The organism is Micromonospora fiedleri (assembly GCF_016774385.1).
GTDB lineage: Bacteria > Actinomycetota > Actinomycetes > Mycobacteriales > Micromonosporaceae > Micromonospora > Micromonospora gifhornensis.
Genome location: NZ_JAETXL010000005.1, coordinates 170,301 through 227,971 on the forward strand (window position 1 = coordinate 170,301; position 57,671 = coordinate 227,971).

A 57,671-nucleotide genomic window follows, 5' to 3' on the forward strand; every position below is an offset into this window, starting at 1 on the left:
GCAGGCCAACGACCACCGCAACGAGGCCAAGCGCGAGTCGGAGGGGATCCTCTCCGCCGCCCGCCTGGAGGCGCGGGAGATCACCGACAAGGCGCGGGCCGAGGCGGCGGCGATGAAGGCCACCGCCGAGCGGGAGGCCGGCAACCTCCGTACCGCCGCCGAGCGGGAGGCCGCCGAGGTCCGGGTCCAGGCTCGCCGGGAGGCCGACACGCTGCGTGCCGACGCCGAGCGCGAGACCAAGCAGCTACGTACGGTGACCGCCCACGAGGTGGCCGAGCTGAAGTCGACCGTCGAGCGGGAGGTCGCCACCCTGCGCGCCACCGCTGAGCGCGAGATCACTCAGCAGCGGGCCAAGGCCGCCCGCGAGGCCGAGGAGAAGCGCGCCGAGGCGACCAAGCTGCTGACCGACGCCCGCGACAAGCGCGACAAGGACCTCCAGGCCCTGGAGCTCCAGCTCGCCGAGCGGCGGGAGAAGGCCGAGCGCGAGGAGTCGGAGCGGCACGCCGCCCAGGTCGCGCAGACCCAGAAGCTGGTCGGCGAGGCCGAGCAGCGGGCCCGCGCCGCGCAGGAGCGCGCCAAGGAGATCGAGCAGCGCGCCGAGGCGCGGCGGGTGGAGTCGGAGCGCAACGCGACCGAGACCATCGAGAAGGCCAAGGCGCTCGCGGACCGTACGCTCAACGAGGCCCGCGCCGAGTCGCAGCGCCTGCTCAGCGAGGCCCGCACCGAGGCCGAGCTGACCACCCAGGCGGCGCGCCGGGAGGTCGAGGACCTCACCCGGCAGAAGGACGCGGTCACCTCGCAGCTCGGGCAGATGCTCTCCGGCCTGGCCGGCATCGTCCCGGGTGTCCCCAACAACGCCGCCCCGGCCGAGAAGCCGGCGGCCACGGCCAAGCCGGCGGACGACGCCGAGAAGAAGGTGGCCGCGGACACGTCCAGCTGACACGACACCGGGGCATGATCAACGACGCGGGGTGACACCGGGTGACCGGCGACACCCCGCGTCGCCCTGCCTTGAGAACACAGAGCACAGCCCACCTGTGTGGGTGAAGTAGCTCCCAACAGGGGCGTCCGTATCGCCCCAGGAGGGCCCGATGCGTGTGAGGATGGGTGCATGTCGCACGGCGAGGAACTGTTCGCTCTCGGCGGGGACGTGACCACGGAGCCCAGCTTCGAGTCCGCCCTGCGGGGGTACGACAAACGACAGGTCGAGAAGTACGTCGCTCGTGCCGAGCACGAGATCGCGGCGCTGGAGGCCGAGCGGGAGCAGGCCTTCGCCCAGATCCACAAGCTGGCCGGTCAGGTCGAGGTGCTCCAGCGCGATCTGGCTGCGGTGCGCAAGCAGGCCGCTGTGGTCGACCGGGCCGCGTTCCGGCATCTCGGGCCGCGCGTCGAGCAGATCCTGGCGCTGGCCGAGGAGCAGGCCGAGGACATCCTCGCCGTCGCGAACGAGGAGATCGAGGCCCGCCGGGCCGCCGCCGAGCACATCATCGACGAGGCGCGGGCCGAGGCCGCCGAGGCGCTCAAGGACTTCGAGATCGCCCTGGCCGCCCGCCGGGCCGAGGAGGAACGGCAGGCCGCGGCTCGCCGGGCCGAGTCCGAGGCGGCCAGCAAGGCGGCCAAGGAGGAGGCCGCCCGGCTGCGCAAGAGCGCCCAGGAGGCGTTGGCCAAGGCCGAGCAGGAGGCCACGCAGCTACGGGACGCCGCCAAGGAGATCCACCAGCGGGCCCAGCAGGAGGCGACCAAGCTACGCGAGGCGGCCCGCGAGGCGCACGCCACCGCCCAGCAGGAGGCGACCCAGCTGCGCGAGGCGGCCAAGGAGGTGCACGCCAAGGCCCAGCAGGAGGCCAAGCGCCTGGTCGACCAGGCCACCGAGGCCGGGCGGGCCACCCACGCCAAGGCCAGCCAGGAAGCCAAGCAGATCATCGACGACGCCGCCGAGGCCGGCCGGGCCGCCCGCAACAAGGCCCGCCAGGAGGCCGAGCGGCTGACCACCCAGGCCACCGAGGCGGCCAAGCGCACCCGCGCCGAAACCGAGGCGTACGCACAGCGCATGCGTAACGAGACCGAGGCGTACGTCCAGCACACGCGCGCCCAGGCGCAGCAGGAGCTGGGCGCCTGGCGGGCCGGGGTGGAGAAGGAGGTCAACGGCCGACGCGAGGCGGCGGACCGCGAACTGGCGCAGCGCAAGGCGGCCGCCGAACGCGAGTTCACCAGCCGTCGCGACGAGTTGGATCGGCAGCACCAGGCTCGCACGGTCGAGTTGGAGCAGCGGCTCAGCGCTCGTACCGCCAAGCTTGAGGAGCAGATCCGCACCCGTACCGCCGAGCTGGAGTCCGGCTTCGAGACGCGCCGCGCGGAGCTGGAGTCGGAGTACACCGCGCGCAAGAACGAGATCGAGCAGGGGGCGGACCAGATCCGCCAGGCCGCCGAGCAGGACGCCGCCGCCGTCCGCGCCCGGGCCGAGGAACAGGCCGGTGAGCTGGTACGGCAGGCCGAGACCGACACAGCCGAGCAGCGCCGCGCCGCCGAGGAGTACGCCACCGACACCCGGCGCGAGGCCGAGGAGTTCGCCACCAACGCCCGGCGCGAGGCCGACGAGTACGTCGCCTCCTCCCGTCGACAGTTCGAGGAGTACGCGGCCACCACCCAGCAGCACCTGGCCACCACCCAGCAGCATCTCGCCGCGACGCAGCAGGAGGCGGCGGCGAGCCGGCAGCAGCTCGCCCAGGTGATGCTGGAGATCGCCAAGGCTCAGCAGCAGCTCGCCGACCTGCGTCAGGAGACCTGGAAGTCCCGGCAGGAGTCCGACGAGTTGCAGCGCAAGCTGCTGGAACTGCGGCTGGAGGCAGCCACGACTCCGGACGGCCCGACGTCACCGGCCCCGGCCGGCTCGTCCTCGCCCGCTGCCGCGCCGTCCCCCGCCACCGTCGCCCGTACGGTGGACGGCCCTTCGGTCAACGGCGGTTCTCCTGCCAACGGCACCCCGGTCGCCGTGCCCGCCGAGGCACCGGTCAACGGCCACCGACCTGCCCTGGAAACGGCCGACGGCGGCGATCTGACCGCCGACGGCGCAGGCTCGATGACACCGGCCGCCGACGGCGCGGGCCCGGTGACGAAGCCGGCCGCCGAGCCGGTGACCACCGTGGACGATTCGCCCACGGCGAAGCCGGTGGTCGAACCGGCCACCGTCGACGGCGGCACGGCCAGCGCGGGCGTGGACGGCGAACCCACGGTTGCCGCAGTGCCCGGCACGGGCGGTCGGGGCGCCACCCCGACGAAGATCACCAGCACCGGCGAGGGTGGCAAGCGCCCCAGCAAGCCCACCACCGACGAGCGCAGCGCCAAACCCAGCAAGATCACCTCCGACTGACACCACGCCGGGCTGCCAGTCAGGCGGGTCGTGCTGGTCGGTGGTCAGGCGGGTGTTCGGGCGGTGGGCGGCGGCGTGGGCCCCACGCGAGGAAGCGGTCGAACAGCGCGGCAGGTTCCGGCCCGTCGTACGAGTTGAGTCGGTAGAGGTCGCGCATCGCTTCGTACATCAGGCCGGCGAGATAGATCGACAGACCGACCGGGTTCTGGTCGTACTCCGCTCGCAGCAGGAGCCGGGCCTGTGCACAGGGCCAGGGCTGGCCGTCGGCGCGACAGCACCACATCGGTCGCAGCGGTGTGTGGCGGGTCGCCGCCGGTCGCGCGGGGCGCCGGCACGGCAGGGGCTTCGGGCGCTGGTAGCGGCGAACACGCACGTCGACCTCCGTGAGGGCAGGTTTGGGTGCGTTTCTTGCTGCTCCAGCGACAACAAACGTACCCAGAAGTGGTTGATGAAGGGGCCGCCCACCCGGGGGATGGGTGGGCGGCCCTGGGTGCCCACCGGGGGTGTCGGGGCGACCCGGCCAGGGCCCGCCCGCGCCTTGCTGGCAGCGAGCGTGTCCGGCATGGATGACAGTGTGCTGATCGGAGCACTACTGTCGGAAGTCATCGAGCGTGGTCGTGACGGGCCTGCGCAACCACCGCACCACCGGCAACTGATGAGCGATTCTCGGTACGCGATTGTGGAGGCACTGTGGAGGAAACGACCGCTCACCTGATCCGGTCCCAGTTACACCGGCTGCGCACCACCGCTGGGCTGAGCCAGGAGGAGTTCGGCAAGCTGGTGCACTACTCGCCGTCGATGGTCTCCGCCGTCGAGACCGGCAGCCGACCGTACGATCGGCAGTTGCTCACCCGCGCCGATGAGGTGCTGCGCTCCGGTGGGCTGCTGGTGGCGCTGCTGCGGATCGCCGAGCGTGAGGGGCAGCCGTCCTGGTTCCTGCCCTGGCTGGACGCCGAACGCCTGGCCAGTCAGCTGCGGATCTTTCAGCCCACGCTGATCCCGGCGCTGCTCCAGACCGAGGGGTACGCCCGCGCGGTGATCCGCTGCGACGACCTGCTCACCGACGACGAGGTGGACAAGCGGGTCGCCGCCCGGATGGACCGGCAGGCCATCCTCACCCGGCCGGATCCGCCGCAGCTCATCGCGGTCATCGACGAGACCGTCCTGCACCGGCGGGAGGAACGCTTCCACACCCTGATGATCCACCAGGTCGAGCACCTGATCGCCTGCGCCGAGCGGCCGAGCGTCAGCATCCACGTCATCCCGCTCAGCGTCGGGCTGCACGTAGGGCTCTCCGGCCCGTTCTCGCTGGCCCGGGGCGCGGAAGGAGGCTGGGTAGCGAGCCAGGAGGCTCAGCTGACCGCCCGACCCACCGACGGTGAGTCCGATGTGGCTACCCTGTTGGCACGGTGGGAGACGGTGCGCAACGACGCACTGTCCCGCCAGCAATCGATCGAACTCCTCAAGGAAGTGGCGAAGTCATGGACCTGACCGGCGCGACCTGGCGCACCGCCACCCGCAGTGGAAACACCGACTGTGTCGAGGTGGCCGACAACCTGCCCGACGTGGTGGCGGTCCGCGACAGCAAGGACCGGCAGGGGCCGGTGCTCGCCTTCACCCCGCACACCTGGCAGACCTTCGTCGGTCACCTCAAGCGGCGGTAAACCCGCCACCCGACGTCCGCGCAACCAGACGCACCAGCACCGGCACGGTCGCACCGGCACCCGCACAGCACTGGCACCCGCACAGCACCGGCGCGGTCGCACCGGCACCGGCACCGGCACCGGCACCGGCACGGTCAGGCTCAGTCGGCCTGGCGTTGTGGCGGGCCCGCTACCGGGGTGTCGGCGAAGGCGGCCACCGTGCGATCGGCGTACGCGCTGGCGTCGCCGGTCTCCATCGGGCCGTCCCAGGTGGTCGGCAAGGGTACGGAGACGGCCGGGTTGACCCGCCGGACCACCTCGTCGAGCACGGTTTCGGCGTCACCGACCCAGAGGTGCTTCGCCCCTGGCACCCCGACCACCTCGGCCTGCGGGATCGCCGCGAACCGCTCACGGGCCTGCTCGGGGCGAAGGTAGTCGTCGAACTCCGGCACCAGCGCGGTAAGCGGTTTGCCGGACTCGACCCACGGGGTCAGGTCGGCCGCCTCGGAGAAGCGCAGCGGTGGCGAGAGCAGGATCGCGCCGGTCACCGCCGGGTCGCAGCCGTACTTCAGGGCCAGGTCGGTGCCGAACGACCAGCCGAGCAGCCAGATGTTGGGCAGCTCGTGGAACTCGGCGTACTCGATGGCGGCGGCCACGTCGTAGCGCTCGCCGACGGCCGAGTCGAACGTCCCCTCGCTGGTGCCGCGCACGCTGCTGGTGCCCCGCGTGTTGAACCGCAGCACCGCCACGTCGGCCAGGGCGGGCAGTCGCCAGGCTGCCTTGCGGAACACGTGGCTGTCCATCATCCCGCCGTGGGTGGGCAGCGGATGCAGGCAGACCAGGGTGGCCGCCGGTGGCCGGTCGAGCGGGAGCGCCAGCTCACCGACCAGGCACAGCCCGTCCGCGGTGTGCAGCTCGATGTCTTCCCGTCGACCGGGCAGGATCGACGATGCGCGGATCGGTGCACTCACCCTGTCATCCTCCCGCGTCGCCGCCCACCCTGCTGCCCGAGGTGACAAAGATCGCCCCGCCGGCCTCAGCCGTGCCGGGGTGCGCCGCGTCCGCGCTGGATGACCGGTGCCCGGCGGTCGCGGGCCCGCCAGCACCCGCTGTGCCAGTGCCGCCGGTCGGTGAGATCGCCACGCCCGTCGGCAGGCCAGGCGACCAGGTGCGCCACACCAGGCCGGATCTCCTGGTCACAACCGGGACAACGGTACGTCTTGACCGACGAACCGCCGCTGATCCCCCGTACCTGCCAGTCGCCGTCGCGCCACTGCTGCACCGAGGCGACGCCCTGTCGGGCCCGCTCGGTGTCCAGGCGCTCGACGTCGTCGCGGCGGGGACGGTTACGACGGGGGCTCACGTCATCCAGCGTACGACCGCAGTGGCGGCAGCCCCTGGTTGAGGTGCGCCGCCGGTGGCCACGAGGTGCCCGCCGTCAGCCGCGGAAGGGGCGGCCGGCGGTCACCAACTGCTCCAGCAGGGGCGCCGGGGCGAGACCGGGCTCACGCAGTTCGCGGTACAACGCCCGCTGGACGGCCAGCGCCACGTCCAGCCCGATGGTGTCGAGCAGTTCGAACGGGCCGGTCGGGTAGCCGCAGCCCAGCTTCATGGCGTTGTCGATGTCGTCGGTGGTGGAGTAGTCGGCCTCCAGCATCCGTACCGCGTCGTTGAGGTACGGGAACAGCAGCGCGTTGACGATGAACCCGGCCCGGTCCGCGCAGACCACCCCGGTCCTGCCCAGGGCGGCGACGACCGCGCGGGCGGTGGCGGTGGCCTCCGCCGAGGTACGGATCGTCTGGACGATCTCCACCAGCGGGGTGGCCGGGTTGGCGACGTGCAGGCCCACCACGTCGGCCGGGCGTCCGCTGGCCATCGCCAGGTCGATCACCGGCAGCGCGGAGGTGGTGGCGGCCAGCACCGCGCCCGGCTTGCAGACCTCGCCCAGGCCGGCGAAGAGCGTCTTCTTCCCGTCGAGATCGTCGGCCGTCGCCTCGACCACCAGGTCGACGTCGGCCAACCGCGGCAACTCCGCCGCAGAATCGACCGGGACGACCTGGTACCCGGCGGCGGTGAAGGTCTCCACGAGGCCAGCGGCCAAGGTTCCCGAGCCGACCACCCCGACCGTGGTGACGGTTCGCGCGCCGTCGGTCGACGTCGAGGCCGTCGGCGTCAACTCGTCCGCTACGAGCTTGCCGGAACCGGCCCGCTCGTAGGTGTAGAAGCCCCGGCCGGACTTGCGGCCGAGCAGCCCGGCGGTCACCATCTGGCGCAGCAGCGGCACCGGGGCATGCCGACGGTCGCGCCCACCGCGCCGGTACATGGTGTCGAGGATCTCGTACGCGGTGTCCAGGCCGATCAGGTCCAGCAGGGCCAGCGGGCCCATCGGCAGACCGCAGCCGAGCTTCATCGCGGCGTCGATGTCCTCGCGGGTGGCGTAGCGGGCCTCGAACATGCCGATCGCGTGGTTGAGGTATCCGAACAGCAGGGCGTTGGCGATGAACCCGGCCCGGTCGGTGATCGTCACGTCGACCTTGCCGAGGCGTACGCAGAGCGCCTCCACGTCCGCCACCACGTCGGCCGAGGTGACCACCGTACGCACCACCTCGACCAGCTTCATCACCGGCGCGGGGTTGAAGAAGTGCATGCCGATCACCTGGTCGGGCCGGGTGGTCGCCACCGCGATCTCGGTGACGCTCAACGACGAGGTGTTGGTGGCGAGGATGGCCGTCGGCTTGCACACCCGGTCCAAGTCGGCGAAGAGTCGCTGCTTGATGTCGAGTCGCTCGGGAACCGCCTCGATCACCAGGTCCACCGAGTGCAGCGCGTCCAGCCCGACGGCGAAGGTGACCCGGCCGAGCAGGGCGTCCCGGTCGGCCTCGGCGAGCTTGCCCCGCGCCACCGCCCGGTCGGTCGAGCCGGTCAGGTTGGCCCGCCCACGCTCCAGGGCGGCGTCGGAGATCTCCACGGCGACGACGTCGACGCCGTTGCGGGCGAACACCTCGACGATGCCGGCACCCATGGTGCCCAGCCCCACCACGCCCACTCTGGTGAACTCGCGCGCCATGACCCGGGCCTCCCCTGTCGCTCCGCGCGGCCGGGTAGTTAACGGCCGCTAAGGCTATCGGCGCGAGTCTCCCACGCTACGGACGGTCAGCAGGCGTGGGGGCAGAGGGCGAGGAGTTCCGCGACGAACTCCGTCGGTCGCTCAAGGTGTGGGCTGTGCCCGCAGCCGGGCAGAGTCACCTCCCGGTAGCTGCCGCCGGCTGCGGCGTACCGGTCGAGGACGGCGCGGGTCTGGCCCACCATCGGCTGCGGCGGGCACTCCTGCGGCCCGGGCCAGCCGGGCAGCACACCAAGTGCGCCGAGCCGGGCCAGGTCGAACAGGGAGGCGTCCGAGACGATCACGTCGGCGTCGCCCCGGATCCAGGTCACCGGCGGTTTGGGCGTGACCGCCACCAGCTCGTCGGCGATCCGGAAGTGTGCGGGCGCCAGGGCGTTGAGGGTGCCCCGGCGTCCCGGCGCGAAACCGGGCCAGTGCGGCGACGGCACGGCGTCGCCGGGATAGTTGTCAGTGCCCGTGGCGGTGGAGAGCAGGCTGTCGAGCAGCAGTTCCTCGTCGTCGCCGAGCGAGGCCGGGTCGGCCACGTACGCCGAGCGCAGCACGCTGCGCGGGCTGGCGGATGCCGCCGCGTCGCGTTCACCGGCCGCCAACCGCGCCACGAAGTCGGCGTTGGCCGTGCCACCGCCGGTGCCCGCGAAATCCGGGGTGGTCGGAGTGCCGACCAGGTCGCGGGTGCCGCCGAAGCCGTACGGCGACACCGGTGCGGCCAGCAGCAGCCCGCTCACCCGGTCGGGGTGGTCGACCAGCAGGCGCATCGCCACTCCCCCGCCGAGCGAGTGGCCGACCACCACCGGTCGGGCCCCGTCGGCGAAGATGCCCGGCTCGGTGAGCAGGGCGGCCACGTCGTCGGCGAAGTCCGCGAGGCCCCGCCCGGCGTCCACCGGCGCGGTCTGCGTGTCGCCGTACCCGCGCAGATCCAGCGCGACGACCCGCAACGTCTCCGGTAGCCGCCGGATCAGTGGCTCCCAGAAGGCCGCCGAGGCACCGTTGCCGTGGATGAGCAGCACCGGTACCCCGGTGGCGGGGCCGGCCACCCGGACGGCCTGGGAGATTCCGTTCGCGGTCACCCTGCGGTGCTCGGTCTTCATTCGCGCGATGCTGGCAAGCCGCGCCGCACCCGTCAATGTGCCCGTCCCCCACGCCCCGCCCGGGGACGGTGGCGCGGCCCGACGTACCCCTGAGCCACCGGCGAGCAGCACAGGTCGACGGCTGACCTTGCTAGGGCGCGACCGCCGGGGCGGACGTGAGCTGGCCCGGGGCGGCGCCGGCCGGGGCGGTGGGGAGCACCAGCGTGGCGCGCCGTTCCTGCCGGGGCACGCCGAAGCTCAGGCCCACCGGGTCGGTCCGGGCCAGTGCGGGGTCGAAGAAGCGCAGCTCGGTACGGCCGATCAGGATCATGTCGCCGTCGGTGAGGCAGACCGGCCCGGTGGTACGCAGCCCGTTGACCCAGGTGCCGTTGGTGGAGCCGAGATCCAGCAGGGAAACCCCGTCACCGGCCAGCCGGATCTCCGCGTGTCGACGACTCATGTGCGGATCGTGCACGACGATGTCGGCCGACGCGTCCCGGCCGATCACCATCGGCTGGGCACGCAGCCGGAAACTGAGCCCGCGCATCGGGCCGGCGGCCACCGTCAGCATCGGCAGCAGTTGCGGATGTTGCTCCATGGACCGTCAGACCTCCACGCTGTGCGCCATCCCCGACTCAGCCTGCCATCACCTACCGGTCACCTCCACCGCCCATCCGGCCATCGAGCGGTAACCAGCAAGCCACCTTCCGTTCGCCACTTCCACGAATGCCGCCCGTTCGCCCGGCCAGCACCCGTGGCGTGCCACCCGGACGCGGCGTCCTACCGATGAGTAGGTTTCAGGTTTAGACTTCCGGCCATGACGGCTGTGCATCTGCCCGGCACCCCCGTGATCGAGGGCGATCACCTGGTCTCGACCAGCCCGGCAACCGGTGACGAGGCCGGACGACTTCCGCTCGCCACCGTCGCCGACGTCGAGCAGGCCGTCGAGCGGGCCCGTGCCGCCGGGCGCTGGTGGGCCGGGCTCGGCTTTCCCGCCCGACGCGACCGGCTGCTGCGTTGGCGACAGCTGCTCGCCCAGCGGATGGAGCAACTGGCGGAGCTGGTGCACGTCGAGGGCGGCAAGCCGGTCGCCGACGCGATCGTCGAGATCGTCACCGCGGTGGAACACGTCGACTGGGCGGCCCGTAACGCCCGTCGGGTGCTCGGCCCGCGCAAGGTCCGCTCCCGGCTCGTCCTGGCGGAGTTCTCCGCCCACCTGGAGTACCAGCCGCACGGGGTGATCGGCGTCATCGGCCCGTGGAACTATCCGGTCTTCACCCCGATCGGCTCCGCCGCGTACGCGATGGCGGCCGGCAACGCGGTGGTCTTCAAGCCCAGCGAGTACACCCCGCTCGTCGGGCAGTGGCTGGTCGACACCTTCGCCGAGGTGGTGCCGGAGCAGCCGGTCTTCACCGCCGTGCACGGGCTGGGTGACATCGGTGCCGCGCTGTGCCGCAGCGGGGTCGACAAGGTGGCCTTCACCGGCTCCACGGCGACCGCGAAGAAGGTCATGGCGGCCTGTGCCGAGACCCTGACCCCGGTGCTGCTGGAGGCCGGCGGCAAGGACGCGATGATCGTGGACGCCGACGCCGACCTGGACGCCGCCGCCGAGGCGTGTGTCTGGGGCGCGATGACGAACGCCGGGCAGACCTGCATCGGCATCGAGCGGGTCTACGCGGTGGAGCCGGTCTTCGACGCCTTCGTGGCGAAGGTGGTCGAGCGGGCCGGCCGGCTGACCGTCGGCGCGGACGGCGCGGACGTCGGACCGATCACCATGCCGAGCCAGCTCGACGTCATCCGCCGGCACATCACCGACGCGCTGGCCCGGGGCGGACGCGCCGCACTGGGCGGCCCGGATTCGGTCCAGCCGCCGTACGCCCATCCGACGGTGCTGGTGGACGTGCCGGAGGACTCGCTCGCCGTACGCGAGGAGACCTTCGGGCCCACCGTGACCATCAACCGGGTCCGCGACGCCGACGAGGCGCTCGCCCGCGCGAACGCCCTGCCGTACGGTCTCGGGGGTTCGGTCTTCGGCGAGCGACGGGCGGTGGCGATCGCCCGACGCCTGCGCTCCGGCATGGCCTCGATCAACTCGACGCTGACCTTCGCCGGGATGTCCACCCTGCCGTTCGGCGGGGTCGGCGAGTCGGGCTTCGGTCGCATCCACGGCGAGGACGGGCTGCGGGAGTTCGGCCGGGCCAAGGCGATCACCCGCCGGCGGGCCCGCTCGCTGCTGCCGTCCACCACCTTCGACCGGACCCAGGCCGACATCGACCGCCTGGTCAAAGCGGTGAAGCTGCTGTACGCCCGAAAGCCCTAGCAGCCGAAAGCCCTAGAAGAGGGTCAGCTCGTCGCGTTCGATGCCGCGCAGCCGGTCGTAGTTCACCGCGACGCAGCGGATCCCCCGGTCCGTGGCGAGCACCCGGGCCTGCGGCTTGATCTCCTGCGCGGCGAAGACCCCGGCCACCGGGGCGAGCAGCGGGTCGCGGTTGAGCAGTTCGAGGTAGCGGGTGAGCTGCTCCACCCCGTCGATCTCGCCGCGCCGCTTGACCTCGACGGCGACGGTGCCGCCCTTGGCGTCCCGGCAGAGCAGGTCCACCGGGCCGATCGCGGTCATGTACTCCCGGCGGATCAGCGTGAAGCCCTCGCCCAGGGTCTCCGGGTTGGCGGCCAGCAACTCCTGAAGGTGCGCCTCGACACCGTCCTTGCGCAGCCCCGGGTCCACGCCCAGCTCGTAGGAGGTGTCCTGGAAGACCTCCTCCAGGGTGATCCGCAGCTCCTCCCCGGCCTTGTTGACCACCCGCCACACGCCCGGAGCCTCCTCCAGCCGGCAGGGCGGGCTCATCCAGTTCAGGGGCTTGTAGGCCCGGTCGTCGGCGTGGATCGAGACCGATCCGTCCGCCTTGACCATCAGCAGCCGGGTGGCCGGCGGCAGGTGGGCCGAGAGCCGTCCGACATAGTCCACCGAGCACTTCGCAATCACCAACCGCACCCGACGAGGGTAGCGGAGGCACCGCGGATCGCCGCCGAGCGCCACTGGCGTGCCGATGCGATGCTGAGATGGTGCTCGAATTGCTCACCGGTACCGGACTGGCCGCCTCGGCGGGGTTGAACGCGTACATCCCCCTGCTGGTGATGGGGGTGCTGGCCCGCTACACCAGCGTGATCGACCTGCCCGGCGGCTGGCAGTGGCTGGGTAACGGTTGGGTGCTCGCCATCCTCACCGCGCTGCTGGTCGTCGAGTTCGTCGCGGACAAGGTGCCGGTGGTGGACCACGTCAACGACGTGGTGCAGACGGTGGTCCGGCCGACCGCGGGCGGCCTGGCCTTCGGTGCCGGCTCGGCCGCCGAGACGGTGACGGTCAGCGATCCCGACAGCTTCTTCGCCGGTGGCGGCCAGTGGTTGCCGGTGCTGGCCGGAGTGGTCATCGCCCTCGGCATCCACCTGCTCAAGTCCGCCGCCCGACCGGTCATCAACGCGGCCACGGCCGGTGTCGGTGCCCCGGTGGCGAGCACCGCCGAGGACGCCACAAGCGTGGTGATGTCCCTCGTCGCGATCATCCTGCCGGTGCTGGTGCTGGTGTTCCTGGTCGCCCTCGTGCTCTTCCTGCCCTGGTTCCTGCGCCGTCGAGCGGAGCGCCGCCGGGAACGCCGGGCCGCCCGCGAGGCCGGCTTCCGCGTCTGACCTGGGCGCGCCCGCCTGGGCGTACGCGCGGCCCCGCCGACCCGCCCCGGGCGCTGCCGGGCCGGATGATGTTGGCCGCCGGGCGCGGTTGACATCATCCTCCGGTGTCCGTGAAGACTTCCCGCGTTCCGCTCGTGGCGACGCTCGCCGCCGTCGTCGGCGCCCTCACCCTGCTGGCCGTCCTGAACCCGCTGCGCCAGCCCGACGGTGCCGACCTCGGGCCGCAGTCCTCGGGCGCGAGGTTCGTCGAGGCGGAGGTGGGTGCCGGTGACCGGCCCGAGGCGTCGGCGACCCCGTCGAGCGTGTCGTCCACCCCGTCGGCCGGGGCGCTGCCCGGTGCCACCGACGCGCTGCCCGGGGCGACCCGGACCGACGCGCTGCCTCCGGTGGTCGACCACGGCCCCCGCCGGGGCAACAAGGTGGCGCTGACCTTCGACGCGGACATGACCGACGCGATGCGACGGCAGATGCGCGGCGGCGCCGGCACGTCGTACGCCAATCTGAAGATCATCGACCGGCTGGAGCAGGAGGGTGTCCCGGCCACCTTCTTCCTCACCGGCATGTGGGTGGAGCAGTACCCGGACGTGACCCGGCGGCTGGCCGACAACCCGAGGTTCGAGTTGGCCAACCACACCTACGGGCACCATGCCTTCACCGCGGACTGCTACGGACTGCCCCGCATCGCCCCCCGGAAGATGACCGCCGACGTCGCCCGTACCTTCGACCTCGTCAGCGCCTACGGCGGTCGACAGACCCGGTACTTCCGGTTCCCCGGGCTCTGCCACGACCGGGCGGCGCTGACCGCACTCGCCCCGCTCGGCCTCACCGTCGTCGACGGCGACGTGGTCAGCGGTGACCCGTTCGCCACGGCCTGGCAGCCGATCGTGCGGGCCGTGCTGGACCAGGTACGCCCCGGCTCGGTGATCGTCCTGCACGTGACCGAGGCCAACGCGCCGATGACCGACGAGGCGCTGCCGCACATCCTGGCGGGTCTCGCCGAACGAGGTCTCGAACCGGCCCTGCTCTCCGAGGTGCTCGCGACGGGCTAGGTCGGTGGCCGGATCCCGCGAACCGGACCGCGCAGATCTCCCAGATGCCTAAAATCAGGCAAATACCTAGAGGAGGTCGCGATGACCGCAGCCTTGGAAATGCCGCGCGTCCAGGAGTGCGTGGTGGCCGCCTGTGCGTACAACCACACGAACGACTGCCACGCCTTCGCCATCACGATCGGCAGCATGGACCACGCCCACTGCCACACGTTCGTCGAGATGCCGACCATCCGGGCCGGCGCGGACGGCCAGAAGGCGCAGGTCGGCGCCTGCAAGCGGGCCGACTGCCAGCACAACGTGCAGTTGGAGTGCCAGGCACCCGCGATCCGGGTCGGCCCCGACGCCGACATGGCCGACTGCATGACCTACACCCGCCGCTGAGCGGTAAGGAAGGGCCCCCTGTTAACGCCTCCGGTAGAGCAAGGGGCCCTTCTTAACACCTCGGGTGGTGGAAACCACCACCCCCGACGCAGCTGACCTGCTGGCACGGGTCGCACACTTGACGTCATGAGTGACGACGTGGCGATCCACGTTCGGGGACTGCGCAAGGCGTACGGCGACAACGTCGCGGTGGCCGGGTTGGACCTGGACGTTCACCGGGGCGAGGTGTTCGCCCTGCTGGGGCCGAACGGCGCCGGCAAGAGCACCACCGTGGAAATCCTCGAAGGCTACCGGCACCGCGACGCCGGTGAGGTGCGGGTGCTCGGCGTCGACCCGACCGCAGCCACCCCGCAGTGGCGGGCCCGGGTGGGCATCGTGCTCCAGGGCACCGGCGAATTCGACGAGCTGACCGTCGCCGAGGTGGTACGCCATTTCGCCGCCTTCTACCCCGACGCCGACGACCCGGACAAGGTGATCGCCCGCGTCGGCCTGGCCGGCAAGGCCCGCGCCCGTACGCACACCCTCTCCGGCGGGCAGAAGCGCCGACTGGACGTCGCGCTGGGCATCATCGGCCGCCCCGAACTGCTCTTCCTCGACGAGCCGACCACCGGTTTCGACCCGGAGGCCCGCCGCGAGTTCTGGGAGCTGATCCGCGACCTCGCCGCGGCCGGCACCACGATCGTGCTCACCACGCACTACCTCGACGAGGCCGAGGCGCTCGCCGACCGGGTCGGTGTCATCACCGGCGGCCGACTGGTCGAGGTGGCCCCACCCACCAGCCTGGGCAACCGGCAGGAGGCCCTGGCCACGGTCTCCTGGCGTACGCCGGAAGGCACCCTGGAGAGCGCGCAGAGCGCGACGCCGACGGCGCTGGTGACGGAGTTGGCCGCGCGATTCGGCGGCGAGGTGCCCGGCCTGACCGTCACCCGGCCCACCCTCGAAGACATCTACCTGCGGATGATCGGACACCGATGACCACCACGACGAAGCCGGCGGCCCCGGTCGCCGCCGCCGCGCCCGCCCGCCGGCCGGGGCCGGCCAGTCTCGCCCTGCGTCAGGGACGGATGGAGATCCGGCAGTTCCTGCGCAGCCGGGAGTCCGTGGTCTTCACGCTCGGCTTCCCGATCATCATGGTGCTGATCTTCGCGTCGATCTTCGACGGCGATCTCGGCAACGGGGTGAGCTACACGCAGTACTTCATCACCGGCATGATCGCGACCGGTCTGATGACCGTCAGCTTCCAGAACCTCGGCATCTGGATCCCCATCGAGCGGGACCGGGGCGTGCTCAAGCGCTACCGGGGCACGCCGATGCCGAAGTGGGTCTGGTTCGCCGGCAAGGTGATCATGGTGCTGGTGACCGGCGTGGTGATGACCGCGCTGCTGCTCGGCGTCTCGGTGGCCCTGTTCGACCTGGATCTGCCGAGCACCGCCTCGGCGTGGCTCACCTTCGGCTGGGTCAGCGCGCTGGGCATCACCGCCTGCACGCTGTGCGGCATCGCCATCTCGTCGCTGGCCCGTACCGCGCGCAGCGGCTCGGCGGTGGTCACCCCGATCGCCCTGGTGCTCCAGTTCATCTCCGGGGTGTTCTTCGTCTTCACCAACCTGCCGACCTGGATGCAGCAGGTGGCGGCCATCTTCCCGCTCAAGTGGATGTGCCAGGGGCTGCGGGCGGTCTTCCTGCCGGAGAGCTTCGGCGCCAACGAGCCGGGCGGGTCCTTCGAGCTGACCCGGGTCGCGCTGGTGCTGGGCCTGTGGTGCGTAATCGGCCTGGTGCTCTGCCTGACCACCTTCCGCTGGACCACCCGCCGCGACGGCTGAGCTGTGCGGAGGGGGCGGTCGACGCCCCCTCCACACCTCACCGGAGTCAGTACGAGTAGAAGCCCTGGCCGGACTTGCGGCCCAGGTCGCCGGCGGTGGCCATGCGCTGGAGCAGTTCCGGCGGGAAGAACTTCTCGTCGGCGGTGTCGGTGTAGATGTTGCGGGTCGCGTTGAGCAGCACGTCGACGCCGGTCAGGTCGACGGTGGCGAGCGGCCCCATGGCGTGGCCGAAGCCGAGCTTGCAGGCGGTGTCCAGATCCTCGGCGGAGATGACCCCCGCCTCGACCAGCCGGACCGCCTCCATCGCCAGGGCGCAGATCAGTCGGGTGGTGACGAAGCCGGCGATGTCCCGGTTGACCACCACCACGGTCTTGCCGATCTCCTCGGCGAAGGACTTGACCGTCTCCAGGGTCGCGTCGCTGGTCTTGTAGCCGCGGACAAGCTCGCAGAGCTTCATCATCGGCACCGGCGAGAAGAAGTGGGTGCCGACGACCGCCTCGGGCCGCTCGGTGACCGCCGCGATCTGGGTCACCGGAATCGCCGAGGTGTTGGTGGCCAGGATCGCGTCCGACTTGCAGATCCGGTCGAGCGCGCGGAACACCTCGTGCTTGATCTCCAGCCGCTCGAAGACCGCCTCGACCACGATGTCCGCGTCTGCCGCGGCCTCCAGTTCGGTGGTGGGGGTGATCCGTCCGAGCGTCGCCTCGACGTCGTCGGCGGAGATCTTCCCCTTCTCGGCGAACCGGGACAGCGACTTGCGGATGCCGTCCACGCCACGCTGCGTCGCCGCGTCGTCCAGATCCCGCAGTGTCACCTGCCAGCCTGCCTGCGCCGCCACCTGGGCGATGCCCGAGCCCATCAGCCCGGCACCGACGACCGCGAGTCGACCCGCCATCTGTTGCTCCCTCGCTGCGATTCGAGTGTCTGTCTGCACCCTAGTCGGCGAGCCTGAACGACGGCTAAGGCGGCTCAGATGGTCAGTTCCGGTTCCTCCGGCGCGGTGGCCCGCTCGACCTCGATGCCGAGCGCCCGCAGGTCGGCCACGAAGTCGGGATAGCCCCGGTCCACGTGGTGCACGTGGGACACCTCGGTCACCCCGTCGGCACAGAGCCCGGCGATGATCAGTCCCGCGCCGGCACGGATGTCGGTGGCGCGTACCGGGGCGCCGGAGAGCCGCTCGCGACCGCGTACGACCGCGTGGTGCCCGTCGGTCTTGATGTCCGCGCCGAGGCGCATCATCTCGTTGGCGAACATGAACCGGCCGTCGAAGATGTTCTCGGTGATCAGCGAGGCGCCGTCGCTGAGCGCGGCCAGACCGATCGCCATCGGCAGCAGGTCGGTGGCGAAGCCCGGATAGGGCAGGGTCACCACGTCCACCGCCCGGGGCCGTTCGTCCATCCGTACCCGGAAGGCGTTCGCCCGGGTCTCCACCAGGCCGCCGGCCGCGACCACCTTGTCCAGCGCGATCTCCAGGTAGCTCGGGTCGAGGCCGGTCACGGTGACGTCGCCGCGGGTCATCGCGGCCCCGAAGGCCCAGGTGCCGGCGACGATCCGGTCCCCCACCGTCGCGTGCCGCACCGGCTGCAACCGGGGTACGCCGACCACCGTGATGGTGGACGTGCCCTCGCCCTCGATCAGCGCGCCCATCCGGATGAGCATGGTGCAGATGTCCACGATCTCGGGCTCGCGGGCCGCGTTGTCGATCACCGTGATGCCGTCGGCCAGCACCGCCGCCATGACCAGGTTCTCGGTCGCCCCGACACTGGGGAACTCCAGCGTGATCTCCGCGCCGTGCAGTCCCTGCGGTGCGGAGGCGATCACGAAGCCGTGCTCACCGGAGATGTCAGCACCCATCCGGGTCAGCCCGGAGATGTGCATGTCCAGCCCACGCGAACCGATCGCGTCGCCGCCCGGATGAGCCACCCGCACGTAACCGCGCCGCGCCAGCAGCGGGCCGAGCACGCAGATCGACGCGCGCAGCCGACGCACCAGGTCGTAGTCGGCCTCGACGCCCGGCTGCTCCGGCACGTCGATGGTGACCGAACGGGAGCGCGGCACCCCGCCGACCGCGACCATCGGGTCCACCGGGTCGTCCACGTCGAACCGCACGTCGCAGCCGAGCCGGCGCAGCACCTCCCCCATGATGGCGATGTCGGTGATCCGCGGCACGTTGGTGATTACGCTTCGGCCGGGTGCGAGCAACGCGGCGGCCATCAGCTTCAACGCCGAGTTCTTCGCACCGACCACGTGCACCGTGCCGGCGAGTCGGGCTGCCCCGTTGACCCGGATGACATCGACGTCGGATATCGCCGGGTCGCCCGCGTCACCCGGTCCCACCCCGGCGGACCAGCCCGTACCCGGCTGCGGGCGGGTCGGGATGGTCAGGTCCGGTATCCGTAGGCTGTGCGTCATGGCCGTCCACCTCACGCGCATCTACACCAAGGCCGGCGACGCCGGCATGACCAGGTTGAGCAACAACGAGCAGGTGTCGAAGACAGATCCGCGGATCTGCGCGTACGCCGATGTCGACGAGTGCAATGCGGCAATCGGTGTGGCGCTGGCCCTGGGACAGCTCGACGACGCCCTGCGGCCGGTGCTCGGGCAGATCCAGAACGACCTGTTCGACGTGGGCGCCGATCTGTCCACCCCGGTCGAACCGGACCCCAAGTATCCGCCGCTGCGGGTCACCGAGGGGTACGTCGAGCGCCTTGAGGGCTGGTGCGACGAGTACAACGCGCGCCTGAGCAACCTCGACTCCTTCATCCTCCCCGGCGGCACCGCGGGCGCGGCACTGCTGCACGTGGCGCGGACGATCGCCCGGCGCGCCGAGCGGTCGGCGTGGGCGCTCATCGCACACGACCCCGACCGGACCAGCCACCTCCCGGCAAAGTATCTCAACCGGCTGTCGGATCTGCTCTTTATCCTGTCAAGAGCGGCAAACCCGGACGGAGACGTGTTATGGGTCCCCGGCGGAGGCCGGTGACAATCGGCGCCCTGCACCACGTGGAGGTCTGGGTACCCGACCTGAGCGCAGCAATGCACAGCTGAGGTCGACTTCCCGATCCCCACCCGTACGCCGGTGGTGCCGGAACCTACGCCGCCTACCTGGCCGACGGGCGGGGTTACGAGGTGGAGCTGGTGGCGTCCGACGGCGCGCCGCCAGTTCCGTCGGCCTGAACGGGGTCGGCCGGGAGCAGGACTGTGGTGAACAGCCGGCGCACCCGGTCCGGTCCCGGCCCGAGCGCCGCGTACTCGGCGAACAACTCCCGCATCCGGGTGATGAACTCGACCAGCTCGGCGTCGGTGACGTAGAAGGCGTTCTGCCGATAGCCGACCAGGTCACGGGCCAGGTCACCGCCGCCGCTGTCGAGATAGCGGTCGAAGTCGGCCAGCATCCCGGCGACGAAGGTGAGGAAGGCCCGCCGGTGCTGTTCCGGGGTCATCCCGCGGATCGTGTCGGCGTCCACCGCAGCCGCCGCCTCGTCCAACTGGTAGCTGCGCTCGATCGCACCCCGGATGCGCCGTTCCCCGACCGACCGCAGGACCCCGTGACTGGCAAGGGTGGCCACCTGTCGGTACAGGGTCGCCGGGGCCACGTCCGCCAGTTCGGCGCGTAGGTCGGCGGTGGTCAGCGTCCGGCCGCCCAGAAATGCCTGGACGATCCGCATCCGTACCGGATGAAGCAGCAGCTCAGCAGTGTCGAGGGCCACAAACGTCTCTCCATCGTTCTCACCTCTGATAATGTTCTCACTGACGAGATTATAGCGAGCACGAAGGAGCGCCGATGGCCACCATCGACCTCACCCCCGATTCGATCCGCGTTCGGCTCACCCCCGCCGAGAAGCTGTGGGCACTCCGGGGTGACGTCACCGTCCCGCGCTCCGCCGTCACCGCCGTCACCGTGGAGCCCGACGGCCTGCGCGCCCCCCGGGGCATCCGGGCACCCGGGCTCGGCCTGCCCGGCGCCCGCAAGGTCGGCACCTGGCGCGGCCGCGCCGGCACCGAGTTCGTCAGCGTCCGCGCCCACCAACCGGCCGTGCGCATCACCCTCACCGGCCAGCGGTACGACGCCCTGGTCATCGGCGCCGACGACGCGGCAGCCGTGGCGGAGGCGGTACGCCGGTGAGCACCGACCGCGAACTGACCTTCGACTCCGCCGGTCACCGCCTGGTCGGCACCCTCACCCTGCCGGACGGTCCCGGACCCCACCCCACCGCGCTGCTGCTGCCCGGCTCCGGGCCGCTGAACCGCGACGGCGACCACCGCCGGATGCGCCTCGGCATCCAACGGGACCTGGCCGCCGCGCTGGCCGCCGCAGGCATCGCCACCCTGCGGTACGACCGGCGCGGCGTCGGCGAGAGCTCCGGCCGCTTCCTGCCCACCGGATTCCACGACAACGTCGACGACGCCCAGGCGGCCCTCGCCGCACTCGACGCCGACGCGGACGTGGACAGCCGGGCGCTGTTCCTCGTCGGCCACAGCGAGGGAGCACTCACCGCGACGATGCTCGCCGCGCGTGGCGTGACCACCGCCGGGCTGGTCCTGCTCTCCAGCAGTGCGCGGCAAGGCGCCGAGGTGCTGCGCTGGCAGACCGCCCAGATCCAGCCCAGCCTGCCCGCCCCGGTACGCCTGCTGCTGCGGCTCATGCGTACCGACCTGGTGGCCAAGGTGTCCCGCAACCACGAGAAGATCCTGGCCAGCACCGGCGACGTGACCCGGATCGGCGTGCAGCGGATCAACGCGAAATGGATGCGGGAGTTCATGCGCTACGACCCACGACCCGACCTCGCCCGCATCAGCGCACCGATCCTCGCCGTCACCGGCACCAAGGACCTTCAGGTCGACCCGGCCGACCTGACCCTGATCGCCGAGCACGCCGGCGGCCCGGTGCAGACCCGACTCCTGCCGGACATCACCCACGTACTGCGGCACCAGCCCGGCCGGGCGTCGTTGGGCGCGTACCGCCGGGAGATCCGCAACCCGGTCGACCCCGCCGTCACCGGCGCAGTCGTCGACTGGCTCCGCGCCCGTGTCGCCGAGCTGACCTGATGTGAAAACACGGAAAGCCGGCACCCGTCATCGGGTGCCGGCTTTCCGTGTTTGTCTACCGGTCAGCTGTTGCGGTGTTGGTCTGGTGCTAGCGGTCAGCTGTTCCAGTACTTGGCGACCAGGTCAGCGGCCTGCTGCTCCCACTGGGCGTAGTGATCCGGGTACGCCGACACCTGCACCGTCTGCGCCGCCTTGGTCAACGGCATGTCCTTCCAACCATCAACCTGCTTCAGACCCTTCAGAAACGCGGTGGTCGAGTACTCGGGGTCGGTGATCTGCTCCACCGTGCCCCAACCACTGGACGGACGCTGCTGGAACAAACCCTGCGAGTCATGGTCGTTACGGTCACCCAGGTGGCCAAGGTTCTCCAACTTCGACTCCTGCAACGCCGTCGCGATCGACACCACCGCGGCACGCTCATCCATACCAGCCTTCTTCGTCGCCGCGATGATCGCCTTCGTGTTCGCCACCTGCTCATCGTTCAGATCGATACGCGACTGACTGCCCTGCACACCATGCGGGATCAACCTGCCCGCATCCGGCTTCTCCGCCTGCACCGTGGCGACGGGGGTGGTCTTCACCGGAGTGTCGGCGTGGGCGGCCACCGGGCCGGCGAACACGCCACCGGCGAAAGCCAGACCAGCAACACCGAGCATGCTCTTACGGAAGATCGAGTTCATCACGAAGCTCCATTCGGGGGTTGGCGCACCCACGCACAAGGGGGATCGGCACGGGACACGCAAGCACCGTCCGGCGCTCAAAAAAGGGGGGAAGGTTCACCGGCACACTCACGGGGCGGAGCCCATCGCGCTTCATCTGCGGGCGGAGCCCGTCGCGCTTATCGCGGGGCGAGGGGCCCTCGCGGCGCCGGGACCATGTACAACGACCGGCTACCCGCCATCATTCCCGCGGGCTGGCCATCCGCAGAGCCATCTGCCCTGTTCCGGCGGCCTTCATCAGCCGGTCAGACATATACAACGACCCGCCAGCCACCAACATTCCAGGGCTGGCCAACCGCATCCCGGAGATCGGCCACTCACGGAGCCATCCGCTCTGCTCGCCGGGCCTTCATCGGCCGGTCAGGCATGCCCAACGACCCGCCAGCCGCCACCATTCCCCGGTCGCCCTCACGTCAGACCGGACATACCACGCATCGCCCCCATCTTCCGGCGGCCGCAGGAGGCGGACGGCGGAGGAACGGCGGATGCCTCGCACCGTTTCGCCGAAACGGCGGGATCCGGCTCGGCGGGATACCACCACTTCGCCGAAACGGTGTCGATCATCCCGCGCCGGACACACTCCAACAGCCACCCCCGCGCCGACTACAGCGCCAAAAGCCGCCCAAAGCCAGCCAAAACAATCACGCAAGCCCGTCCGGTGGCAAAGCCTGTCCGTGGCCAGGACAGGCCGAAGGCCGACATCCCTGCGGGCGGTCGAGCGGGGCCAGGCAACGGCCCGGCCGGCCGAAGGGCAGACGGGGCGAATCCGCCCCCAACTCGTGGCCAGGCAGTCCGGCGGCCGATGGGCCCTGCGGCGGGCGGGGTCAGACGCTGGGCCAGCCCGCCCACGGGCCAGACAGGGCGAAACCCTCCCCCAACTCGTGGCCAGGCAGTGCGGCGGGCGGGTCAGACGTGGGCCAGTCTGCCGAAGGGCCAGAGGCCAGCGAGACCGCTCGAAGGCAGCCAAATCACGCAGAGTCCACTCCCGTGGCCAGGGCAGACCGAAGGCCGACAGCCCTGCGGGCGGTCGAGCGGGGTCAGTCGACAGGCCAGCCTTTGCCGAGAGACCAGACGCGGCGCGACCGCCCCAGCCCGTGGCCAGACAGCCCGAAGGCCTGCGGCCGGCGGCCCTGGGAGGGCGGTCGGGTAGGGGTGGTCAGGCGGCGGGCCAGTCCTGCTGAGGGGCCAGACGTGGCGAGACCGCCCCCGGAGGAGCGGCCTCGAGCCAGGAAAGGAATCCGGTGAGGGTGGATCGTGCCATGGCGATCTCGACCGGAGCGTGTCGACTCGTACAGCGGAGAATGACCCAGTCCGCCGGCATGGCCAGTCGTTCCTGGCCCTCCGGCAACCGCCGTCGCTCCACGCTCAGCCCGTCGCGGGAGAGCACCCGCTTGGGGCGTACCGCGAAACTGACCATCCGGTACCAGCGGAGTTCGTCGCCGACGAACCTGCCGAAGCCGGGCGACCAGCCGCGGCCGTCGAGCATGGTGGAGGTCCGGACGCTGAGCCGGATGATGCCTCCGCTTCTGGTGACCACTGCCCGCCGGATGAAGAGGAACAGGATCGCGCCGAGAATGACGGCGAGGCCGATTCCGATCCCTTCCACGATCTCCATCGGCGGGTCGGCTCAGTTGCCCGAAGCGGCGGAGGCCGGGGTGGCGCTCTCGGCGAGCACGGTGACGCCCTGCCCGCTCACGGAGAGGAAGCCGCCGGACACCTCGTAGGCGACCTGCTCGCCACCGGGGAGCTTGATGCGTACCTGGCCCGGTTCGGCGAGCTGGCCGAGCAGGGGCGCGTGCCCCGGCAGCACACCCAGCTCACCTTCGGTCGTCCGGGCCATGACCATCTCGGCCTTGCCGGACCAGACCTTCTCCTCTACGGCCACGAGCTGGACGTTGAGCTGCTCTGCCACGCTGTCTCCTTGCTGAGGCGGATTGGGGAAAGTCTAGTAGCGTCCCGGAGTTGTTCTTCACGCGGGTACCGAGAGCTGCACCACTGCTCAGCCCTTGTTGACCAGCTTGGGATGTTCGAGCAGGAACGGATCGAGCAGTTCACGCTCCAGCGCGACGAAGAAGTCGTCCACCTCGGGCTCGAACCGCTCGCCGAGATAGTCGCCGTTGTTGAAGACGCCGCCACCCGGCAGCTTGATCATCTGGATGTTGCCGGGCCGGATGTCCTTGAGCGCCAGCGCAAAGTCGACCACGCTGTGCCCCCGGCCGCTGAAGATCAGCGACTCGCCGGCGGCCCGCAGCACCCGGTCGAGCTTGACCGGGTTGGTCACCACGTCCGCGCTGAACGCCTGGCCGGCCATCGCCTTGACGAACTGCTGCTGGTGCCGCTGGCGGCCGTAGTCACCGTCGGGTACGCCGTTCTTCGGGTACCGCTGACGGACGTAGTCCAGCGCCTGCCAGCCGCTCAGGTGCTGCTTGCCCTTCGGGTAGACCGCCTGCGGCCCGATGTAGCCCTCGCCGTTGGGGTTGCCCTTGCGGTGCTTGCCGTCCGGCTCACGGTGCTCGGAGCGGACCTCCCGCTCGATGTTCATGGTGACGCCGCCCATGGCGTCGACGATCTTCTGGAAGCCGGAGAAGTTTATGATCGCCCCGGCGTCGAAGCGCTTGATCCCGGTCACGTTCTGCACGGTGGTGGCGAGCAGTTCGAAGCCACGCGCCGCGTCGGGCTTGCCGCCGCCAGGCACCCGGCTGCCGTAGGACATCGCGTCGTTCAGCTTGGAGGTGCTGCCGTTGAAGCCCGCCTTGGGGTACGCGGGGATCTCGACGTAGAGGTCGCGGGGCAGCGAGAAGAGGTACGCCCGGTCCAGCTCCTTCGGCACGTGCAGCACCATGATCGCGTCAGCGAGCGGCGGAGTCTTGTCGTTGCGGGGGTCGATGCCGACCAGCAGGATGTTCAGCGGGCCCTTGATGTCGCTCTTGCGTTCGCTGGCACCGGCCGCCTGGTCGCCGAAGAGGTCAGCCTTGCCGATGGCGCCCTCGTAGCGGGCCATCAACGCCTCGGCACCCACCAGCGAGGTGCCACTGAGCATCATCAGCACCACGCCGAAGATGGTGCAGAACCTGGCCCAGCCCGGCACCCCACGCCAGATCGACGGTCGCCCACCACGCTTGCCGCGTCTGCCGGCCTTACCCACGAGCATCTCCGTTCGTCGCGTCCCCGCAGGGGATACGGGTACGCACATCCGAATGGTTGAACACAGTCACCGCTCATCGGCGCATGAGCGTGGAGTAGACGGTATCTCGCGGAGGTCGTGATCGCCGACCACGGAAAACCGGGCAGCGGCGATAGTACGCGGCAAAAATGAACGAAAGGCCGCCCCGGAGTTAACCGGGACGGCCTTTCTCGTTCACGCGATCTGACCGAAGGGTCAGCCCTTCATCAGCTCGGCGGCCTTCTTCTCCAGGTCGTCGAGCCCACCGCACATGAAGAACGCCTGCTCGGGGAAGTGGTCGTACTCGCCCTCGCTGATCTTCCGGAACGCCTCGATGGTCTCCTTGATCGGGACCGTCGAGCCCGGCACGCCGGTGAACTGCTCCGCCGCGTAGGTGTTCTGCGACAGGAAGCGCTCGATCCGCCGGGCCCGCTGGACCGTGATCTTGTCTTCCTCGGAGAGCTCCTCGATGCCGAGGATGGCGATGATGTCCTGCAGGTCCTTGTACCGCTGGAGGATCCGCTTGACCTCACTGGCCACCTGGAAGTGCTCCTGGCCGACGAACTCGGGCGCCAGGATCCGCGACGAGGACGCCAGCGGGTCCACCGCCGGGTAGATGCCCTTGTCGGAGATCGACCGCTCAAGGTTGGTGGTCGCGTCCAGGTGGGCGAAGGTGGTCGCCGGGGCGGGGTCGGTGTAGTCGTCCGCCGGCACGTAGATCGCCTGCATCGAGGTGATGGCCTGGCCCCGGACGGAGGTGATCCGCTCCTGGAGTTCGCCCATCTCGTCGGCCAGGGTCGGCTGGTAACCCACCGCGCTGGGCATCCGGCCCAGCAGGGTGGAGACCTCGGAACCGGCCTGGGTGAAGCGGAAGATGTTGTCGATGAAGAGCAGCACCTCCTGCTTCTTCACGTCCCGGAAGTACTCCGCCATGGTCAGCGCGGACAGAGCGACCCGCAGCCGGGTGCCCGGCGGCTCGTCCATCTGGCCGTAGACCAGCGCGGTCTTGTCGATGACGCCGGAGTCGGTCATCTCGTGGATGAGGTCGTTGCCCTCACGGGTGCGCTCACCCACGCCGGCGAAGACCGAGGTACCACCGAAGTTACGGGCAACCCGGGTGATCATCTCCTGGATGAGCACCGTCTTGCCCACGCCGGCACCGCCGAACAGGCCGATCTTGCCACCCTTGACGTACGGGGCGAGCAGGTCGATGACCTTGATGCCGGTCTCCAGCATCTCGGTCTTCGGCTCCAGGTCCGCGAACGCCGGGGCCTTGCGGTGGATGCCCCAGTGGTCGTCGGCCTGGATGGTCTCACCCTCGGTGAGGTTGAGGCACTCGCCGATCGCGTTGAAGACGTGGCCCTTGACCGCGTCGCCGACCGGCACCCGGATCGGGAAGCCGGTGTCGCTCACCTCGGCGCCCCGGACCAGACCGTCGGTGGGCTGCATCGAGATCGCGCGGACCAGGTTGTCACCCAGGTGCTGGGCGACCTCCAGGGTCAGCGTCTTCTCTCCGCCGGAGAGGGTCACGTTCACGTGCAGGGCGTTGAACAGGTCCGGCATGGCGTCGCGCGGGAACTCGGCGTCGACGACCGGGCCAATGACCCGGACCACGCGACCGGTGGCCGTCTTGGTCTCTACTGGGGCAGTCATCACACTTCACTTCCCGACGCGGCCAGCGCGTTAGCGCCGCCGACGATCTCACTGATCTCCTGGGTGATCCCGGCCTGGCGGGCCGAGTTCATCTCACGCGTGTACTTGTCGATCATCTCTTCGGCGTTGTCGGTGGCGCTCTTCATCGCCCGCCGACGGGCCGCCGACTCGCTGGCCGCCGACTCCAGCAACGCCGCGTAGATCCGCGTGTTGATGTACTTCGGCAGCAGCGCGTCGAGCAGTGCCTCCGGGTTCGGCTCGAAGTCGTAGTCCGGCAGTACGCCGGGCGCCGCCTCCGAGCGGGGCCGCTCCTCGACCTGAAGCGGGCCGATGATCCGGGTGACCGGGTTCTGGGTCATCAACGACTTGAACTCGGTGTAGACGATGTGCAACTCGTCCACCCCGCGCACGCCGTCGGGACCCGGACCGCCGTCCTCGTCGTCCGCACCGGCGACGAACGCCTTGATCAGCGTCTCACCGACCTCGCGGGCGTCGGCGAACGACGGCTGCTCGGAGAAGCCCGTCCAGTTGGCCTCGATCGGCCGGTTGCGGAAGCGGTAGAACGAGACACCCTTGCGACCGATGACGTAGAGCACGGGCTCCTTGCCGTCGGCCTGCAACCGGGCGATCAGCGACTCCGCCGTCCGGATGGCGTTGGAGCTGTAACCGCCGGCCAGACCTCGGTCGGCGGTTACCAGCAGCACGCCCGCCCGCCGCACCCGCTCGCGCGGGGTCAGCATCGGGTGGTCGATCCGCGCGTTGGACGCCAGCGCCGTGAGCACGCCGGTGATGGCGCGGGCGTACGGCAGGGACGCCTCCACCCGGGCCTGGGCCTTGGCGATCCGGCTCGTCGCCACGAGCTCCATCGCCTTGGTGATCTTCTTCATCCCCTTCGCCGAGCGAATGCGTTGACGAAGAACACGTACCTGCGCCGCCATGGCCCGACCCTAACGCTTCTCGGCCGGAGCACCGCCGCTGTAGCGGGTGACCGTCTCGTGCTCGGACTCGCCCTCCAGCGGCTCCGCCGGCGCCTCGTTGATCGTGCGCTCGTCCTCGCGGCCCAGGAAGCTCTTCTTGAACTCCGTCACCGCAGCGTCGAGGGCGGCGATGATCTCGTCGTCCCACTTGTTGTCGGCGATCGCCTGGAGCGTGGCGTTGTGCTTGCGCCGCAGGTACTCCAGGAACTGGGTCTCGAAGCGCCGCACGTCACCGACCGGGATGTCGTCCAGCTTGCCCTCGGTGCCGGCCCAGACCGAGACGACCTCGTCCTGCACCGGGTACGGCGAGTAGTTCGCCTGCTTGAGCAGCTCGACCAGGCGGGCGCCGCGGTCCAGCTGGGCGCGGGAGGCCTTGTCCAGGTCGGAGGCGAAGGCGGCGAACGCCTCCAGCTCACGGAACTGGGCCAGGTTCAGCCGCAGCGAACCGGAGACCTTCTTCATCGGCTTCATCTGCGCGGCACCGCCGACCCGGGAGACCGAGGTGCCGACGTTGATCGCCGGCCGGACGCCCTGGTTGAACAGGTCGGTCTCCAGGAAGATCTGGCCGTCGGTGATCGAGATGACGTTGGTCGGGATGAAGGCCGAGATGTCGTTGGCCTTCGTCTCGATGATCGGCAGGCCGGTCATCGAGCCGCCGCCCATCTCGTCGGAGAGCTTCGCGCAGCGCTCCAGCAGCCGGGAGTGCAGGTAGAAGACGTCACCCGGGTACGCCTCACGGCCCGGCGGGCGACGCAGCAGCAGCGACACGGCCCGGTACGCCTCGGCCTGCTTGCTCAGGTCGTCGAAGACGATCAGAACGTGCTTGCCGCCGTACATCCAGTGCTGCCCGATGGACGAGCCGGTGTACGGGGCGAGGTACTTGAAGCCCGCCGGGTCGGACGCCGGGGAGGCCACGATGGTGGTGTACTCCATCGCGCCCGCCTCCTCCAGCTGCCCCTTGATGGAGGCGATGGTGGAGGCCTTCTGGCCGATGGCGACGTAGATGCAGCGGACCTGCTTCTTCGGGTCGCCGGTGGCCCAGTTCTCGCGCTGGTTGAGGATGGCGTCCAGGGCGACAGTGGTCTTGCCGGTCTTCCGGTCACCGATGATCAGCTGCCGCTGGCCCCGACCGATCGGGGTCATCGCGTCGATGGCCTTGATGCCGGTCTGCAGCGGCTCGAAGACGGACTGCCGGGCCATCACGTTTGGAGCCTGCAGCTCCAGCTCGCGGTAGCCCTCGTCGGCGATCTCGCCGAGGCCGTCGATCGGCTGGCCGAGCGCGTTGACCACGCGACCGAGGAAGGCGTCACCGACCGGTACGGAGAGCACCCGGCCGGTGCGCTTGACGCGCTGGCCCTCCTCAAGCCCGGAGTAGTCGCCGAGGACGACGACACCGATCTGCCGGACGTCGAGGTTCAGTGCCACGCCGAGCGTGCCGTCCTCGAACTCCAGCAGCTCGTTGGTCATGGTCGAGGGCAGGCCCTCGACGTGGGCGATGCCGTCGCCGGTGTCGGCGACGGTGCCGACCTCCTCACGGGAGACGTCGGGCGAGTAGGAGGAGACGTAGCGCTCAAGTGCGCCGCGGATCTCCTCCGTCGAGATGGTCAGCTCGGCCATCCTCTGCTTCCTTAAGTATCAGGGGCCCGGGATACCTAGTACCGACCGGTCCTCGGGTCGACTGTCGTTTCCGGGCGCTTCGCGGGGTGCTGGTCAGCGCTTCGCGAGCGCGTTACGGGTCTCGTTGAGGCGGCGCAGGATCGTCCCGTCGTACAGGTCCGAACCCACCCGGACGCTCGCTCCACCGAGGATCGCCGGGTCAACCGTAAGCTTCACGGCGACCGCACGACCGTAGATGGCCGCGAGCCGGTCACTCAGCCGACGTTCCTCGTCCTCGCTGAGCGGTGCCGCGACGGTCACGTACGCGACCTGCCGGTCCCGCCGTTCCGCCGCCAACTCCACCAGCCGGGACAGCGCGGTGGAGAACGACCGGCCACCGAAGCCGGCCAGGGCCGCCTCGACCAGTCGCACCGTCGCCGGGCGGGCCTTGCCCGTCAGGAGCATCCCGACCAGCTCGGCCCGCTGCGCCACCGGCGCGTTCGGGTCGGACAGCGCGTTGGACAGCTGCGGATCCGCGGCGACCACCTGGCCGAAGCGGAACAGCTCGTCCTCGACCTCGCCCAGTTCGTCGGCCCGGTCGGCACTGCCCAGCAGGGCCTGCACGCCGAGGCGCTCGGCACCGTCGAGCAGCTCCGAAGGCGCCGACCAACGGCCGGCGACAAGCGTGCCGAGCAGATCGAGCGTGTCCGCGCCGACCTTGCCGGAGAGCACCGAGGTCAGCAGCCCGGTCCGATCCGCACCGGCGCGGGCCGGGTCGGACAGTGCCCGGCGCAGCCGAACCTCCCGGCGCAGCAGGTCCGCCACGGCGAGCAGTTCAGCACCGGTGGCGGCGACCGCCGACGGATCGGTGCCGGAGATGCACTCCTCCAACCGCGCCAGGGCGGTGGCGTAGGACTCCCGGCTGGCGGCCTGCATCAGCGGGCCCCCGCGCTCTCGAGGTCGGTGAGGAACCGCTCGACGGTGCCCTTGCGGCGGGCCTCGTCGGCGAGCGACTCGCCCACGATCCGGCTGGCCAGGTCGACCGCGAGGCCGCCGACCTCCGCGCGCAGCTCGCGCACGATGGTCTGCCGCTCCACGGCCAGCGACTCCCGGCCGGCGGCGATGATCCGGTCCGACTCTTCCCGGGCCTTGGCCAGGATTTCGGTACGGATCGACTCGGCGTCGGCACGGGCGTCGTCCCGGATCTGCGCCGCCTCGGTACGCACCTCGGCGAGCTGGGCCCGGTACTGCTCCAGCAGCTGGTTCGCCTCGGCCTGAGCAGCCTCAGCACGCTTGAGGCCGCCCTCGATCGCGTCGACCCGCGCCTGGTACATCGTCTCCATGCGCGGCAGCACGAACTTCATCAGGACGAAGCACAGCAGGGCGAACGCGATCGACCCGACGACAAGCTCCTGCCAGATCGGCACGAGCGGGTGGTGCTCCACGCCTTCAGCGGCGAGATTCATGTCAGACCTCCGGGTCGACTAACGGACGGTCAGCTGACAGCGAAGGCGAGCACCAGGCCGAACAGCGCGAGCGCCTCGACCAGCGCGAAGCCCAGGACCAGCCAGGTGCGGTTGTAGCCGGCGGACTCCGGCTGGCGGGCGCTGGCCTGGATGTAGGCCGCGAAGACCAGGGCGACGCCGATACCGGGGCCGATGGCGGCGAGGCCGTAGCCGATGGTGTTGACGTTACCGTTGATGGCGGCGAGAACGTCCATTGCGGGTATTCCTCCTAGTAGACGCGTGAGGTTTCACGCGTTCGCGGTCTTGCCGGAAGCATGGTCGGGCCGGGCGGCCCACCGGGGTCTGGTGGATCAGTGCTCGTCAGCGAGCGAACTGCCGATGTAGTTGGCGGTCAGGGTGACGAAGACGTAGGCCTGCAACAGCGCCACCAGCACCTCGAAGAAGGCCATCACGATTGCCATCACGAAGGCGGCGATCGAGGAGACCTGGATGAAGAGGTTGTCCGAGGCGAGCATCACGAAGCCGCCGACCGTGAAGACCAGCAGGATCAGGTGACCCGCGAACATGTTGGCGAAGAGTCGCACCGCCAGAGTGACCGGCCGGACGATGAACGTCTGCAGGAACTCGATCGGGATCAGCAGGAAGTGCATCGGCCAGGGCACGCCCGGCAGGATCAGGCTCTGCTTGAGGTAGGGACCCAGCCCGTGCTTGCGTACGCCGATGTAGAGGTACATCACGTAGGAGACCACGGCCAGCACGATCGGCAGGGCGATGTGCGAGTTCGGCGAGATCTGCAACCCGGGGGTGATGCCGAAGAGGTTGGTCACCACGATGAAGCAGAACAGCACCGTGAAGTAGGGCGCGAACCGGATGCCGTCCTTGCCCATCTGCTCACGGGCGATGTTGTCCCGGACCAGGCCGTAGACGGACTCGGCCATCCACTGACCCTTGCTCGGCACGAGCTTCGGGTTCCGGTAGGTGGCCATGAAGAAGATGATCAGAAGCCCGACGGCCAGCCAGATCATCAGCGTGAACTTCGTTACCCAGGGGCCGGCGAGATCCGGCGGGTAGAAGTCTCCGACGCTGGGGGGCCAGGGAAGGCCCTCTGCGGCGACAAGCTGTCCGCTCACCGTGTCATCCTCCGCACTCGACAGACCCGCGCGTGCCGGCACTCAGGCACTGAGCCTCTTCATGATCAGGTAGATCGCTCCGGCTGCGCCGAGCATCATGCCCACGGCGATCCCGATGCCGGTCGGCAGTCCGAGGAACTCCCCCGCCAACCAGCCGAGGAATCCCCACACCAAAATGCCGGCGAGCAGGTAACCAACGACGGATCCGGCTGCGCCTTCCGACGAGTGTTCGTCGGAGCTTTTGCGGTGAGGGTTGTCGGCCATGACGTGGCGAACACTATCAGCCGGGAGTTTCACGAGTGTGCGGCACCCCCCACACTGCAAGCAGCGTGCGGGCGTTGGGAGCCGGCGGGTCGAGCCTCGGGTAAGAGTACTCCTGTCCGGCCACCCGGACAGGACCACGAAACGCCCGGAGAGAACCAACCGTACGGTCAGTGGTCGACCGAACGGTCCACCCTGGGCAGCGGGGTGCGCAGCGCCCAGGTCAGGTGAGCCCCGGTCCATACCACCACGGCCGCGATGATGGCCACGCCCATGTCCGGCAGTCCGGGCCAACCGGTGGCCGCGATCGCCGCCATCACCACGCCCAGGATCACGATCTTCGTGGCGTACGTGATCAAGCCCACTGACATGATCAGCTTCGGGTGCACCGCGTCGGCCCAGGCCACCGAGAAGCTGGAGATCAGATAGCTGACGATCACCAGGGCGATGCCGGCGGCCACTCCGGCCGCGCTGGTCGGCCCGCGCAGCCAGGCCGCGACGGGCACCGCGACCACGGCCAGCGCGACGCAGGCGAGCAGCGGCAGGCGCAGGTGCGGCAGCCGGGCCCGGATCGCCCCCGGCTCCCCCGCCCGCGGCGCGGTCGTCGACAGGCCGGGCTCACCGGCACGCGGCGCGGTCATCGGGGGTACGCCGGGTGATCGGCGACCAGCTCGGCCACGTCGGCGGCGACCCGGGCCAGTACGTCGGCCCCGCCCGGAGCCGACGGATCAGCGCGTACCGCTCGGGCTATCAACTCCGCTACCTGCCGCATCTGTGGTTCGGTCATGCCCTGGGTGGTGACGCACGGGGTGCCCACCCGGATTCCGGAGGCGACCATCGGCTTGTGCGGGTCGTACGGAATGGCGTTCTTGTTGAGCGTGATGGTCGCCGCGTCGCACCGCGTCTCGGCCTCGGCCCCGGTCACCCCGGTCTCCTGAAGGTCGATCAACGCCAGGTGGGTGTCGGTGCCGCCGGAGACCGGGCGCATGCCCTCGGCGGCCAGCCCGTCGGCCAGCGCCTGAGCGTTGGCCACCACCTGAGCGGCGTAGCGCCGGTACTCCGGCTGGGCCGCCTCGTGCAGGGCGACCGCCTTGGCCGCGACGGCGTGCATCAGCGGGCCGCCCTGGGTGAACGGGAAGACCGCCTTGTCGATCCGCTCGGCCAGCGACTCCCGACAGAGGATCATCCCGCCGCGCGGTCCACGCAGCACCTTGTGCGTGGTGGCGCAGACCACGTCGGCGTACGGCACCGGTGAGGGCACGGCCTGCCCGGCGACCAGCCCGATGAAGTGCGCCGCGTCCACCATCAGGTACGCCCCGACGGAGTCGGCGATCTCCCGGAACAGCGCGAAGTCGATCAGTCGGGGGTACGCCGTCGCGCCACAGATGATCATCTTGGGCCGGTGGGCCAGGGCGAGGTCGCGTACCTCGTCGTAGTCGATCAGCTCGGTGTCCCGCCGGACGGTGTAGCCGACCGGGTGGAACCACTTGCCGGAGAAGTTGACCCGGCTGCCGTGGGTGAGGTGCCCACCGTGCGGCAGCTCCATCGCCAGTACCGTGTCCCCCGGCTGCACCAGCGCGGCGTACGCGGCCAGGTTGGCGCTCGCCCCCGAGTGCGGTTGCAGATTTGCGTGCTCGGCACCGAAGAGGTCCTTCGCCCGGGCGATGCCGATCTCCTCGGCCCGGTCCACCTGGGCGCACCCACCGTAGTAGCGCCGCCCCGGATAACCCTCGGCGTACTTGTTGGTCAGCGTGGAGCCCAGCGCGGCCAGCACCGCCGGCGAGGTGAGGTTCTCACTGGCGATCAGTTGCAGGCCGGTACGCAGCCGGTCGAGTTCGCCGAGCACCACCTCCGCGATCTCGGGATCGCTGGTGCTCAGTTGCTCGAAATCCGGCCCCCAAAAGGTGCCTGTCGCGGTCTCCACAGCGCATGAGTCTATTGGGCCGCAGACTGGAAGCCGTGAGATGCCTGGTCACCGGCGCGACAGGTTACATCGGCGGACGTCTGGCGCCCCGCCTGCTGGCACAGGGGTACGACGTGCGCTGCCTGGCCCGACGGGCCGGACGGCTGCGTGACGTGCCCTGGGCCGGGCAGGTCGAGATCGTCGAGGCGGACCTGAGTCGGCCGGAGACCCTGCCTGCGGCGTTCGACGGTGTCGACGTGGCGTACTACCTCGTGCACTCGCTCGGACAGGCCGGTTTCGAGGCCACCGACCGGCAGGCCGCCACGAACTTCGCCACCGCGGCCCGGACTGCCGGCGTACGCCGGATCGTCTATCTGGGCGGTCCGGAGCCGGCGGTAGACGACCCGGCCACCTCGGCGCACCTGCGCTCGCGCAGCGAGGTGGGACGGATCCTGCAGGCCAGCGGGGTGCCGACGGTGGTGCTGCGGGCCGCGGTGATCATCGGCTCCGGCTCGGCGTCGTTCGAGATGCTGCGCTACCTGACCGAGCGGCTGCCGGTGATGGTCACCCCGCGCTGGGTGACCAACCGGATCCAGCCGATCGCGGTCCGCGACGTGCTGCACTACCTGGTCGGCTGCGCGAGCCTGCCGGCCGAGGTCGACCGGGGCTTCGACATCGCCGGCCCGGACGTGCTCACCTTCGGCGAGATGATGCAGCGCTACGCCCGGGTCGCCGGGCTGCCCCGCCGGCTGCTGCTGCCGGTCCGCCCGCTGACTCCGACGCTCTCGTCGTACTGGGTCGGGCTGGTCACCCCGGTGCCCAACGCGCTGGCCCGGCCGCTGGTGGCCAGCCTGATCCACGAGGCCGTCGCGCACGAGCACGACATCGCGGCGTACCTGCCGGACCCGCCGGGCGGGTTGACCGGCTTCGACGAGGCCGTCGAACTGGCCCTGGCCAAGGTCCGCGACGCCCAGGTGGAGACCTGCTGGTCCACGGCGGCCGGACCGAACGCGCCGGCCGAGCCGCTGCCCAGCGACCCCGACTGGAGCGGCGGCACCGCCTACACCGATGTACGGGAGCGGGCGGTGACCGCGTCACCGGAAGCGCTGTGGCAGGTAATCGAAGGCGTCGGCGGCGAGCACGGCTGGTATTCGTTCCCGCTGGCCTGGTCGGTACGCGGCTGGCTGGACAAGCTGGTCGGCGGGGTGGGACTGCGCCGGGGTCGACGCCACCCGCACCAGCTGAGGGTGGGCGAGGCGCTGGACTTCTGGCGGGTCGAGGAGATCGTGCCGGGCGAGCTGCTGCGGCTGCGCGCCGAGATGCGGCTACCCGGCCGAGCCTGGCTGGAGCTGCGGGTGCAGCGCGGCGACGACGGTCAGGTCCGCTACCGGCAGCGCGCCGTCTTCCTGCCGCACGGTCTCGCCGGGCACGCCTACTGGGCTGCGGTGGCACCCTTCCACGCCCTGGTCTTCGGCGGCATGGCCCGCAACATCACCGGCCGCGCCGAGCGGTAAGGAAGGGCCCCTTCTTATCGCCTCTTGTAGAGCAGGGGCCCCTTCTTAACAGTCAGGCTCAGGCTCAGTTGCCGGTGCGTTCGCCGGTGACCCGCCAGGCCGTCGTGTCGCTGGGCGGCACGAAATCGCGGACCGGCTGGTCCCGCAGAGCGAAGGCGAGGATCTCCCCCACCGAGTCCACCATCGCCCGCTGCACCGCGTGACCCACCGCGTCCTGCGGATCGTCCGGGTTCGCCGCCATCGCGGCGACCGCCAACTGGGGGGTGAACGCCACCACCGTCTCCGTGGCGTACCGCTCGGAGCTGCCGGTCTTGCCGCCCACCGGCCGATCGAGCTGGCCACGCAGTCGGGTGGCCGTGCCGCCGGCGCAGGTGTGGTACATCGACTGGTCACCAACCGGGCAGCGGGCCGCGTCCACCGCCGCGCGGGACACGTCCACGTCGAGCACCTGCCGGCAGTCCGGTTGCCCGGCGCCGACCCGCCGTCCGGTGGCGTCGGTGATCGAGGTGATCGGGGTGGGGGCGCACCAGATCCCCTCCGCCGCCACCGTGGCGTACGCCCCGGCCAGGTCCAGCGGGGTGGTGGCGGCCACGCCGAGCGTGAACGGCCCCCAGTCACGTGCCCCGTGCCGGGCCAACTGGGCGTCGTCGTGGGCCCGCAGCACGATGCCGAGCCGTTCGGCCATCTCCACCACCCGGTCGGCACCGACCTGCTCGGTCAGCCAGGCGAAGTAGGTGTTGACCGACTGCCCGAAGGCGGTCCACATGTCGTGCTCGCCGCTCATCGCCGCGCTGGCGTTCTCCGGACACCAGTACCCGCCGCAGCTAGTCTCGCCGCTGATCTGGTACTTGGTCAGGATCCGGTCCGGCGCGTCGAACACGGTGTTCAACGGCAGCCCGGCCTCCAGCGCGGCCAGCAGCGTGAAGAGCTTGAACGTGGAGCCGCCCTGGTAGCCGACGATCGTGCCGCCGCCGGCGACGAGCTGGTTGACGGTGTTCGGGTGGTTCTTCTGCCCGGGCGGGTTCGCCGCCACGCTGTAGGTCCGGTTCACCGACAGGGCCAGCACCCGCCCGGTGCCCGGCTGGACGACCGCGGTCGGCATCGCGTACCGGGCCTGCGCCGAGTAGACCCGGCGTACCTGCTCGGTGGTGGAGCGCTGCACCGCCGGGTCAAGGGTGGAGACGATGGTGAAGCCGCCCCGGCGTAGGGTGCGCTGCCGTTCGTCGACGGTGCTGCCGAACGCCCGCTGGTCGTTCCACCACCGGGTGAACCAGTCGCAGAAGAAGCCCCAGTCGTTGTGACCCTCGGGCACCGCCGTGCAGTCGTTCGGGGTCTCGCTCGGGCGCAGGTTCAACGGCTCGGCCTGGGCGCGCTGTGCCACGTCGGGCGGGACCTGGCCGGACTCGACCAGCCGGTCCAGGACGTACCCCCGACGGGCCGTCGCGCTGTCCGCGTCGCCGTGGATCGGGTCGTCGGTGTGCGGCGAGCGCACCAACCCGGCCAGCAGCGCGGCCTGAGCCAGCGTCAATTCGGCCGGCGAGACCGAGAAGTAGCGCTTGCTGGCGGCGGCGATACCGTACGCGCCGGCACCGAAGTAGGCGATGTTGAGGTACCGGGTCAGGATCTGATCCTTGGTGAGCTCCCGTTCCAGGGCGAGCGCGTACCGGATCTCCTGGACCTTGCGGGCGGTGCTCACCTCGGTGGCGGCGGCCCGCTGCGCCTCGCTGAGCCGGGGATCGTTGCTCAGCACGTTGCGCACGTACTGCATGGTCAGCGTGGAGGCGCCCTGCCGGGTGGTGCCGTCGCGCCGGTTGACGGTGAAGGCCCGCAGGATGCCGCGCAGGTCGACCCCGCTGTGCTCGTGGAAACGGGCGTCCTCGGCGGCGATGATCGCCTGGCGCATCACCGGCGCCACCTCGTCCAACGGCACGTCCACCCGGTCCTCCTGGTAGAAGGAGGTGATCAGCGTGGTGCCGTCGTTGGCGTACAGGTTGGACCGCTGGGCGGTCGGCGGCGTACGCAGCGTGTTGGGCAGGTCCGCGTACGGCGCGGAGAGCGCTGAGAGACCGACGCCGTACACCAGCGCGGCGGGCAGCGCCGCCACCGCCAGCGCCAGACCGGCCAGCGCGCCGGCCAACAGGACGGTGAACACTTTCGGCAGCAACGCCCGGGTCATCAGCTCTCCCCGCAGGAGCCGTCAGGACCCTCTCAGAATGGCGCTTTTCACCCCGTACGCCGCCCTTTCCCCCGAATACGGAGGAAATTCACCGATCAGGGCAGCAATGCCGCCGCGAGCGGCTGAACGGTCTCCTCGATCTCGTCCGCCACCCGGGTGAAGCACTGGTCACCACGGCCCCACGGATCGTCGAGGTCGTCGCCGGGCAGCAGCGCGCTGCCCTGACGGGCCGCGTGTGCCGCCTCGACCAGCGCCACCCCACGGGCGTGCACCGCCTCCGGCGTCGCCTCGGCCGCCGGCAACGTCGCCGGATCCAACGTGGCCAGCATCCGGCCGAACTCGCCAAGCACGAAGGTGCGCGACGCGGCGTCCGGGCGCAGCGCCACCACGTACTCCTGCTGGTCGGCGGTGGCGGTCAACACCAGATCCGCCGCGTCGATGTGATCGGAGCGCAGCTTGCGGGCGGCGAACCCGGCGGTGCTGCCACCCCGGTTGACCACCTGCCGCGCGGCCGGCGGGTTCATCTCCTCACCGGCGTGCCAGCCCCCGGTGCCGGCACTGTGACTGTGCAGCACCTCGTCGACGCGGGCCGGGTCGACGTCGCGCCGGGTCAGCCGCTCCCGTACGGCGACCACGAGCAGCCGCTCCGCCATCGGCGAGCGGCAGATGTTGCCCATGCAGACGTGCAGGACGGTGAACGGGGGCATCTACGCCACCTGACTCTCGCGCAGCTCCGGCACCACTTCGCGCAGCTTGGCCAGCCCGATGCCGCCCTCCCGGACGAGCACCGGCACGTCACCGGTGAGATCCACGATCGTGCTGGGCACCGGATCCACGGCCGGTCCCGCCTCCAGGTACGCCCGCACCGAGTACCCGAGCTGGTCACGCGCCTCGTCGGCGGTGAGCGCGGGCTGCTGGCCGAACTTGTTGGCCGACGCGACCGCCATCGGGCCCGTCTCGCGCAGCACCTCCAGCGCCACCGGATGCAGCGGCATCCGCACCGCCACCACCCCGCTGTCGTCGCCGAGATCCCAGCGCAGGCTCGCCGAGTGCTGCACCAGGATCGTCAACGCGCCCGGCCAGAACGCTTCCACCAGGTCTCGCGCCGCGGCCGGCAGCGAGAAGACCAGTCCGTCGAGGGTGTGCCGGGAACCGATCAGCACCGGCGGCGGCGAGTGCGGGGCATCCTTGGCGTCCAGCAGGGCCCTGACCGCGTACGGGGTGAAGGCGTCCGCACCGATCCCGTAGACCGTGTCGGTCGGCAGGACCACCAACTCGCCGTTGCGGACCGCCTCGATGGCCGCAGCGATGCCGCGGTCCCGGTCGGCCATTGACCGGCAGTCGTAGAGCATCACGAGGAGTCAGTCTGCCACGTGCCGGCCGGACCGGCTGCCGGGTGGTCCGCACGGCGGGACGCGGTGGCGAACCGGGCCCGCCCGGCGAGATCCTGATGCGCGCTGATCTCGACGTAGCGGCCGTCCTCGGCAAGCAGCTCGGGCACCGCCGCGCCGTGCGTGTCGTCGTGTTCCACGCCGAGCTGACCGCCCGGCCGCAACAGCGTCGCCGCCCGGTCGATCACCGGACGGATGGCGGCCAGGCCGTCCGCCCCACCGAACACCGCCTCCGCCGGGTCGTGCCCGGCCACCTCCGGCGGTACGGCCACCGCCTGCGGCACGTACGGCGGGTTGCACAGCAGCACGTCGACCTGCCCGACCAGCCCGGCCAGCAGGTCGGGGTCGGTGACGTCCGCCTCGACCACCTCGATCGGCCGGTCCCCCGCCGCGGCCCGGTCGGCGGCGTTGCGGCGCAGCCAGGCCAGCGCGGCCGACGAGCGCTCGACCGCGACCACCCGGGCGTCCGGCACCTCCTGGGCCACCGACAGCGCGATCGCCCCGGACCCGCTGCACAGGTCGACCACCAGCGGCCGGGGTCGCGCCGCCCGGCGGGCCTGCTCGATCCCCCAGCCGGCGAGCAGTTCGGTCTCCGGGCGCGGGACGAAGACACCGGGTCCGACCGCCAGCTCCAGATGCCGGAAAGCGGCGTCACCGGTGAGGTGCTGCAGCGGTTCCCGCCGCGCCCGCCGATCCACAAGCGCTCGGTAACGATCCAGTTGCTCGTCGGTGAAACCGTCGGCGATGGCCAACCGACCCCGCGGCACCCCGAGCACGTACGCGGCCAGCAGTTCCGCCTCCACCCGGGCCGAGGTCACCCCGGCGGCAAGCAGTTCCCGGGCCGCGACGGCCACCAGCGGAGACGGACGGTGTCGTCTCGTACCTTCGGACGGGTATTGCGGCTCGGTGGTCACGCCATAATCATGAATCGTCGCGGTGCACGTGCAAAAGCAGGTGCAGCGGCGCACCGACAGGAGGTCGCGGGTGGGCTGGCTCGACCGGGTCGACGACCAGGTTGACGCCCTGAAAAAGGCGCGGGCGCTCCAAGAGGTGAGCCGCTCCACAGAGGCGTACGCGATCCTGGAGCGGGTGCTGCGTACCACGAGTGCTCCCCACGCCCGCGCCGATGCGCTGGTGCAGCGCCTCTCGGCGCTGATCAACCTGGGCCGCACGGCCGAGTACACCCGGGCCATCGAAGAGGCGTCCGCCGCCGTACGCGATCTCGCCGAGCCCTACCTGCACGGGCACCTCAACGCGCTGGCCGCGCTCGCCGCGCACCACCAGGGCGCGTTGGACCGCTGCGTCACCCACCTGGTGCGCTCCGCCCGCGCGTTGGGGGCGGTGGACGACCCGGATCGGGACACCGCGTGGGGCTGGCACGACCTGGCCATGGCCTACTCCTACCTGAGCTTCCACGGCTACGCCCTCGGTGCGATCGAACGGGCCCGGCAACTCGGTAACGCCGCCGGCATCCCGGAGGAAACGTTCGCCGCTCCGGGCATCCGGCTGCGCAACGCGGTGGCCCTCGACCACACCGGTGACGGTGACGGCTGCCTGCGGGTGCTGCGGGACATCGCCACCGACCTCGACCGGTTCATCGCCACCGGCACCGCCGACCGGCTGCGCCCCAGCAGCCTCGCCGCCTACGGCTACGCCGGGGTCCGGCGAGCCGCCCTCGGCGACGTCGTCGAGACCGTCGGCGGGGCCGACCCGGCCCGGCTGCTCGGGCATGGGGCGGACAGCGCCCGCGCCCGCGACATGCGCCAACTCGGCCAGGTCTGCCTGGCCATCGCCGACGGCCGCCCGATCGAGGCGGTCACCCGGCTGGGCAGCGTGCAGGTCAGCGCCGAGACTCTCGGTGCCGCCGAGCCGGCCCGGCTGCGCAGCATCGCGCTGGGTCGGGCCGGTGACCACGCGGGCGCGCACCGGGCCGACCGGTTGGCCTTCCGGCTCGCCGCCCAGCGCCACGACCGGCTCCGCGACGTCTACATCGACGGCATCGCGGCCCGCATCGACCATGAGGAGATGCGCCGCGAGGCGGCCCGTTTCGAGGGCGAGGCGCTCACCGACCCGCTGACCGGACTGCCGAACCGACGCCGGCTGGAGCGCTACATCGCGGCCGTGGTCGCCCGCGGCGAGCGGGTGGTGATCGGCGTCTGCGACCTGGACGGCTTCAAGGCCGTCAACACCCGGCACGGGCACCACTCGGGGGACCTGGTACTCCAGCGGATCGCCGGGGTGATCAACCGGGTGATGCGTCGGGGCGACTTCGTGGCCCGCTACGGCGGCGACGAGTTCGTGGTCGTGCTGCCGGGCGCCGGGATGACCGAGGCCGCCGAGGTGGCCAGGCGCATCGACGCCGCCATCCGCACCGAGGACTGGGAGTCGCTGGTCCCCGGCACCCCGGTCGGGGTCAGCATCGGGTTCTCCGAGGTCGCCCCGGGTGGTCCGGGGCAGCGGGACGCCCTCGGCGCCGCCTTCGAGGCGGCCGACCGGGAGATGCTGCGGGCCAAGAATCGCCCCCGCAGCGCCTGAGTGGGCCGGGCAGCCTGAGCAGGCTCAGCGGCGGGCGAGTTCCGGATCGCCGGCCAGCCGGGCGGCCCGGTCGGCCTCGCTGAGCGCGTCCAGCACGCCGTCGAGTTCGCCGGCGAGCGCCAGGTCGAGGTTGTACGCCGTGTAGCCGATCCGATGATCGGTGATCCGGTTCTGCGGGAAGTTGTAGGTGCGGATGCGCTCCGACCGGTCGACCGTCCGCACCTGGGCCTTACGCGCGTCCGAGGCGGCCGCGTCGGCCTGCTCCTGGGCGGCGGCGAGCAGCCGGGCCCGCAGGATCCGCATCGCCTGTTCCCGATTCTGCAACTGGGACTTCTCGTTCTGGCAGGACACCACGATGCCGGTGGGCAGGTGGGTGATGCGTACCGCCGAGTCGGTGGTGTTCACCGACTGGCCGCCGGGCCCGGACGAGCGGAACACGTCGATGCGCAGTTCGTTGGGGTCGATGGTGACGTCGACCTCCTCGGCCTCCGGCAGCACCAGCACCCCGGCGGCACTGGTGTGGATGCGGCCCTGCGACTCCGTCACCGGCACCCGCTGCACCCGGTGGACGCCGCCCTCCCACTTGAGCCGGGACCACACGCCGTTGCCCCCTTCGGGGACACCCTTGGTCTTGATGGCCAGCGAGACGTCCTTGACCCCACCGAGGTCGGAGTCCTGGGCGTCGATCACCTCGGTGAGCCAGCCGCGTCGCTCGGCGTACCGGGTGTACATCCGCAGCAGATCGCCGGCGAACAGGGCCGACTCCTCGCCGCCCTCGCCGGCCTTGATCTCGACGATGACGTCCTTGGCGTCGTGCGGATCGCGCGGGATCAGCAGCTCGGCCAGCCGTTCCTCCAGCGCGGGCAGCTCCGCGGCGAGCGTCTCGGCCTCAGCCGCGAAGGACGGGTCCTCGGCGGCCAGCTCCCGCGCCGCGGTCAGATCCGCCCGGGCCTGTTCCAGCTCCGCGGCGGCCTTGTGCAGCGGGACCAGCTCGGCGTACCGTCGGCCGACCCGCCGGGCGGTGCCCTGGTCGGCGTGGATGGCCGGGTCGGCCAGCCGCTTCTCCAACTCGGCGTACTCGTCGAGGAGCCGGGCCAGGCGCTCGCTGCTCATGCGGGGCATCGCTCCTTCGACGGTGGCGCGGCAGGCGGGAACAGACGGACGACGCCCGCGTCCGGTGGAAACCGGACGCGGGCGTCGGACCAGAAGCTACTTGGCCTTCTTGGCCTGAACCTTGGCGTACTTCTGCTGGAACTTCGCGACCCGACCAGCGGTGTCCAGGACGCGCTGCTTGCCGGTGTAGAACGGGTGGCAGGCGCTGCAGGTCTCGACGTGGATCGAGCCGCCCTTGGCGGTGCTGCGGGTGCTGAAGGTGTTGCCGCAGGAGCAGGTGACCTCGGTGGTCACGTACTCCGGGTGGATGTTCTGCTTCATGTCGCCTCGGTCCTCTCGTCGTGGTCGCCGGGTCGCCCTGGCGCGCCGCTGCGCGCCGATCAAGGGGCGTGAACCGGAACCGGTGGCCGATTGACCAGTCTGCCATGGCCCTCGGCGGGCCCCGGAATCGGGCCACACCAGCTGGTCGCCGGTAGCAACATCAGGCCATCCGTAGGCATTCCCGCCCCCCGCCCACAGCATTCCTCCACCACCGCCCCCATCCCGACCACTCCACCCCGGCAGCTCCGTCTCTCCCGCCGGCCCCTCGGCCGCGCGCGCCGCTCGGCGGAGATACCCACCTCCTTGGGCCCTTTGCTCTGCTTCAACCAACGCATCATTTTCGACCGGTTTTCATTGCGTGGGGTGAAGCAGAGCAAAGGGGCCAGACCTCAGGTGTACGAGCGGCGTCCGGAGATGCCTCGCTCGCGCGATCGGGGTGCCGACGAGGATCGGGGTGGCTACACGGAAGGGGCGCGGCCGACTGGCCGCGCCCCTTCGTCGATCTTCGTCGGTGGGACTACTCCCCCGGCGTCGACTTCGCGATCTGCATCAGGAACTCGATGTTTGTGCGGGACTGCTTGAGCCGGTCCAGCAGAAGGTCGAGCGACGCCTGCGAGTCCAGCGAGTGCAGCACCTTGCGGAGCTTGTGGATGATGGCCAGCTCCTCCGGCGCGAGCAGGATCTCCTCCTTGCGGGTACCGGAGGCGCTGACGTCCACGGCCGGGAAGGTCCGCTTGTCGGCGATCTTCCGGTCCAGCTTCAGCTCCGCGTTACCGGTGCCCTTGAACTCCTCGAAGATGACCGTGTCCGCCATCGAACCGGTCTCCACCAGCGCGGTGGCGAGGATGGTCAGGGAGCCGCCGTTCTCGATGTTGCGGGCCGCGCCGAGGAACCGCTTCGGCGGGTACAGCGCGGTGGAGTCGATACCACCCGACATGATCCGGCCGCTGGCCGGCGCCGCCAGGTTGTACGACCGACCGAGCCGGGTCACCGAGTCGAGCAGTACGACCACGTCGTGGCCCAGCTCGACCAGGCGCTTGGCCCGCTCGATCGCCAGCTCGGCGACCGTGGTGTGGTCCTGCGGCGGACGGTCGAACGTGGCCGCGATGACCTCGCCCTTCACCGAACGCTGCATGTCGGTGACCTCTTCGGGCCGCTCGTCAACCAGCACCACCATCAGGTGGCACTCCGGGTTGTTGTGCGTGATCGCGTTCGCGATCGCCTGCAGCACCATGGTCTTACCGGCCTTCGGCGGCGAGACGATCAGCGCCCGCTGCCCCTTGCCGATCGGCATGACCAGGTCGATGACCCGGGTGGTGAGGATGTGCGGCTCGGTCTCCAGCCGCAGTCGCTCCTGCGGGTAGAGCGGGGTGAGCTTGTAGAACTCCGGCCGCCGCTTGGCCTCGTCCGGCTCCATCCCGTTGATGGTGTCCAGCCGGACCAGGGGGTTGTACTTGTCGCGACGCTGCTCGCCGTCCCGGGCCGCCCGCACCGCACCGGTGATCGCGTCACCGCGCCGCAGGCCGTACTTCTTGATCTGGGACATCGACACGTACACGTCGTTCGGGCCGGCCAGGTAGCCGGTGGTCCGGACGAAGGCGTAGTTGTCGAGCACGTCGACGATGCCGGCCACCGGCACGAGCACGTCGTCCTCGCCGACCTGCGGCTCACGGCCGCCGCCCTCGCCGCCGGACTCGCCGCGCTCGTTACGGCCCCGCCGACGGTCCCGGAAGCGACTACGCCGACTGCGCCGGCCGCCGTTCTCGTCGTCGTCGTCGGTGTTGTTGTCCCGCTCGGTACGCTGCCCGCGCTCGCCACGGTCCCCGCGCTCGCCACGGTCCCCGCGCTCGCCACGGTCGGCGGCACGCTCACCACGGTCTCCGCGCTCCGTACGCTCACCGCGCTCGGCACGGTCCCCGCGCTCGGCCGCACGATCGCCACGCTCGGCACGGTCACCGCGCTCAGCGGCACGCTCAGCACGGTCGCCACGCTCGGCACGGTCACCGCGCTCAGCGGCACGATCGGCACGATCGCCGCGCTCGGCGGCACGCTCACCGCGCTCCGCACGCTCACCGCTGCGATCGGCCGTACGCTCGGCACGCTCCGCAGTACGCTCACCGCCACGCTCGGCGGCGCGGCTGGACCGGCCCTCGCTCCGCTCGCCGGTCTCGGCGGCGGCCTCCTCGGTACGCGGCTCCGCCACGGCGGTGGCCCGCGTGCGCCGGGTCCGGGTACGGCCCTCGGTCTCCACGCTCGCCGCTGGTTGCTCGGCGGCGCGGCGCCCGGCCTCCGGCCGCTCACCGGTCTCGCGTACCTCGGCGTGGACCTCTTCGCGAGCGGGCGCAGCGGCCGCCGCGACCTCGGCCCGTGGTCGAGGGGCGCCCGCGGCGCTGCCCTGCCGCTCGGTGATCGCGCTGATCAACTCGCCTTTGCGCATGCGAGCCGTCCCCGAGATGCCGAGCGACGCAGCCAGGCTCTGGAGCTCCGGCAGCAGCATCGCCGACAAGCCGGTGCCGCTGCGCCGGCGGCGGGCAGGAGCAGCGGTGGTGGCATCGCCAGCGACGTTGGAAACATCCGACGTCACGTCGGTGGTGTCGCTCAATGGATTCCTTCCCTCGATAGGCCGGGACTGCCCGGAATCGAACTACAGGTGGCCGGGCGGCCTCGGTGCACCCGCCTCGCATGACGCTTCGCGGGAGTCTGTGACACAGCAGCCGGTCGGTCGCCCGACCCACCAGGAAAGCGGTGAGCGGGGCTTCGCCGTCTGCGGCGACCAGTGAAGACTGCGGTGCGGCGTGGCCTAGGCAGGGGTGACGGGCTTACCGCCGAAAGCTTCGGGGGTGCGCCGACCCGCAGGAGATCGCATGCTTCGCGGCTGTGCTAAGTCTAGAGCGTAATCAACTCTTGCGACCTGCGGCAACAGGGTCCCGCTCCGCGTGTCCGAGTCTACCTTGCTCGACCTGTGCCCCGCGCACGTCTACCGGCAACCGCAGAATCTGCCAATCTGTTCCCGCCTCGAACCCTTCGGGCAGGTCAGACAGGGCGAGCGCGGTCGGACCCGCCCCACTGACCACGGCGGGCACACCGGCCGCACGCAACGCTTCGACCACGGCGGCGGTACCGGGCATCGAGGCCGCCCGGTAATCCTGGTGCAGTCGGTCGACGGTGGCCGGCAGCAACAGATCCGGCTGCGTGGTCAACGCGTGCACCAGCAACGCTGCCCGGCCGGCGTTGAGCGCGGCGTCGCCGTGCGGCACGGTCGCCGGCAGCGCTGCCCGGGCGGAGGCGGTCAGGCCACGCTCGGTGGGCACCAGCACCGTGGGGCGTACGCCCTCGGCCACCGGCAACGACACGGCGCGCGCGCCGGAGGGCTCCGTCCAGGCCAGGGTGAACCCGCCGAGCAGGCAGGGTGCCACGTTGTCGGGATGGCCCTCGATCCGGGCGGCCAACCGCAGCGCGGCGTCGTCGTCGAGCCGCTGGGCCCCGTCGCTCACCAGGGCCCGGGCCAGCAGTACCCCGGCGACGATGGCGGCCGAGGAGGAGCCGAGCCCGCGGGCTTGCGGGATCCGGTTCACGCACTCCACCGCCAACCCGGACGGCTGACCGCCGAGTTCGTCGAAGGCCGCCCGCATCGCGCGTACCACCAGGTGGCTGTCGTCGCACGGCAGATCACCGGCGCCCTCACCGGCCACGGAGACGGTCACGCCGCTCGCGGTCACCTCGGCGGCCACGTCGTCGTGGAGCGCGAGGGCGAGCCCCAGCGCGTCGAAGCCGGGCCCCAGGTTCGCGCTGGTGGCGGGGACCCGAACCCGGACCGGGCCGGCGGCGAATGTGGTCGGCACGCCGCCCATGCTAGGGCTCGACCAGTGCGGTCCGGCGCGGATGCCCGACCCCTGAGACGCACCTCGCGCCCGTACACGCTTGCTCACAGGTTCTAGCCTGACCGCACTCAGGCCCTCAAGGAGACTTGCGTGAATGTATCCGGTTATCTGCTGTTGCAGGTGGCACAGGAACTACCGACGCTGGTGGTGCTGATCGTGGGAGCTGTGCTGGCGCGCCGGTTGCCGGAGCCAGGCCGCCGCCTCCTGTCGGCCGGAACAGCTGTCCTGCTGGTCTTCACAGTGCTCACCGCCCTGTGGTTGATCGCCCTTCCCTGGCTGGCCGCAGAGAACGTCACCGGACTGGTCACCCTCTCCACGATTCTCTCGGTGATCAACGCGTTGGTCGCGCCGGTCGGGATCGGCCTGCTGATCGCGGCCGCGTTGGCCGCCCACCGCAACGCGCCGGCATCCGGTGCGGCCGTCCCGCACGCTCCCGCCGCCTGGGGTGCGCCACCGCCCCACGCGCAATGGCCGCCGGCCGAGACGCACTGGTCTCCCACCGGCTCCCAGGCACCTCCCACCGACTCGCAGGCGCCTCCCACCGACTCGCGCTAGCGGGACGGGGGCCGCGTCGGTCTACCGAGTGCCGGTCTCGGCGACGGTCGGTTCCGGGGCGGCCAGCGAGAGCCGTCGGGTGGCCAGCCGCCAGCCGATCGCGTAGGTCAAGGTGACCAGGCCACAGCTGGCCAGCACGACCCGTTCGTCCACCATGTCGATGACGGAGGCGACCACGAGTTGGCTGACCGAGATGGCCAGGGTCGCCAGCATCATGTCGGTGGCGAAGACCCGGCCACGCAACCGGTCGGGCACCTCGCCCTGCAACGCGAAGTTGGACATCACCCAGTTGCTGCCACCGGCGAAGTGCGCCACGAAGACCAGGATCAGCACCAACGGGAACCAGGACACCACGGAGGCGCCCAGGTAGGCCAGCCCGTACGCCGACATGGACAGTGCCAGCCCCGGCAGCAGCCAGGCCCGGTTGGTCAGCACCCGACGCATCAGGATCGGGCCGACCAGCGCGCCCGCGCCGCGTACCGCGAACAGCAGGCCGGCGCCCAGCGGGCCGACCCCGTACAGCCCGGCCAGCAGGGGGAAGACGGTCAGGACGCCATTGCCCAGCCCGACCGCCGACTTCACCGTGACCAGGGCCAACACCCGGGGGCGGTGCCCGATGTAGCCCAGTGCCTCGCGGATCGCCGTCCAGGTCTGCGGTACCGGCGCGTTCTCGTCGCGGGGTGCCTGCAACGGCCGGCGGATGCGCCCGGCCAGGATCGCGGCGATCACCAGGCCGACCGCGGCCACCCAGAAGCAGACGTACGGGCCGGTGGCGGCGGCGAGCACGCCGCCGAGTGAGGCGCCGACGATGGTCATGGTGCCCCAGGCCGATCCGGCCACCGCGTTACCCGCGGCCAACTCCTCCGGTTCGAGGACGTTGGGCAGGGCGGCCTGGGCGGCCGGGGAGTAGAACGCCTTGGCCACCGCGACCACGCCGATGCCCAGCATCGCCAGCCAGGCCGTACCGGCGCTGCGTACGCCGAGCAGGAGCAGCACCCCGACGAGCGCCGCACCGTTCGAGAAGATCATGATCTTGCGGCGGTCGAACCGGTCCGCGATGGTCCCGGTGTACGGCAGCAGCAACGCCACGATGCCGGTGTCCACAGCGAGCACCAGCGCGCCCCACACGCCACTACCGGTCAGCTTCGGCAGCAGGACGAGCAACGGCACCATCACGAACCAGTCGGCACCGAAGACCACCAACTCGGCCAGGAACAGATTGCGGAAGTTCCGGTTGCGAGTGAGGACCGAGAGGGTGGACGTCACGAGGCGGACCATACCCGGCAGGCGTCGCCGACTGAGTCGCGGCGCGGACATCGACGGAGATACGCCACGATCGCGTAACCGCATGCCGGACGCCGACGCCCCCGGCGGTTGCCGGGGGCGTCAGTCCTGGTGTTGATGCGGCGGGTCGTTACTCCGCGGGCGGGAAGGGCGAGTTGCGGCTCCTGGGCAGCCGGAGCACCTCGAACTGGTCGGTGCCGTCCACCAGCGCGCCGGACGGCGCCGCCGGCACCGGACGGCTCTGCGCCGGACGCTTGTCGGTCGCCGCCGGCTCCTGCGTGGCGCCTTCGGTGGGCGGCTGCTCGTCGTCCGGCTTCGTCGCGTCGGTGTCCGACACGGCTCGACCGGAGTCGGCGGCGCCACCGGAACGACCCGCCCGCCAACTGCGCACCGACTGCTTGGTGTCCTCCACCATCGCGTAGAGGGTGGGCACCAGGATCAGCGTGAGCAGGGTGGAGCTGAGCAGTCCGCCGATCACCACGATCGCCAGCGGTCGGGAGATGAAGCCGCCCTCGCCGGTGAGCCCGAAGGCCATCGGCGTCAACGCGAAGATGGTGGCGATGGCGGTCATCAGGATCGGCCGCAACCTGTGCCGTCCACCCTCGACCACCGCCTCCCGTACGCCCATCCCCTGCGCCCGGTACTGGTTGACCAGGTCGAGCAGCACGATCGCGTTGGTCACCACGATGCCGACCAGCATGAGTACGCCGATCAGCGCCGGCACACTCAACGCCGTCCCGGTGGCCAGCAGCAGGGCGACCGCCCCGGTGGCCGCGAACGGGATCGAGACCAGCAGGATCAACGCCTGCACCACGCTGCGGAACGTGGCCATCATGATCAGGAAGACGATCGCGATCGCGGCCAGCACGGCCAGGCCCAGATCGGCGAAGGTCTCCCGCTGCTCGGCGCTGACCCCGCCCAGGGTCAACGTGGCCCCCGGTACGTCGATCGCGTCGAGCCGCTGCTGCAACTCGGTGCTGATCGCGCCGAGGTCGGAGCCGGTCACCGTACCGGTCACCGAGACGCTGCGCTCACCGTCGATCCGGCGTACCTGCTGCGGTCCTTGGGTCTCGGTGACCTCGGCGATGTCGCCGAGCTTGACCGGGCCGACCGGCAGTGCCTTCAGTTCGTCCACCGTCAGCGGCGGCTTCGCCGACAGGCGCAGCACCACGTCCCGGCTGCCGCCGGAGATGCTCACCTGCCCCACCGGCGTGCCCCGGAACGACTGCGCCACCAGTTGGCCGACCGCCGCCTCGGTGAGCCCGGCCCGGCTGGCCGCGACCCGGTCGACCGCGACGTCCACCCGGGGCACCTGCTGGGCGAGGGTGGTCGAGACGTCCTCGACGCCGGAGATGCCGGCCAGTGCCGCCCGGGCCTGCTCGGCGGCGGCCGCCAGCGTCTCCTGGTCGGCGGCGCGCACGATGACCGCCAGTTCGTTGGCGGACGCGCCGCCCTGACCGGCCGGGAAGGTGATCTCGCCGGCCGTCGCACCGAGCGAGGTGAACCGCTCGCGCAGGATGCCACGCATGGCCTTGGCGTCGGTCTCGCCGTCGAGCCGCAGCGCGTAGTTGGCCACGTTGTTGCCGGCGCTGCCGGTCCACGGGCTGTCCCCGCCCCCGGCGGTGACCTGGTACGACTCGACGCCCGGAGTGTCCGCCAGCACCGCCTCGACCCGGCGGGCCGCCGCGTCGGTGCCGGCCAGCCCGGTGCCCACCGGCAACTCCTGGCGGATGTTGAGGGTGTCCTGGCCGGAGTCGTCGAGGAAGTTGCTCTCCAGTTGGCGGGCCAGCCCGAAGGTGCCGAACAGCACGAGCACGCCCACGGCCAGGGTGGCCCAGCGGTACGCCCGCCGGCCGGTGGCGAACCGGATGACCGGCAGGTACGCCCGCTGCAACGGGCTGCGCAGCTCGCGCTCCTCGGCGGCCCGCCGGATCGCCTCGCCGTCGGCGCCGGCAACCGGCTTGAGGAACCAGTACGCCAGCACCGGGATCACCGTCAGCGACACCAGCAACGAGGCGAGCAGCGCCACGGTGACCGTGATCGCGAACGGCGCGAACAACTGCCCAACAAAGCCGCCGACCAGGGCGATCGGGGCGAAGACGGCGACCGTGGTGAGGGTGGAGGCGGTGACCGCCCCGGCCACCTCGCGGACGGCGGTGAGGATCGCCTCCCGCTTCGGCTCACCGTAGGTCAGATGCCGCTTGATGTTCTCCAGCACCACGATCGAGTCGTCCACCACCCGGCCGACCGCCACCGTCAGCGCGCCGAGGGTGAGCAGGTTGAGCGAGTAGTCGCCGATCCAGAGGGCGAGCAGCGCGACCACCACCGACAGCGGGATGGAGACCGCAGTGACGATCGTGGACCGGATCGACAGCAGGAACACCAGGATGACCACCACGGCCATGATCAGACCCAGCAGGCCCTCGGTGCTCAGCGTCTTGATCGACTTCTCCACGAACGGCGCCTGGTCCAGCACCACGGTCAGCTCGGCCCCGGTCGCACCGCGCAGGTCGTCGAGCCGGTCGGCGACCGCGTGCGAGATCTCCACCGCGTTGCCGTCCGGGTCGGCGGTGACCGCGATGCCCAGGCTCTCCCGGCCGTTGGTACGGGTGATCGCGGTGGGTGGCGTCAACTGCTCCTCGACCGTGGCGACGTCACCGAGCCGGACCGGACCGGCCTTCTTGACCGGCGGGGCGACGATCACGTCCCGCAACTCGTCCAACGTGGTCAGCGGGGCACCGACCTGCACCGGCAGGCTGCGCTCACCGTCCAGCACGGCACCGGCCGGTACCGCCACCCCGTTGGCCTTCAACGCGGTGGTGATCGCGGTCGGCTGCACCTTCGCCTTCGCCAGCTTCGCCGGATCCGGCGTGATCACCACCAGTTCGTCGCGGACGCCTGTCAACTCGACACCACGTACGCCCTCGATCGCCGCCAACTCGGGCACCACGACGTCCCGCAGCTTCGACGCCAGTTCCCGCTCGTCACCGCCACCGGACGCGGCCAGCACCACCGCCGGCAGGTCGTCGGTGCTGCCCGCGAAGACCTGCGGGTCGACGCCGTCGGGCAGCCGGGTGCGGTTCAGCGCGGTCTGCATCTTGCTGACCACGTCGTCCAGGTCGGTACCGAACTCGTACTGGACGGTGATGGTGGTCAGGCCCTCGCGGGAGGTGGAGGTGACCGTGTCCAACGCGGGGATGCCCCGCAGGCTGTTCTCGATCGGCTCGGTGACCTGGGACTCGACGACCTCGGGCGCGGCACCGGGGTACGAGGCGACGATGAAGGCGGCGGGAAACTCCAGCGAGGGCAGGAGTTGCTGCTTCAGCGACGGCACGGCGTACGCACCGAACGCCGTGGTCACCACCGCGATGAGGGCTACCAGCCCCCGGTTGGCGAGGCTGAATCTGGCGAGCAGCGACATCGGCGTGACTCACTCCTGGGGGAGACGGTCGTGGGGCACGAGCAGTGTGCCCGACCCGATCCGTCCGTCGATTTCCGGGGCGGTACCGATTCGCAACGATGTCACCAGATCCCGACACGCCTCGTCGCCCTCAAGCAACGTCGGGTGAACACCACCGACCACGTCCCCTCACCACACCCCACTTGAGCAGTTGATCAAGAGGTTTGCGTCGGGAATGCCGCCGGCCAACGACGCAAACCTCTTGATCAACGCGGCGGAGGGCGGGGGGGGGCGGCCCGCAGGGTCGGCCCGGGGGGTCAGGCCAGGTCGAGGGAGCGGGCGGCGGCCAGGGGGTCGTTGGCGATGGTGACCGGGGAGGGGGCGGTGGAGATGGCCCACTCCGGGTCCTTGAGGCCGTGGCCGGTGACCGTGCAGACGACGGTGGAGCCGGCCGGCACCCGGCCGGCGGCGGCCTGCTGGAGCAGACCGGCCACGCTGGCCGCGCTGCCCAGCTCGACGAAGACACCGACCTCGCGGGCCAGCAGCCGGTACGCGGCGAGGATGTCCCGGTCGGTGACCGCGTCGATCAGACCGCCGGAGGCGTCCCGGGCGTCCAGGGCCTTCGTCCAGCTGGCCGGGTTGCCGATCCGGATGGCGGTGGCGATGGTCGACGGCTCCGGCACCACCTGGCCGGTGACGATCGGCGCGGCGCCGGCGGCCTGGAAGCCGTACATCCGGGGGGTGCGGGTGGCGTTGCCGGCCGCAAGGTCCTCGGTGTAGCCCATCCAGTACGCGGAGATGTTGCCGGCGTTGCCGACCGGCAGGCAGTGGATGTCCGGCGCGTCACCGAGCGCCTCGACGATCTCGAACGCCGCCGTCTTCTGGCCGTGCAACCGGTCGATGTTGACCGAGTTGACAAGCGCCACCGGGTAGTCCTGGGCGAGCTTGGCGGCCAGCGCCAGGCAGTCGTCGAAGTTGCCGGTGACCTGGAGCAGCTTCGCGCCGTGCACCAGCGCCTGGGCCAGCTTGCCCAACGCGATCTTGCCCTGCGGCACCAGCACCGCGCAGGTCACCCCGGCACGGGCCGCGTACGCGGCGGCGGAGGCGCTGGTGTTGCCGGTGGAGGCGCAGATGATCGCCTTGTTGCCGGCCTCGACCGCCTTGGAGACGGCCATCGTCATGCCACGGTCCTTGAACGAGCCGGTCGGGTTCGCGCCCTCCACCTTGAGGTAGACGTCACAGCCGAGCCGGGCGGAAAGCACCGGCGCGGGCAGCAGCGGGGTGTTCCCCTCGTGCAGCGTGACGACCGGCGTGGCGTCGGCGACCGGCAGTCGGTCCCGGTAGGCGTCGATCAGGCCCCGCCACATGTCGTTCTCCTCAGTCTCAAGTCTGCCGTGTCGGCCACTACCAGCCTCGCGCGGCCGTGCCGATCTCCTGTCGGCGCACCCACGCCCACCCACCTGGCGGGACACGCGGGCCACCCCACCAGTCAACCAGCCCGGCCCGACCACGTGGCAGCGGCCGTACGGCCAGGTCAGGTCGGGTCAGGTCGCCATCGCGAGCCGGGTGCTCAGAAGCCGCCCTCGACCCGCAGCACGCTCGTCACCGACCGGACGATCTCCAGACCGCGCAGCTCGTCGACGGTGGCCGCGAGCGCCGCGTCCGGTGCCACGTGGGTCACGATCACCAGTACGGCGTCGCCGTTGCCGCCGCCCGCCGGGCCCTGCCGCACGGTGGCGAGGGAGACCTCGTGCCGGGCGAACACCCCGGCCACCGCCTCCAGTACGCCCGGACGGTCGGCCACGTCGAGGCTGATGTGGTAGCGGGTGAGCGCCTCCCCCATCGGCCGCACCGGCAGCGCCGCGTACGAGGACTCGCTTGCCGAACGGACCCCGGCGAGCCGGTTGCGCGACACCGCCACCACGTCGCCGAGCACCGCGCTGGCGGTCGGCGCGCCACCGGCGCCCCGTCCGTAGAACATCAGCTGACCGGCCGCGTCGGCCTCCACGAAGACCGCGTTGAACGCGTCACCGACGCTGGCCAGCGGGTGGGTCAGCGGGATCAGTGCCGGGTGCACCCGGACGTTCACCGACTCCTGGCCCTGCGCGTCGGTGCTCCGGGCCGCGATGCAGAGCAGCTTGATGGTGCAGCCCATCGCCTTGGCGCTGGCCACGTCGGCGGCGGTGACCTCGGTGATGCCCTCCCGGTGCACGTCTGCCGCGCCGACCCGGGTGTGGAAGGCCAGCGAGGCGAGGATGGCGGCCTTGGCCGCCGCGTCGAAGCCCTCCACGTCGGCGGTCGGGTCGGCCTCGGCGTACCCCAGCGCGGTCGCCTCCTCCAGCGCCTCGGCGAAGCCGGCGCCGGTGGTGTGCATGGCGGAGAGGATGAAGTTGGTGGTGCCGTTGACGATGCCGGTGACCTGGGTGATCCGGTCCCCGTGCAGCGACTCGCGCAGCGGGCGCAGCAGCGGGATCGCACCGGCCACGGACGCCTCGTAGTAGAGGTCGCCGCCGCCCTCGACCGCCGCGTCGTGCAGCGCACCGCCGTCCTCGGCGAGCAGGGCCTTGTTGGCGGTGACCACGCTCTTGCCGGCCCGCAGCGCCTCCACCAGCCAACTGCGCGCCGGCTCGATGCCGCCGACCACCTCGACCACCACGTCGACGTCGTCGCGCTTGATCAGACCGAGCGCGTCCGTGGTGAACAGCGCCGGGTCGACCGGCAGCTCACCTCGGTCACGACCGATCCGGCGTACGGCGATGCCGGCGATCTCCAGCGGGGCACCGATCCGGGCGGCGAGGTCAGCGGACTGCTCGTGCAGCAGCCGGACCACCTCGGCACCGACGGTGCCACAGCCGAGCAGGGCCAGGCGCACAGGTTGTTTCATCCCACATCCAAGGCGAGCAGGTCAGCTTCGGTCTCCCGCCGGACGATCAGCCGGGCCTGGCCGTCGCGTACCGCGACCACGGGGGGTCGGGGTACGTGGTTGTAATTGCTGGCCATGCTGCGGCAGTAGGCACCTGTGCCAGGCACCGCGACAAGATCTCCGGGCTGCACGTCCGCGGGCAGGAATTCATCCTTCACCACGATATCCCCGGACTCACAATGCTTTCCCACCACGCGGGCGAGCATCGGCTCGGCGGTGCTGGCCCGACTGGCCAGGGTGGCCGAGTATGAGGCGTCGTAGAGGGCGGTCCGGATGTTGTCGCTCATCCCGCCGTCGACGCTGACGTACGTCCGGATGCCATCCACGTCCTTGACCGTGCCCACCTCGTAGAGGGTGAACACGGCCGGGCCGACGATCGCCCGGCCCGGCTCGATCGACAGGTGCGGCACGGCCAACTGCTCCGCCGCGCACTCCGAGTCGACGATCTTGCGCAGCCGCTTGGCCAGGTCGTGCGGGGCGGCCGGGTCGTCCTGGCTGGTGTACGCGATGCCGAAGCCGCCACCGAGATCCAGCTCGGGCAGCTGCACCCCACGGGCGTCGCGGATCTGCGCCTGCAGGGCCAGCACCCGGCGGGCGGAGACCTCGAACCCGCTGGTGTCGAAGATCTGGGAACCGATGTGCGAGTGCAGCCCGCGCAGCTCCAGCACGCCCTCGTCGAGGATGCGCAGGGCGGCGGCGATCGCCGCCCCACCGGCCAGGGAGAAGCCGAACTTCTGGTCCTCGTGAGCGGTGGCGATGAACTCGTGGGTGTGTGCCTCGACACCGACGGTGACCCGGATCAACACCCTCGGGCGGACCGCCCGCTCCCGGGCCAGCGCGGTCAACCGGTCGATCTCGGCGAACGAGTCGACGATGATCCGGCCGACGCCCGCGTCCAGCGCCCGCCGCAGCTCCGCCTCGGACTTGTTGTTGCCGTGGAAACCGATCCGCTCCGGCGGCATCCCCGCGGCCAGCGCCACGGTCAGCTCACCGCCGCTGCACACGTCGAGGAACATGCCCTCCTCGGCGATCATCCGGACCACCGCGCGGCAGAGGAACGCCTTGCCGGCGTAGTAGACGTCCTCGGTGGGGAAGGCCGCCCGGAAGTCCCGGCAGCGCGAGCGCAGGTCGTCCTCGTCGAGCACGTAGACCGGGGTGCCGAACTCGGCCGCGATGTCGCGTACGCCCAGGCCCGCGACGACCAGGTCGCCGTCGGCGCCGCGCGTCGTGTTGCGTGGCCACAGTTGCGGCATCAGGGCGTTGACGTCGGCCGGGGTACGCAGCCAGGCCGGCCCCCGGTTGCCGATGTCGCCGTGCAGCGCACCGGCCTCATGAGCACGCATTAGAGAACTACATCCTCTCCGGGGCCGAGACGCCGAGCAGGCGCAGGCCGTTGGCGATGACCACCCGGGTGGCGTCGTTGAGCCAGAGCCGGGCCCGGTGCAGGTCGGTGACCTCCTCGTCACCGCGCGGCAGGATCCGGCAGTTGTCGTAGAACCGGTGGTACGCCCCGGCCAGGTCCTCCAGGTAGCGGGCCACCCGGTGCGGCTCGCGCAGCTCGGCGGCGGCGGCGACCACGGCGGGGAACTCGGCGAGCGCCTTGAGCAGCTCGTTCTCCTTGTCGTGGTCGAGCAGTTCGGGCCGGAACGTGTCGGCGTCGCCCCGGGTCAGCCCGACCTCGGCGGCGTTACGCCCGACGCTTGCCGTCCGCGCGGCCACGTACTGCACGTAGTAGACCGGGTTGTCGCGGGTGGCCCGGGTCCACAGCTCGATGTCGATGTCGATCGGCGAGTCGCTGGAGTAGCGGGCCAGCGCGTACCGGGAGGCGTCCACGCCGATCGCGTCGACCAGGTCCTCCAGCGTGATCACCGTGCCGGCGCGCTTGCTCATCCGCACCGGCGCGCCGTCGCGGACCAGGTTGACCAGCTGGCCGATGAGGATCTCCAGGTTCTGGGCCGGGTCGTCGCCGAAGCAGGCGGACATCGCCTTCATCCGGCCGATGTAGCCGTGGTGGTCCGCGCCGAGCATGATCACGACCCGGTCGAAGCCACGCTCGCGCTTGTCCAGGTAGTAGGCGCAGTCCGCGGCGAAGTACGTCCACTCGCCGTTGGACTTGCGCAACACCCGGTCCTTGTCGTCACCGAAGTCGGTGGTACGCAGCCAGGTGGCGCCGTCGGCCTCGAAGATGTGCCCCTGCTCCCGCAGCCGGTTCAGGGCGTGCTCCAGCTCACCCCGGTCGTGCAGGTCCTTCTCGTTGAAGTAGGTGTCGAACTCCACCCCGAAGTCCCGCAGCGAGGACTTGATCTCTTCGAACATCAGCTCGACGCCCTCGACCCGGAAGACCTCCTGGGCGGCGTCCTCGTCCAGCGACAGCGCCTCCGGCCGCCGGGCGGTGACCTCGTTGGCGATCTCGGCGATGTACGCCCCGCCGTAGCCGTCCTCCGGGGCGGGCTCCCCCTTGGCCGCGGCGAGCAGCGAGCGGGCGAACCTGTCGATCTGGGAGCCGGCGTCGTTGAAGTAGTA

Annotated in this window: 54 protein-coding genes (2 of these 54 cut by a window edge); 16 read left to right on the forward strand and 38 right to left on the reverse strand. The window is 70.9% G+C overall.

Features of this window, described 5'->3' with window-relative positions; all coding sequences use genetic code 11:
* On the forward strand, nt 1-940 hold the 3' portion of the coding sequence (locus tag JMF97_RS14865) for a DivIVA domain-containing protein (RefSeq protein ID WP_013735605.1). Its footprint begins 329 nt before the window's first position; the window shows 940 of its 1,269 coding nt (coding positions 330-1,269); the start codon falls outside the window, past its left edge; its stop codon occupies nt 938-940.
* Nucleotides 941-1,111: 171 nt separating this feature from the next.
* A complete protein-coding gene (locus JMF97_RS14870; protein ID WP_203222123.1) occupies nt 1,112-3,370 on the forward strand; it encodes a coiled-coil domain-containing protein in 2,259 nt (752 codons plus the stop codon).
* Between the two features lie 19 nt (nt 3,371-3,389).
* Here JMF97_RS14870 and JMF97_RS14875 read toward each other — a convergent pair whose 3' ends face one another.
* Nucleotides 3,390-3,653, reverse strand: a complete 264-nt coding sequence (locus JMF97_RS14875; protein WP_203222124.1) for a hypothetical protein — start codon at nt 3,651-3,653, stop codon at nt 3,390-3,392.
* A 407-nt stretch (nt 3,654-4,060) separates the two neighbouring features.
* Between JMF97_RS14875 and JMF97_RS14880 the strand changes: the two genes are divergently transcribed.
* Entirely contained in the window at nt 4,061-4,861 is an 801-nt protein-coding gene (locus JMF97_RS14880) for a helix-turn-helix domain-containing protein (RefSeq protein ID WP_203222125.1), read from the forward strand.
* Nucleotides 4,852-5,034 (forward strand): DUF397 domain-containing protein, encoded by a 183-nt coding sequence (locus JMF97_RS14885; RefSeq protein ID WP_203222126.1) that lies wholly within the window; start codon nt 4,852-4,854, stop codon nt 5,032-5,034. The genes JMF97_RS14880 and JMF97_RS14885 overlap by 10 nt, the downstream gene beginning before the upstream one ends.
* 140 nt (nt 5,035-5,174) lie before the next feature.
* On the opposite strand, the gene JMF97_RS14890 is transcribed toward JMF97_RS14885, so the two are convergent.
* The 5 genes from JMF97_RS14890 to JMF97_RS14910 form a co-directional block, all read right to left on the reverse strand.
* Entirely contained in the window at nt 5,175-5,984 is an 810-nt protein-coding gene (locus JMF97_RS14890) for an alpha/beta hydrolase (protein WP_203222127.1), read from the reverse strand.
* A gap of 65 nt (nt 5,985-6,049) precedes the next feature.
* The gene (locus JMF97_RS14895) at nt 6,050-6,376 is read right to left on the reverse strand and encodes an Rv1322 family protein (protein ID WP_203222128.1); all 327 of its coding nucleotides are present in this window, start codon (nt 6,374-6,376) and stop codon (nt 6,050-6,052) included.
* A 75-nt stretch (nt 6,377-6,451) separates the two neighbouring features.
* A complete protein-coding gene (locus JMF97_RS14900; protein WP_203222129.1) occupies nt 6,452-8,080 on the reverse strand; it encodes a 3-hydroxyacyl-CoA dehydrogenase family protein in 1,629 nt (542 codons plus the stop codon).
* Between the two features lie 86 nt (nt 8,081-8,166).
* Nucleotides 8,167-9,225 (reverse strand): alpha/beta fold hydrolase, encoded by a 1,059-nt coding sequence (locus tag JMF97_RS14905; protein ID WP_203222130.1) that lies wholly within the window; start codon nt 9,223-9,225, stop codon nt 8,167-8,169.
* 130 nt (nt 9,226-9,355) lie between these two features.
* Entirely contained in the window at nt 9,356-9,802 is a 447-nt protein-coding gene (locus JMF97_RS14910; RefSeq protein WP_203222131.1) for an FHA domain-containing protein, read from the reverse strand.
* 219 nt (nt 9,803-10,021) lie between these two features.
* Between JMF97_RS14910 and JMF97_RS14915 the strand changes: the two genes are divergently transcribed.
* Nucleotides 10,022-11,524, forward strand: a complete 1,503-nt coding sequence (locus JMF97_RS14915) for an aldehyde dehydrogenase family protein (protein ID WP_203222132.1) — start codon at nt 10,022-10,024, stop codon at nt 11,522-11,524.
* A 12-nt stretch (nt 11,525-11,536) separates the two neighbouring features.
* Here the strand turns inward: JMF97_RS14915 and nucS are convergent, their stop codons facing one another.
* Nucleotides 11,537-12,196 (reverse strand): endonuclease NucS, encoded by a 660-nt coding sequence (gene nucS, locus JMF97_RS14920; RefSeq protein ID WP_203222133.1) that lies wholly within the window; start codon nt 12,194-12,196, stop codon nt 11,537-11,539.
* A gap of 71 nt (nt 12,197-12,267) precedes the next feature.
* Here nucS and JMF97_RS14925 point away from each other — a divergent pair, with 71 nt between their 5' ends.
* From JMF97_RS14925 to JMF97_RS14945, 5 genes are all read left to right on the forward strand, one after another.
* On the forward strand, nt 12,268-12,888 hold the full coding sequence (locus JMF97_RS14925; RefSeq protein ID WP_203222427.1) for a DUF4126 domain-containing protein: 621 nt from the start codon (nt 12,268-12,270) through the stop codon (nt 12,886-12,888).
* Nucleotides 12,889-12,992: 104 nt separating this feature from the next.
* The gene (locus JMF97_RS14930) at nt 12,993-13,937 is read left to right on the forward strand and encodes a polysaccharide deacetylase family protein (protein ID WP_307816919.1); all 945 of its coding nucleotides are present in this window, start codon (nt 12,993-12,995) and stop codon (nt 13,935-13,937) included.
* 81 nt (nt 13,938-14,018) lie between these two features.
* Nucleotides 14,019-14,318, forward strand: a complete 300-nt coding sequence (locus JMF97_RS14935) for a DUF1540 domain-containing protein (RefSeq protein WP_203222134.1) — start codon at nt 14,019-14,021, stop codon at nt 14,316-14,318.
* Between the two features lie 126 nt (nt 14,319-14,444).
* Nucleotides 14,445-15,293, forward strand: coding sequence for an ABC transporter ATP-binding protein (locus JMF97_RS14940; RefSeq protein WP_203222135.1), 849 nt, complete (start codon nt 14,445-14,447; stop codon nt 15,291-15,293).
* Complete coding sequence (locus JMF97_RS14945) at nt 15,290-16,138, forward strand: ABC transporter permease (RefSeq protein ID WP_013735623.1); 849 nt, start codon at nt 15,290-15,292, stop codon at nt 16,136-16,138. Before JMF97_RS14940 ends, JMF97_RS14945 begins: the two co-directional genes overlap by 4 nt.
* Before the next feature lie 46 nt (nt 16,139-16,184).
* Here JMF97_RS14945 and JMF97_RS14950 read toward each other — a convergent pair whose 3' ends face one another.
* Nucleotides 16,185-17,033: a 3-hydroxyacyl-CoA dehydrogenase family protein gene (locus JMF97_RS14950; RefSeq protein ID WP_203222136.1), complete on the reverse strand. Its 849-nt coding sequence runs from the start codon at nt 17,031-17,033 to the stop codon at nt 16,185-16,187.
* Between the two features lie 74 nt (nt 17,034-17,107).
* Nucleotides 17,108-18,550: a UDP-N-acetylglucosamine 1-carboxyvinyltransferase gene (gene murA / locus JMF97_RS14955; RefSeq protein WP_203222137.1), complete on the reverse strand. Its 1,443-nt coding sequence runs from the start codon at nt 18,548-18,550 to the stop codon at nt 17,108-17,110.
* On the opposite strand from murA, the gene JMF97_RS14960 reads away from it, so the two are divergent.
* Complete coding sequence (locus JMF97_RS14960) at nt 18,549-19,121, forward strand: cob(I)yrinic acid a,c-diamide adenosyltransferase (protein WP_203222138.1); 573 nt, start codon at nt 18,549-18,551, stop codon at nt 19,119-19,121. The two genes, murA and JMF97_RS14960, sit on opposite strands and share 2 nt — an antisense overlap.
* Nucleotides 19,122-19,260: 139 nt before the next feature.
* On the opposite strand, the gene JMF97_RS14965 is transcribed toward JMF97_RS14960, so the two are convergent.
* A complete protein-coding gene (locus JMF97_RS14965) occupies nt 19,261-19,848 on the reverse strand; it encodes a helix-turn-helix domain-containing protein (protein WP_203222139.1) in 588 nt (195 codons plus the stop codon).
* 74 nt (nt 19,849-19,922) lie between these two features.
* On the opposite strand from JMF97_RS14965, the gene JMF97_RS14970 reads away from it, so the two are divergent.
* The gene (locus JMF97_RS14970; RefSeq protein WP_203222140.1) at nt 19,923-20,264 is read left to right on the forward strand and encodes a hypothetical protein; all 342 of its coding nucleotides are present in this window, start codon (nt 19,923-19,925) and stop codon (nt 20,262-20,264) included.
* Entirely contained in the window at nt 20,261-21,187 is a 927-nt protein-coding gene (locus tag JMF97_RS14975; RefSeq protein ID WP_203222141.1) for an alpha/beta hydrolase, read from the forward strand. Before JMF97_RS14970 ends, JMF97_RS14975 begins: the two co-directional genes overlap by 4 nt.
* Before the next feature lie 95 nt (nt 21,188-21,282).
* Here the strand turns inward: JMF97_RS14975 and JMF97_RS14980 are convergent, their stop codons facing one another.
* From JMF97_RS14980 to glyA, 14 genes are all read right to left on the reverse strand, one after another.
* Nucleotides 21,283-21,867 (reverse strand): hypothetical protein, encoded by a 585-nt coding sequence (locus tag JMF97_RS14980; protein ID WP_203222043.1) that lies wholly within the window; start codon nt 21,865-21,867, stop codon nt 21,283-21,285.
* A 1,195-nt stretch (nt 21,868-23,062) separates the two neighbouring features.
* Nucleotides 23,063-23,521 (reverse strand): DUF2550 domain-containing protein, encoded by a 459-nt coding sequence (locus JMF97_RS14985; protein WP_203222142.1) that lies wholly within the window; start codon nt 23,519-23,521, stop codon nt 23,063-23,065.
* A gap of 12 nt (nt 23,522-23,533) precedes the next feature.
* Complete coding sequence (locus JMF97_RS14990; RefSeq protein WP_013735633.1) at nt 23,534-23,818, reverse strand: F0F1 ATP synthase subunit epsilon; 285 nt, start codon at nt 23,816-23,818, stop codon at nt 23,534-23,536.
* 87 nt (nt 23,819-23,905) lie between these two features.
* Nucleotides 23,906-25,057, reverse strand: coding sequence for an LCP family protein (locus JMF97_RS14995; protein ID WP_203222143.1), 1,152 nt, complete (start codon nt 25,055-25,057; stop codon nt 23,906-23,908).
* 228 nt (nt 25,058-25,285) lie between these two features.
* Entirely contained in the window at nt 25,286-26,722 is a 1,437-nt protein-coding gene (gene atpD / locus JMF97_RS15000) for a F0F1 ATP synthase subunit beta (RefSeq protein ID WP_013735635.1), read from the reverse strand.
* Nucleotides 26,722-27,660: a F0F1 ATP synthase subunit gamma gene (locus tag JMF97_RS15005; RefSeq protein WP_203222144.1), complete on the reverse strand. Its 939-nt coding sequence runs from the start codon at nt 27,658-27,660 to the stop codon at nt 26,722-26,724. The genes atpD and JMF97_RS15005 overlap by 1 nt, the downstream gene beginning before the upstream one ends.
* A 9-nt stretch (nt 27,661-27,669) precedes the next feature.
* Entirely contained in the window at nt 27,670-29,316 is a 1,647-nt protein-coding gene (gene atpA, locus JMF97_RS15010; RefSeq protein WP_203222145.1) for a F0F1 ATP synthase subunit alpha, read from the reverse strand.
* Between the two features lie 93 nt (nt 29,317-29,409).
* Nucleotides 29,410-30,231, reverse strand: a complete 822-nt coding sequence (locus JMF97_RS15015; protein ID WP_203222146.1) for a F0F1 ATP synthase subunit delta — start codon at nt 30,229-30,231, stop codon at nt 29,410-29,412.
* Nucleotides 30,231-30,761 carry a F0F1 ATP synthase subunit B gene (locus JMF97_RS15020; RefSeq protein WP_013735639.1) on the reverse strand — a complete coding sequence of 177 codons (531 nt, stop codon included), beginning with the start codon at nt 30,759-30,761 and terminating at the stop codon, nt 30,231-30,233. Before JMF97_RS15020 ends, JMF97_RS15015 begins: the two co-directional genes overlap by 1 nt.
* 29 nt (nt 30,762-30,790) lie before the next feature.
* Nucleotides 30,791-31,015 carry an ATP synthase F0 subunit C gene (atpE, locus tag JMF97_RS15025; RefSeq protein WP_203222147.1) on the reverse strand — a complete coding sequence of 75 codons (225 nt, stop codon included), beginning with the start codon at nt 31,013-31,015 and terminating at the stop codon, nt 30,791-30,793.
* 96 nt (nt 31,016-31,111) lie between these two features.
* Nucleotides 31,112-31,933, reverse strand: a complete 822-nt coding sequence (gene atpB, locus JMF97_RS15030; RefSeq protein WP_203222148.1) for a F0F1 ATP synthase subunit A — start codon at nt 31,931-31,933, stop codon at nt 31,112-31,114.
* Nucleotides 31,934-32,155, reverse strand: a complete 222-nt coding sequence (locus JMF97_RS15035) for a hypothetical protein (RefSeq protein WP_203222149.1) — start codon at nt 32,153-32,155, stop codon at nt 31,934-31,936.
* Nucleotides 32,156-32,322: 167 nt separating this feature from the next.
* Complete coding sequence (locus JMF97_RS15040) at nt 32,323-32,793, reverse strand: Cg1360 family ATP-synthase-associated protein (protein ID WP_203222150.1); 471 nt, start codon at nt 32,791-32,793, stop codon at nt 32,323-32,325.
* Nucleotides 32,790-34,076, reverse strand: a complete 1,287-nt coding sequence (gene glyA / locus JMF97_RS15045) for a serine hydroxymethyltransferase (RefSeq protein ID WP_203222151.1) — start codon at nt 34,074-34,076, stop codon at nt 32,790-32,792. Before glyA ends, JMF97_RS15040 begins: the two co-directional genes overlap by 4 nt.
* 35 nt (nt 34,077-34,111) lie before the next feature.
* Between glyA and JMF97_RS15050 the strand changes: the two genes are divergently transcribed.
* The gene (locus JMF97_RS15050; protein WP_203222152.1) at nt 34,112-35,569 is read left to right on the forward strand and encodes an SDR family oxidoreductase; all 1,458 of its coding nucleotides are present in this window, start codon (nt 34,112-34,114) and stop codon (nt 35,567-35,569) included.
* 64 nt (nt 35,570-35,633) lie between these two features.
* Here the strand turns inward: JMF97_RS15050 and JMF97_RS15055 are convergent, their stop codons facing one another.
* The 4 genes from JMF97_RS15055 to prmC form a co-directional block, all read right to left on the reverse strand.
* Nucleotides 35,634-37,745, reverse strand: a complete 2,112-nt coding sequence (locus JMF97_RS15055) for a transglycosylase domain-containing protein (RefSeq protein ID WP_203222153.1) — start codon at nt 37,743-37,745, stop codon at nt 35,634-35,636.
* A 95-nt stretch (nt 37,746-37,840) separates the two neighbouring features.
* Entirely contained in the window at nt 37,841-38,452 is a 612-nt protein-coding gene (locus tag JMF97_RS15060; protein WP_203222154.1) for an arsenate reductase/protein-tyrosine-phosphatase family protein, read from the reverse strand.
* Complete coding sequence (locus JMF97_RS15065; RefSeq protein ID WP_102659253.1) at nt 38,453-39,097, reverse strand: L-threonylcarbamoyladenylate synthase; 645 nt, start codon at nt 39,095-39,097, stop codon at nt 38,453-38,455. It lies immediately after the preceding gene.
* The gene (gene prmC / locus JMF97_RS15070; RefSeq protein ID WP_203222155.1) at nt 39,097-40,050 is read right to left on the reverse strand and encodes a peptide chain release factor N(5)-glutamine methyltransferase; all 954 of its coding nucleotides are present in this window, start codon (nt 40,048-40,050) and stop codon (nt 39,097-39,099) included. Before prmC ends, JMF97_RS15065 begins: the two co-directional genes overlap by 1 nt.
* Before the next feature lie 70 nt (nt 40,051-40,120).
* Here prmC and JMF97_RS15075 point away from each other — a divergent pair, with 70 nt between their 5' ends.
* A complete protein-coding gene (locus tag JMF97_RS15075) occupies nt 40,121-41,671 on the forward strand; it encodes a GGDEF domain-containing protein (protein ID WP_203222156.1) in 1,551 nt (516 codons plus the stop codon).
* Nucleotides 41,672-41,695: 24 nt separating this feature from the next.
* On the opposite strand, the gene prfA is transcribed toward JMF97_RS15075, so the two are convergent.
* The 4 genes from prfA to thrB form a co-directional block, all read right to left on the reverse strand.
* Nucleotides 41,696-42,784, reverse strand: coding sequence for a peptide chain release factor 1 (gene prfA / locus JMF97_RS15080; RefSeq protein WP_203222157.1), 1,089 nt, complete (start codon nt 42,782-42,784; stop codon nt 41,696-41,698).
* A gap of 96 nt (nt 42,785-42,880) precedes the next feature.
* Nucleotides 42,881-43,105, reverse strand: coding sequence for a 50S ribosomal protein L31 (gene rpmE / locus JMF97_RS15085; protein WP_013735652.1), 225 nt, complete (start codon nt 43,103-43,105; stop codon nt 42,881-42,883).
* Nucleotides 43,106-43,622: 517 nt separating this feature from the next.
* Entirely contained in the window at nt 43,623-45,707 is a 2,085-nt protein-coding gene (gene rho, locus JMF97_RS15090) for a transcription termination factor Rho (protein WP_203222158.1), read from the reverse strand.
* A 295-nt stretch (nt 45,708-46,002) separates the two neighbouring features.
* Nucleotides 46,003-46,947, reverse strand: coding sequence for a homoserine kinase (gene thrB / locus JMF97_RS15095; protein ID WP_498043308.1), 945 nt, complete (start codon nt 46,945-46,947; stop codon nt 46,003-46,005).
* Between the two features lie 129 nt (nt 46,948-47,076).
* Here thrB and JMF97_RS15100 point away from each other — a divergent pair, with 129 nt between their 5' ends.
* A complete protein-coding gene (locus JMF97_RS15100) occupies nt 47,077-47,541 on the forward strand; it encodes a hypothetical protein (protein WP_203222160.1) in 465 nt (154 codons plus the stop codon).
* Nucleotides 47,542-47,562: 21 nt separating this feature from the next.
* Here JMF97_RS15100 and JMF97_RS15105 read toward each other — a convergent pair whose 3' ends face one another.
* The 6 genes from JMF97_RS15105 to argS form a co-directional block, all read right to left on the reverse strand.
* Nucleotides 47,563-48,807 (reverse strand): MFS transporter, encoded by a 1,245-nt coding sequence (locus JMF97_RS15105; protein ID WP_203222161.1) that lies wholly within the window; start codon nt 48,805-48,807, stop codon nt 47,563-47,565.
* 148 nt (nt 48,808-48,955) lie between these two features.
* Nucleotides 48,956-52,246, reverse strand: coding sequence for an efflux RND transporter permease subunit (locus JMF97_RS15110; RefSeq protein ID WP_203222162.1), 3,291 nt, complete (start codon nt 52,244-52,246; stop codon nt 48,956-48,958).
* Between the two features lie 296 nt (nt 52,247-52,542).
* Nucleotides 52,543-53,592 (reverse strand): threonine synthase, encoded by a 1,050-nt coding sequence (gene thrC, locus JMF97_RS15115; protein ID WP_203222163.1) that lies wholly within the window; start codon nt 53,590-53,592, stop codon nt 52,543-52,545.
* Nucleotides 53,593-53,795: 203 nt separating this feature from the next.
* Nucleotides 53,796-55,097, reverse strand: coding sequence for a homoserine dehydrogenase (locus tag JMF97_RS15120; RefSeq protein WP_203222429.1), 1,302 nt, complete (start codon nt 55,095-55,097; stop codon nt 53,796-53,798).
* Nucleotides 55,098-55,105: 8 nt separating this feature from the next.
* The gene (gene lysA, locus JMF97_RS15125; protein ID WP_203222164.1) at nt 55,106-56,491 is read right to left on the reverse strand and encodes a diaminopimelate decarboxylase; all 1,386 of its coding nucleotides are present in this window, start codon (nt 56,489-56,491) and stop codon (nt 55,106-55,108) included.
* A 7-nt stretch (nt 56,492-56,498) separates the two neighbouring features.
* Nucleotides 56,499-57,671 carry the 3' portion of an arginine--tRNA ligase gene (gene argS / locus JMF97_RS15130; RefSeq protein ID WP_203222165.1) on the reverse strand. It continues 492 nt past the right edge of the window, so the window shows 1,173 of its 1,665 coding nt (coding positions 493-1,665); its start codon lies off the right edge, out of view; the stop codon is at nt 56,499-56,501.

Coding starts and splice junctions, on each gene's coding strand:
- rpmE (WP_013735652.1), bottom strand. CDS start 43,105: ATGAAGCAGAACATCCACCCGGAGTACGTGACCACCGAGGTCACCTGC.
- thrC (WP_203222163.1), bottom strand. CDS start 53,592: ATGTGGCGGGGCCTGATCGACGCCTACCGGGACCGACTGCCGGTCGCC.
- atpD (WP_013735635.1), bottom strand. CDS start 26,722: ATGACTGCCCCAGTAGAGACCAAGACGGCCACCGGTCGCGTGGTCCGG.
- JMF97_RS14910 (WP_203222131.1), bottom strand. CDS start 9,802: ATGGAGCAACATCCGCAACTGCTGCCGATGCTGACGGTGGCCGCCGGC.
- JMF97_RS14885 (WP_203222126.1), top strand. CDS start 4,852: ATGGACCTGACCGGCGCGACCTGGCGCACCGCCACCCGCAGTGGAAAC.
- JMF97_RS14940 (WP_203222135.1), top strand. CDS start 14,445: ATGAGTGACGACGTGGCGATCCACGTTCGGGGACTGCGCAAGGCGTAC.
- JMF97_RS14980 (WP_203222043.1), bottom strand. CDS start 21,867: ATGAACTCGATCTTCCGTAAGAGCATGCTCGGTGTTGCTGGTCTGGCT.
- JMF97_RS14995 (WP_203222143.1), bottom strand. CDS start 25,057: ATGCTCGTGGGTAAGGCCGGCAGACGCGGCAAGCGTGGTGGGCGACCG.
- JMF97_RS14905 (WP_203222130.1), bottom strand. CDS start 9,225: ATGAAGACCGAGCACCGCAGGGTGACCGCGAACGGAATCTCCCAGGCC.
- JMF97_RS15055 (WP_203222153.1), bottom strand. CDS start 37,745: ATGACCCGGGCGTTGCTGCCGAAAGTGTTCACCGTCCTGTTGGCCGGC.
- atpE (WP_203222147.1), bottom strand. CDS start 31,015: ATGGACGTTCTCGCCGCCATCAACGGTAACGTCAACACCATCGGCTAC.
- murA (WP_203222137.1), bottom strand. CDS start 18,550: ATGACGCACAGCCTACGGATACCGGACCTGACCATCCCGACCCGCCCG.
- JMF97_RS15065 (WP_102659253.1), bottom strand. CDS start 39,097: ATGCTCTACGACTGCCGGTCAATGGCCGACCGGGACCGCGGCATCGCT.
- JMF97_RS14935 (WP_203222134.1), top strand. CDS start 14,019: ATGACCGCAGCCTTGGAAATGCCGCGCGTCCAGGAGTGCGTGGTGGCC.
- JMF97_RS15020 (WP_013735639.1), bottom strand. CDS start 30,761: ATGAATCTCGCCGCTGAAGGCGTGGAGCACCACCCGCTCGTGCCGATC.
- JMF97_RS14945 (WP_013735623.1), top strand. CDS start 15,290: ATGACCACCACGACGAAGCCGGCGGCCCCGGTCGCCGCCGCCGCGCCC.
- lysA (WP_203222164.1), bottom strand. CDS start 56,491: ATGCGTGCTCATGAGGCCGGTGCGCTGCACGGCGACATCGGCAACCGG.
- JMF97_RS14870 (WP_203222123.1), top strand. CDS start 1,112: ATGTCGCACGGCGAGGAACTGTTCGCTCTCGGCGGGGACGTGACCACG.
- JMF97_RS14900 (WP_203222129.1), bottom strand. CDS start 8,080: ATGGCGCGCGAGTTCACCAGAGTGGGCGTGGTGGGGCTGGGCACCATG.
- JMF97_RS15110 (WP_203222162.1), bottom strand. CDS start 52,246: ATGTCGCTGCTCGCCAGATTCAGCCTCGCCAACCGGGGGCTGGTAGCC.
- JMF97_RS14950 (WP_203222136.1), bottom strand. CDS start 17,033: ATGGCGGGTCGACTCGCGGTCGTCGGTGCCGGGCTGATGGGCTCGGGC.
- JMF97_RS15035 (WP_203222149.1), bottom strand. CDS start 32,155: ATGGCCGACAACCCTCACCGCAAAAGCTCCGACGAACACTCGTCGGAA.
- JMF97_RS15015 (WP_203222146.1), bottom strand. CDS start 30,231: ATGCAGGCCGCCAGCCGGGAGTCCTACGCCACCGCCCTGGCGCGGTTG.
- JMF97_RS15005 (WP_203222144.1), bottom strand. CDS start 27,660: ATGGCGGCGCAGGTACGTGTTCTTCGTCAACGCATTCGCTCGGCGAAG.
- JMF97_RS14970 (WP_203222140.1), top strand. CDS start 19,923: ATGGCCACCATCGACCTCACCCCCGATTCGATCCGCGTTCGGCTCACC.
- atpA (WP_203222145.1), bottom strand. CDS start 29,316: ATGGCCGAGCTGACCATCTCGACGGAGGAGATCCGCGGCGCACTTGAG.
- JMF97_RS14915 (WP_203222132.1), top strand. CDS start 10,022: ATGACGGCTGTGCATCTGCCCGGCACCCCCGTGATCGAGGGCGATCAC.
- prfA (WP_203222157.1), bottom strand. CDS start 42,784: ATGAGCAGCGAGCGCCTGGCCCGGCTCCTCGACGAGTACGCCGAGTTG.
- JMF97_RS15040 (WP_203222150.1), bottom strand. CDS start 32,793: ATGACCGCGCCGCGTGCCGGTGAGCCCGGCCTGTCGACGACCGCGCCG.
- JMF97_RS14960 (WP_203222138.1), top strand. CDS start 18,549: ATGGCCGTCCACCTCACGCGCATCTACACCAAGGCCGGCGACGCCGGC.
- JMF97_RS15060 (WP_203222154.1), bottom strand. CDS start 38,452: ATGCCCCCGTTCACCGTCCTGCACGTCTGCATGGGCAACATCTGCCGC.
- JMF97_RS14875 (WP_203222124.1), bottom strand. CDS start 3,653: ATGTGGTGCTGTCGCGCCGACGGCCAGCCCTGGCCCTGTGCACAGGCC.
- JMF97_RS14985 (WP_203222142.1), bottom strand. CDS start 23,521: ATGGAGATCGTGGAAGGGATCGGAATCGGCCTCGCCGTCATTCTCGGC.